Origin of the sequence: uncultured Bradyrhizobium sp. (genome assembly GCF_936943645.1) — a bacterium.
GTDB lineage: Bacteria > Pseudomonadota > Alphaproteobacteria > Rhizobiales > Xanthobacteraceae > Bradyrhizobium.
In genome coordinates this window covers 1-52,773 of sequence record NZ_CAKZJO010000106.1, presented here as the reverse complement: position 1 = coordinate 52,773, position 52,773 = coordinate 1, and the positions used below count along the sequence as shown (strand labels likewise).

General features: G+C 65.4%; 63 protein-coding genes and 1 riboswitch (1 of these 64 only partly in view). Of the genes, 22 read left to right on the top strand and 41 right to left on the bottom strand.

What is annotated here, in order from left to right:
• A protein-coding gene (locus tag Q0743_RS31605; RefSeq protein WP_298245336.1) for a hypothetical protein crosses the window boundary here: on the bottom strand, positions 1-652 show its 5' portion. The gene continues 113 nt to the left of window position 1, outside the view; 652 of the gene's 765 nt are visible here — the first part of the coding sequence; its start codon is at positions 650-652; the stop codon falls past the left edge of the window.
• 369 nt (positions 653-1,021) lie between these two features.
• Between Q0743_RS31605 and Q0743_RS31600 the strand changes: the two genes are divergently transcribed.
• Positions 1,022-2,233 carry a L,D-transpeptidase gene (locus Q0743_RS31600; RefSeq protein ID WP_298245335.1) on the top strand — a complete coding sequence of 404 codons (1,212 nt, stop codon included), beginning with the start codon at positions 1,022-1,024 and terminating at the stop codon, positions 2,231-2,233.
• 57 nt (positions 2,234-2,290) lie between these two features.
• Here Q0743_RS31600 and Q0743_RS31595 read toward each other — a convergent pair whose 3' ends face one another.
• Complete coding sequence (locus Q0743_RS31595; protein WP_298245334.1) at positions 2,291-3,253, bottom strand: D-2-hydroxyacid dehydrogenase family protein; 963 nt, start codon at positions 3,251-3,253, stop codon at positions 2,291-2,293.
• 131 nt (positions 3,254-3,384) lie between these two features.
• Positions 3,385-3,600 (bottom strand): hypothetical protein, encoded by a 216-nt coding sequence (locus tag Q0743_RS31590; protein ID WP_097660395.1) that lies wholly within the window; start codon positions 3,598-3,600, stop codon positions 3,385-3,387.
• 234 nt (positions 3,601-3,834) lie between these two features.
• Here Q0743_RS31590 and ettA point away from each other — a divergent pair, with 234 nt between their 5' ends.
• Both ettA and Q0743_RS31580 read left to right on the top strand, forming a co-directional pair.
• Positions 3,835-5,484, top strand: coding sequence for an energy-dependent translational throttle protein EttA (ettA, locus tag Q0743_RS31585; protein ID WP_298245333.1), 1,650 nt, complete (start codon positions 3,835-3,837; stop codon positions 5,482-5,484).
• Between the two features lie 4 nt (positions 5,485-5,488).
• Positions 5,489-6,715 carry a lytic murein transglycosylase gene (locus Q0743_RS31580; RefSeq protein WP_298245332.1) on the top strand — a complete coding sequence of 409 codons (1,227 nt, stop codon included), beginning with the start codon at positions 5,489-5,491 and terminating at the stop codon, positions 6,713-6,715.
• An 81-nt stretch (positions 6,716-6,796) separates the two neighbouring features.
• On the opposite strand, the gene Q0743_RS31575 is transcribed toward Q0743_RS31580, so the two are convergent.
• Both Q0743_RS31575 and Q0743_RS31570 read right to left on the bottom strand, forming a co-directional pair.
• Positions 6,797-7,078, bottom strand: a complete 282-nt coding sequence (locus Q0743_RS31575) for a hypothetical protein (protein ID WP_298245331.1) — start codon at positions 7,076-7,078, stop codon at positions 6,797-6,799.
• A gap of 239 nt (positions 7,079-7,317) precedes the next feature.
• On the bottom strand, positions 7,318-7,641 hold the full coding sequence (locus Q0743_RS31570; protein WP_298245330.1) for a hypothetical protein: 324 nt from the start codon (positions 7,639-7,641) through the stop codon (positions 7,318-7,320).
• A gap of 129 nt (positions 7,642-7,770) precedes the next feature.
• Between Q0743_RS31570 and Q0743_RS31565 the strand changes: the two genes are divergently transcribed.
• The 3 genes from Q0743_RS31565 (at position 7,771) to bfr (ending at position 9,126) form a co-directional block, all read left to right on the top strand.
• Positions 7,771-8,070, top strand: coding sequence for a hypothetical protein (locus Q0743_RS31565; RefSeq protein WP_298245329.1), 300 nt, complete (start codon positions 7,771-7,773; stop codon positions 8,068-8,070).
• Positions 8,071-8,231: 161 nt separating this feature from the next.
• Entirely contained in the window at positions 8,232-8,504 is a 273-nt protein-coding gene (locus Q0743_RS31560; protein WP_298245328.1) for a (2Fe-2S)-binding protein, read from the top strand.
• Positions 8,505-8,637: 133 nt separating this feature from the next.
• A complete protein-coding gene (gene bfr, locus Q0743_RS31555) occupies positions 8,638-9,126 on the top strand; it encodes a bacterioferritin (protein ID WP_024339472.1) in 489 nt (162 codons plus the stop codon).
• 162 nt (positions 9,127-9,288) lie between these two features.
• Here the strand turns inward: bfr and Q0743_RS31550 are convergent, their stop codons facing one another.
• The 5 genes from Q0743_RS31550 to Q0743_RS31530 form a co-directional block, all read right to left on the bottom strand.
• Complete coding sequence (locus Q0743_RS31550; protein WP_298245327.1) at positions 9,289-9,891, bottom strand: MSMEG_1061 family FMN-dependent PPOX-type flavoprotein; 603 nt, start codon at positions 9,889-9,891, stop codon at positions 9,289-9,291.
• Between the two features lie 32 nt (positions 9,892-9,923).
• Complete coding sequence (locus Q0743_RS31545) at positions 9,924-10,355, bottom strand: DoxX family protein (protein ID WP_298245326.1); 432 nt, start codon at positions 10,353-10,355, stop codon at positions 9,924-9,926.
• Positions 10,356-10,397: 42 nt separating this feature from the next.
• Positions 10,398-10,751, bottom strand: a complete 354-nt coding sequence (locus Q0743_RS31540; RefSeq protein ID WP_298245325.1) for a hypothetical protein — start codon at positions 10,749-10,751, stop codon at positions 10,398-10,400.
• Between the two features lie 117 nt (positions 10,752-10,868).
• Complete coding sequence (locus tag Q0743_RS31535; RefSeq protein ID WP_298245324.1) at positions 10,869-11,219, bottom strand: MmcQ/YjbR family DNA-binding protein; 351 nt, start codon at positions 11,217-11,219, stop codon at positions 10,869-10,871.
• Between the two features lie 18 nt (positions 11,220-11,237).
• On the bottom strand, positions 11,238-12,314 hold the full coding sequence (locus Q0743_RS31530; protein ID WP_298245323.1) for an alpha/beta fold hydrolase: 1,077 nt from the start codon (positions 12,312-12,314) through the stop codon (positions 11,238-11,240).
• 128 nt (positions 12,315-12,442) lie between these two features.
• Here Q0743_RS31530 and Q0743_RS31525 point away from each other — a divergent pair, with 128 nt between their 5' ends.
• Positions 12,443-12,709, top strand: a complete 267-nt coding sequence (locus tag Q0743_RS31525) for a DUF2277 domain-containing protein (protein ID WP_298245322.1) — start codon at positions 12,443-12,445, stop codon at positions 12,707-12,709.
• Between the two features lie 97 nt (positions 12,710-12,806).
• Positions 12,807-13,028, top strand: a complete 222-nt coding sequence (locus tag Q0743_RS31520) for a hypothetical protein (RefSeq protein ID WP_298245321.1) — start codon at positions 12,807-12,809, stop codon at positions 13,026-13,028.
• A 174-nt stretch (positions 13,029-13,202) separates the two neighbouring features.
• Here the strand turns inward: Q0743_RS31520 and Q0743_RS31515 are convergent, their stop codons facing one another.
• The 3 genes from Q0743_RS31515 to Q0743_RS31505 all read right to left on the bottom strand — a co-directional run bounded on the left by Q0743_RS31515 (position 13,203) and on the right by Q0743_RS31505 (position 15,156).
• Positions 13,203-13,748 carry a collagen-like protein gene (locus tag Q0743_RS31515; protein ID WP_298245320.1) on the bottom strand — a complete coding sequence of 182 codons (546 nt, stop codon included), beginning with the start codon at positions 13,746-13,748 and terminating at the stop codon, positions 13,203-13,205.
• Between the two features lie 72 nt (positions 13,749-13,820).
• A complete protein-coding gene (locus tag Q0743_RS31510; protein ID WP_298245319.1) occupies positions 13,821-14,069 on the bottom strand; it encodes a helix-turn-helix domain-containing protein in 249 nt (82 codons plus the stop codon).
• 319 nt (positions 14,070-14,388) lie between these two features.
• Positions 14,389-15,156, bottom strand: coding sequence for an SDR family NAD(P)-dependent oxidoreductase (locus Q0743_RS31505; protein WP_298245318.1), 768 nt, complete (start codon positions 15,154-15,156; stop codon positions 14,389-14,391).
• Positions 15,157-15,267: 111 nt separating this feature from the next.
• On the opposite strand from Q0743_RS31505, the gene Q0743_RS31500 reads away from it, so the two are divergent.
• The gene (locus Q0743_RS31500) at positions 15,268-15,765 is read left to right on the top strand and encodes a J domain-containing protein (RefSeq protein ID WP_298245317.1); all 498 of its coding nucleotides are present in this window, start codon (positions 15,268-15,270) and stop codon (positions 15,763-15,765) included.
• A gap of 77 nt (positions 15,766-15,842) precedes the next feature.
• Here Q0743_RS31500 and Q0743_RS31495 read toward each other — a convergent pair whose 3' ends face one another.
• From Q0743_RS31495 to Q0743_RS31485, 3 genes are all read right to left on the bottom strand, one after another.
• A complete protein-coding gene (locus Q0743_RS31495; RefSeq protein ID WP_298245316.1) occupies positions 15,843-16,094 on the bottom strand; it encodes a hypothetical protein in 252 nt (83 codons plus the stop codon).
• Between the two features lie 210 nt (positions 16,095-16,304).
• Positions 16,305-16,565, bottom strand: a complete 261-nt coding sequence (locus Q0743_RS31490) for a hypothetical protein (RefSeq protein ID WP_298245315.1) — start codon at positions 16,563-16,565, stop codon at positions 16,305-16,307.
• Positions 16,566-16,715: 150 nt separating this feature from the next.
• Positions 16,716-17,099 (bottom strand): RidA family protein, encoded by a 384-nt coding sequence (locus Q0743_RS31485; RefSeq protein WP_298245314.1) that lies wholly within the window; start codon positions 17,097-17,099, stop codon positions 16,716-16,718.
• Between the two features lie 500 nt (positions 17,100-17,599).
• Between Q0743_RS31485 and Q0743_RS31480 the strand changes: the two genes are divergently transcribed.
• Positions 17,600-18,034: a hypothetical protein gene (locus tag Q0743_RS31480; protein ID WP_298245313.1), complete on the top strand. Its 435-nt coding sequence runs from the start codon at positions 17,600-17,602 to the stop codon at positions 18,032-18,034.
• 96 nt (positions 18,035-18,130) lie between these two features.
• Here Q0743_RS31480 and Q0743_RS31475 read toward each other — a convergent pair whose 3' ends face one another.
• Positions 18,131-18,778 carry a glutathione S-transferase family protein gene (locus Q0743_RS31475; protein ID WP_298245312.1) on the bottom strand — a complete coding sequence of 216 codons (648 nt, stop codon included), beginning with the start codon at positions 18,776-18,778 and terminating at the stop codon, positions 18,131-18,133.
• Positions 18,779-19,073: 295 nt separating this feature from the next.
• Between Q0743_RS31475 and Q0743_RS31470 the strand changes: the two genes are divergently transcribed.
• Positions 19,074-19,298: a DUF6429 family protein gene (locus tag Q0743_RS31470; protein ID WP_298245311.1), complete on the top strand. Its 225-nt coding sequence runs from the start codon at positions 19,074-19,076 to the stop codon at positions 19,296-19,298.
• A gap of 199 nt (positions 19,299-19,497) precedes the next feature.
• On the opposite strand, the gene Q0743_RS31465 is transcribed toward Q0743_RS31470, so the two are convergent.
• The 8 genes from Q0743_RS31465 to Q0743_RS31430 form a co-directional block, all read right to left on the bottom strand.
• Positions 19,498-20,004 carry a mismatch-specific DNA-glycosylase gene (locus Q0743_RS31465; RefSeq protein ID WP_298245310.1) on the bottom strand — a complete coding sequence of 169 codons (507 nt, stop codon included), beginning with the start codon at positions 20,002-20,004 and terminating at the stop codon, positions 19,498-19,500.
• A 100-nt stretch (positions 20,005-20,104) separates the two neighbouring features.
• The gene (locus tag Q0743_RS31460) at positions 20,105-21,157 is read right to left on the bottom strand and encodes a DUF4062 domain-containing protein (RefSeq protein WP_298245309.1); all 1,053 of its coding nucleotides are present in this window, start codon (positions 21,155-21,157) and stop codon (positions 20,105-20,107) included.
• A 149-nt stretch (positions 21,158-21,306) separates the two neighbouring features.
• Positions 21,307-23,205 carry a phosphomethylpyrimidine synthase ThiC gene (gene thiC / locus Q0743_RS31455; protein ID WP_298245308.1) on the bottom strand — a complete coding sequence of 633 codons (1,899 nt, stop codon included), beginning with the start codon at positions 23,203-23,205 and terminating at the stop codon, positions 21,307-21,309.
• Between the two features lie 166 nt (positions 23,206-23,371).
• Positions 23,372-23,977, bottom strand: coding sequence for a thiamine phosphate synthase (locus Q0743_RS31450; protein ID WP_298245307.1), 606 nt, complete (start codon positions 23,975-23,977; stop codon positions 23,372-23,374).
• Positions 23,964-24,746: a thiazole synthase gene (locus Q0743_RS31445; RefSeq protein WP_298245306.1), complete on the bottom strand. Its 783-nt coding sequence runs from the start codon at positions 24,744-24,746 to the stop codon at positions 23,964-23,966. The genes Q0743_RS31450 and Q0743_RS31445 overlap by 14 nt, the downstream gene beginning before the upstream one ends.
• 207 nt (positions 24,747-24,953) lie before the next feature.
• The gene (thiS, locus tag Q0743_RS31440; protein WP_298245305.1) at positions 24,954-25,151 is read right to left on the bottom strand and encodes a sulfur carrier protein ThiS; all 198 of its coding nucleotides are present in this window, start codon (positions 25,149-25,151) and stop codon (positions 24,954-24,956) included.
• On the bottom strand, positions 25,142-26,164 hold the full coding sequence (locus Q0743_RS31435; protein ID WP_298245304.1) for an FAD-dependent oxidoreductase: 1,023 nt from the start codon (positions 26,162-26,164) through the stop codon (positions 25,142-25,144). Before Q0743_RS31435 ends, thiS begins: the two co-directional genes overlap by 10 nt.
• Positions 26,152-26,292: riboswitch (TPP riboswitch) on the bottom strand. Its footprint overlaps the gene before it by 13 nt.
• Before the next feature lie 182 nt (positions 26,293-26,474).
• Positions 26,475-27,035, bottom strand: coding sequence for a lytic transglycosylase domain-containing protein (locus Q0743_RS31430; protein WP_298245303.1), 561 nt, complete (start codon positions 27,033-27,035; stop codon positions 26,475-26,477).
• 260 nt (positions 27,036-27,295) lie between these two features.
• On the opposite strand from Q0743_RS31430, the gene Q0743_RS31425 reads away from it, so the two are divergent.
• On the top strand, positions 27,296-27,496 hold the full coding sequence (locus tag Q0743_RS31425) for a hypothetical protein (protein ID WP_298245302.1): 201 nt from the start codon (positions 27,296-27,298) through the stop codon (positions 27,494-27,496).
• Positions 27,497-27,519: 23 nt separating this feature from the next.
• Here the strand turns inward: Q0743_RS31425 and Q0743_RS31420 are convergent, their stop codons facing one another.
• Positions 27,520-28,842 carry an ATP-binding protein gene (locus tag Q0743_RS31420; protein ID WP_298245301.1) on the bottom strand — a complete coding sequence of 441 codons (1,323 nt, stop codon included), beginning with the start codon at positions 28,840-28,842 and terminating at the stop codon, positions 27,520-27,522.
• A gap of 14 nt (positions 28,843-28,856) precedes the next feature.
• Entirely contained in the window at positions 28,857-29,642 is a 786-nt protein-coding gene (locus Q0743_RS31415) for a response regulator (RefSeq protein WP_298245300.1), read from the bottom strand.
• A gap of 180 nt (positions 29,643-29,822) precedes the next feature.
• On the opposite strand from Q0743_RS31415, the gene Q0743_RS31410 reads away from it, so the two are divergent.
• Both Q0743_RS31410 and Q0743_RS31405 read left to right on the top strand, forming a co-directional pair.
• Positions 29,823-30,395, top strand: coding sequence for a hypothetical protein (locus Q0743_RS31410; protein ID WP_298245299.1), 573 nt, complete (start codon positions 29,823-29,825; stop codon positions 30,393-30,395).
• A gap of 224 nt (positions 30,396-30,619) precedes the next feature.
• Complete coding sequence (locus Q0743_RS31405; protein WP_298245298.1) at positions 30,620-31,144, top strand: PRC-barrel domain-containing protein; 525 nt, start codon at positions 30,620-30,622, stop codon at positions 31,142-31,144.
• Between the two features lie 108 nt (positions 31,145-31,252).
• Here Q0743_RS31405 and Q0743_RS31400 read toward each other — a convergent pair whose 3' ends face one another.
• From Q0743_RS31400 to Q0743_RS31365, 8 genes are all read right to left on the bottom strand, one after another.
• Positions 31,253-32,464 (bottom strand): ABC transporter substrate-binding protein, encoded by a 1,212-nt coding sequence (locus Q0743_RS31400; RefSeq protein ID WP_298245297.1) that lies wholly within the window; start codon positions 32,462-32,464, stop codon positions 31,253-31,255.
• A 171-nt stretch (positions 32,465-32,635) separates the two neighbouring features.
• Positions 32,636-33,463 (bottom strand): ABC transporter permease, encoded by an 828-nt coding sequence (locus Q0743_RS31395; protein WP_298245296.1) that lies wholly within the window; start codon positions 33,461-33,463, stop codon positions 32,636-32,638.
• Positions 33,460-34,710: an ABC transporter permease gene (locus tag Q0743_RS31390; protein ID WP_298245295.1), complete on the bottom strand. Its 1,251-nt coding sequence runs from the start codon at positions 34,708-34,710 to the stop codon at positions 33,460-33,462. Before Q0743_RS31390 ends, Q0743_RS31395 begins: the two co-directional genes overlap by 4 nt.
• A 25-nt stretch (positions 34,711-34,735) precedes the next feature.
• On the bottom strand, positions 34,736-35,785 hold the full coding sequence (locus Q0743_RS31385) for an ABC transporter substrate-binding protein (RefSeq protein ID WP_298245294.1): 1,050 nt from the start codon (positions 35,783-35,785) through the stop codon (positions 34,736-34,738).
• A gap of 66 nt (positions 35,786-35,851) precedes the next feature.
• Positions 35,852-36,961, bottom strand: a complete 1,110-nt coding sequence (locus tag Q0743_RS31380; RefSeq protein WP_298245293.1) for an ABC transporter ATP-binding protein — start codon at positions 36,959-36,961, stop codon at positions 35,852-35,854.
• 121 nt (positions 36,962-37,082) lie between these two features.
• Positions 37,083-38,651, bottom strand: a complete 1,569-nt coding sequence (locus tag Q0743_RS31375; RefSeq protein ID WP_298245292.1) for a DUF4403 family protein — start codon at positions 38,649-38,651, stop codon at positions 37,083-37,085.
• A 143-nt stretch (positions 38,652-38,794) separates the two neighbouring features.
• Complete coding sequence (locus Q0743_RS31370; protein WP_298245291.1) at positions 38,795-39,433, bottom strand: PQQ-binding-like beta-propeller repeat protein; 639 nt, start codon at positions 39,431-39,433, stop codon at positions 38,795-38,797.
• Between the two features lie 28 nt (positions 39,434-39,461).
• Positions 39,462-40,682, bottom strand: a complete 1,221-nt coding sequence (locus Q0743_RS31365; RefSeq protein ID WP_298245290.1) for a helix-turn-helix domain-containing protein — start codon at positions 40,680-40,682, stop codon at positions 39,462-39,464.
• Between the two features lie 138 nt (positions 40,683-40,820).
• Here Q0743_RS31365 and Q0743_RS31360 point away from each other — a divergent pair, with 138 nt between their 5' ends.
• Positions 40,821-41,615, top strand: coding sequence for a thioredoxin family protein (locus Q0743_RS31360; protein WP_298245289.1), 795 nt, complete (start codon positions 40,821-40,823; stop codon positions 41,613-41,615).
• The gene (locus Q0743_RS31355) at positions 41,608-41,934 is read left to right on the top strand and encodes a hypothetical protein (protein ID WP_298245288.1); all 327 of its coding nucleotides are present in this window, start codon (positions 41,608-41,610) and stop codon (positions 41,932-41,934) included. Before Q0743_RS31360 ends, Q0743_RS31355 begins: the two co-directional genes overlap by 8 nt.
• Here Q0743_RS31355 and Q0743_RS31350 read toward each other — a convergent pair.
• Together Q0743_RS31350 and Q0743_RS31345 are read right to left on the bottom strand one after the other, a co-directional pair.
• Entirely contained in the window at positions 41,888-42,394 is a 507-nt protein-coding gene (locus Q0743_RS31350; RefSeq protein ID WP_298245287.1) for a GNAT family N-acetyltransferase, read from the bottom strand. The genes Q0743_RS31355 and Q0743_RS31350 overlap by 47 nt on opposite strands.
• Positions 42,391-42,876, bottom strand: coding sequence for an Lrp/AsnC family transcriptional regulator (locus Q0743_RS31345; RefSeq protein WP_298245286.1), 486 nt, complete (start codon positions 42,874-42,876; stop codon positions 42,391-42,393). The genes Q0743_RS31350 and Q0743_RS31345 overlap by 4 nt, the downstream gene beginning before the upstream one ends.
• Positions 42,877-43,008: 132 nt before the next feature.
• Here Q0743_RS31345 and Q0743_RS31340 point away from each other — a divergent pair, with 132 nt between their 5' ends.
• Positions 43,009-43,404, top strand: coding sequence for a nuclear transport factor 2 family protein (locus Q0743_RS31340; protein ID WP_298245285.1), 396 nt, complete (start codon positions 43,009-43,011; stop codon positions 43,402-43,404).
• Between the two features lie 14 nt (positions 43,405-43,418).
• Here the strand turns inward: Q0743_RS31340 and Q0743_RS31335 are convergent, their stop codons facing one another.
• Both Q0743_RS31335 and Q0743_RS31330 read right to left on the bottom strand, forming a co-directional pair.
• Positions 43,419-43,838 (bottom strand): c-type cytochrome, encoded by a 420-nt coding sequence (locus tag Q0743_RS31335; protein ID WP_298245284.1) that lies wholly within the window; start codon positions 43,836-43,838, stop codon positions 43,419-43,421.
• 114 nt (positions 43,839-43,952) lie between these two features.
• Positions 43,953-44,669: a L,D-transpeptidase gene (locus tag Q0743_RS31330; protein ID WP_298245283.1), complete on the bottom strand. Its 717-nt coding sequence runs from the start codon at positions 44,667-44,669 to the stop codon at positions 43,953-43,955.
• Positions 44,670-44,943: 274 nt separating this feature from the next.
• Here Q0743_RS31330 and Q0743_RS31325 point away from each other — a divergent pair, with 274 nt between their 5' ends.
• From Q0743_RS31325 to Q0743_RS31315, 3 genes are all read left to right on the top strand, one after another.
• On the top strand, positions 44,944-45,996 hold the full coding sequence (locus tag Q0743_RS31325; RefSeq protein WP_298245282.1) for a glycosyltransferase family 1 protein: 1,053 nt from the start codon (positions 44,944-44,946) through the stop codon (positions 45,994-45,996).
• Between the two features lie 33 nt (positions 45,997-46,029).
• Positions 46,030-46,719 (top strand): methyltransferase domain-containing protein, encoded by a 690-nt coding sequence (locus Q0743_RS31320; RefSeq protein WP_298245281.1) that lies wholly within the window; start codon positions 46,030-46,032, stop codon positions 46,717-46,719.
• 123 nt (positions 46,720-46,842) lie between these two features.
• Positions 46,843-47,502, top strand: coding sequence for a hypothetical protein (locus tag Q0743_RS31315; protein WP_298245280.1), 660 nt, complete (start codon positions 46,843-46,845; stop codon positions 47,500-47,502).
• 293 nt (positions 47,503-47,795) lie between these two features.
• Here the strand turns inward: Q0743_RS31315 and Q0743_RS31310 are convergent, their stop codons facing one another.
• Positions 47,796-49,460 (bottom strand): aminotransferase class III-fold pyridoxal phosphate-dependent enzyme, encoded by a 1,665-nt coding sequence (locus Q0743_RS31310; RefSeq protein WP_298245279.1) that lies wholly within the window; start codon positions 49,458-49,460, stop codon positions 47,796-47,798.
• Between the two features lie 35 nt (positions 49,461-49,495).
• Between Q0743_RS31310 and asd the strand changes: the two genes are divergently transcribed.
• Together asd and Q0743_RS31300 are read left to right on the top strand one after the other, a co-directional pair.
• Positions 49,496-50,359 carry an archaetidylserine decarboxylase gene (gene asd / locus Q0743_RS31305; protein WP_298245278.1) on the top strand — a complete coding sequence of 288 codons (864 nt, stop codon included), beginning with the start codon at positions 49,496-49,498 and terminating at the stop codon, positions 50,357-50,359.
• Positions 50,360-50,425: 66 nt separating this feature from the next.
• Positions 50,426-50,989 (top strand): NUDIX hydrolase, encoded by a 564-nt coding sequence (locus Q0743_RS31300; RefSeq protein ID WP_298245277.1) that lies wholly within the window; start codon positions 50,426-50,428, stop codon positions 50,987-50,989.
• 72 nt (positions 50,990-51,061) lie between these two features.
• Here the strand turns inward: Q0743_RS31300 and Q0743_RS31295 are convergent, their stop codons facing one another.
• Positions 51,062-52,561, bottom strand: a complete 1,500-nt coding sequence (locus tag Q0743_RS31295; protein ID WP_298245390.1) for a FecR domain-containing protein — start codon at positions 52,559-52,561, stop codon at positions 51,062-51,064.
• Positions 52,562-52,773 lie beyond the last annotated feature (212 nt).

The window sequence follows — 52,773 nt, the reverse complement described above, 5'->3', positions numbered from 1 at the left end:
TCTTCGCCTTGGCCCTGCGCTTGGTCGCCTTATCGTCTGCCTTGATCTCCGGCTTGGCCTTCGCCGGCGGGTCCTTCACGGCCGTCGTCGCCGGCGCGTTCAAGGCGGCCAGCTTGGCGGAGGCGATTTCGAGCGCCGAGGCGGCCAGGGCCGGATCAGCCGGTGCCGGCTCTGCGGTGGCGACAACGGCAGGCGTCAGATCGGGCTTGGCTTCGGGGATCGACGCCGTCGTATCGGCGGGAGTGAGCGTGTCAGCGGGCGTTGGAGCAGCGGCCTCCGTCGCGGTCGCGTCCTTGGCCGGTTCGGCGGCCGCGGCGTCCGTCGCGGGCGCCGTGGGTTGCGGCTGAACCTCGGTCTCGGTCGTCAGCGCGGCCACCTGCTCGGGCAATCCGATGGTCGGCACCTGGTCGCGCAGCGACGGCTCGGGCTCGGCCGTGACCTCCGGCTCGGCGCGAAGGACCGCGAGCACCGGCGGGGCAGGCTCGGGCGCCTGCGCGAACATCTGCTCCTGCGGGCCGTTCCGCCAGGAGGGAGGATTGCTGGCATACTGCTCATGGCTCGCGCGCAGGAGCGCGGCGGCGCCCAGGCCGAACACCAGGATGGAGGTTGACAGCAGGATCGCGGCAAACAGGAAGCGAAAGCCGGGAAGCATCGAGGGATTACGAATTTCCGCCCCGGCAGAGTGGGGTGCCAGAGCCCATGAGCCATCTGAACGCGGTGACGGTACTGTTTGCCGCGTTCGCCACGCGGGGATCGAAGCTCAAAGCTGTGGCGAATCAGGCTGATTCGAACATACCGCAACGATTCCGACCCGTTCCCTTAAATTCGGGGCGGATGTGCCGGGCAATTCACGGTGCCATGCGATTTCCGCCCCGTGATGCAACGGGGCAACGGTAGTCTTGCGGATCACAAATCGGCAAATCCGGCGCAAATAAGCCTGATATGTCTTGAATGTGCCGCTATCTTCGGCCATCTGGCCGTTAACGGTCCTGACGGGCCCGGGGACTATACAAGAGCGATGATGATCAAACATTTTCTGACGATATGCGCTGCCGCAACAGTCGCTGCGGCGGGAACCTCGCTCGCGCAGGCTCAGAGCTATCCGGTCCAGCAGGCACCGAGCTACGGTGCCCCGGCCGAATACCGGCCCGGCGACCGCGCGCCGAATTTCGACGCGCTGGATGACGAGGACGACGCGATGCCGCAGGCCTCGCTGCCGCCGCCCGGTCCGGCCGATGATCCGCGCTATGGCCGCCCCGCGGGCGCGCCGCCGGTCTACTCGGCGGCCCCGCCGCAGGGGCCGGTGATGTCGCCGGACGATCCGCGTTATGGCCGCCCCGCGGGCGCGCCGCCGGTCTATTCGGCCGCGCCGCCGCAGGGTCCGGTGATGTCGCCGGACGATCCCCGCTACGGCCGTCCCGCCGGTCCGCCGCCGGTGATCTATGCCAATCGCCCGGGCCAGCAGGGCCAGGCCCCCGCCGGTGACGGCATGCGTCCGCCGGAAGCCGTCGGTGGTCCCGCCGCGACCGGAACGGTCCAGGCCGGGCAGCCGCCGGTCGGCGCCGATGGCCGGCCGATGACGGTCGCCTCGCTGCCGCCCGAGGAGCAGCCCGATGCTGCCCCGGCGCAGCTCGCACCCAACCTGCGCCGTCAGGAGGTCTCGTTCCAGACCAAGGAGCCCGCCGGCACCCTCGTGGTCGATACGCCCAACACCTACCTCTATTACGTGCTCGGCGGCGGCCGTGCGATCCGCTACGGCGTCCGCGTCGGCCGCGACGGCTTCACCTGGACCGGCGTGCAGAAGATCACCCGCAAGGCCGAGTGGCCGGATTGGCATCCGCCGACCGAGATGATTGAGCGCCAGCCCTATCTGCCGCGCTTCATGGCCGGCGGTCCCGGCAATCCGCTCGGCGCCCGCGCGATGTATCTCGGCTCGACCGTGTACCGCATCCACGGCACCAACCAGCCCTCGACGATCGGCAAGTTCGTCTCGTCCGGCTGTATCGGCATGCTGAACGAGGACGTCTCGGACCTGTTCGATCGCGTCAAGGTCGGCACCCGCGTGGTCGTGCTGCCGGGTGGCCCACCGCCGGGAACGGCGACCGCCTCCGCTGCGCCGACGCCTGGTGCTGCTGCCCCTGGTCCGGCTCCGATGGCCGCGCAGGCTGGCCCTGTTCCGGGCACGCAGCCGACCGTGGTGCCGCCGCTGCCCGCACCGGTCACCGTGCGCTAAGCGCTTCGAACCAGATCAAATTGCGAAGGGCGTGCCGTCGGCGCGCCCTTCGTCGTTTCAGGCCAGCTTGCGCGGCAGCTCGCCGCCCCGGGTGAAGGCATCGATTGCCTCGACCATCTGGCCGTAATGGATGCCAAGGCCATCCCGAGTGGCGTAGCCGAGATGCGGCGTCAGCACGAGATTGTCGAGCTTGCGGAAGGGATGGTCGACCGGCAGCGGCTCGACCGCGAACACGTCGATGCCGGCGCCCGCGATTCTGCGCTGTTGCAAGGCCTCCAGCAGCGCCGCCTCGTCGACAATTGGTCCGCGCGCGGTGTTGACGAGGAACGCCGTCGGCTTCATCCGCGCCAGATCATCGCGGCCAACCAGCCCGCGCGAGCGCTCGCTCAGCACCACATGGATGGTGATGATGTCGGCCTTGGCGAACAGCTCTTCCTTGGTGGCGTAGCCGACGCCGGCCGCCGCGCACTTCTCCGGCGTCAGGTTCGGGCTCCAGGCGATCACGTTCATGCCGAACGCCTTCGCGATCCCGGCCATCTTGCTGCCGAGCTTGCCGAGCCCGAGGACGCCGAGCGTGAGCCCTTCGATCTCGACGCCGGCAAAGGTCTGCCAGGGCTCGCCGGCATGCATGCGCGCGTTCTCGCGGCCGATGCCGCGGGTCAGCTCCAGGATCAGGCCCATGGTCAGGGGCGCGGTGGGATCGCGGGAATATTGCGTGCCGCCGACGACGATGCTGCGTCCCTTGGCGGCGTCCATGTCGATGGCGGCGTTGCGCATGCCGGAGGTCAAGAGCAGCTTCAGCTTGGGAAGCTTGTCGAACAGGCTCTTCGGGAATGCGGTGCGCTCGCGCATCGCACAGATGATCTCGAAGTCGGCCAGCGCGCTGGCGGCGGCCTGCTCGGAGGCGAAGGGATGGCTGAACACGGTGACGTCGGCGCGGTCGGACAGTTTCTGCCAGTCGGCGACGTCGAGGGCGAGGTTGAAATAGTCGTCGAGAATTGCGCAGCGCAGCCGGCTCATCAGCGTTCATCCATGGCGAGAGGTGAGGGCGCCAGGCGAGCGCCATCGTCGGAACCTAGGCCATGGTTGCGCGCAATCGCGCCAGCGCGCAAGCAGCTCGCGTCTTCAAAAATCCGATAGCGGGGAGGGGATCAGAGATCGCGGGGCTTCAGCCGGATCGGCGCATCCATGCCGTGCTTGGCGCGCCAGGCGGGGCCGGGGCCGCGCATGTAGTGCAGCTCGGGCCGGTAGGGGTTGAAGGCGGTGGCGAAGAAGCCCCTCCAGAAGCCCTTGATCTCCGAGAGGAGCGCGGAGGTGCCGCCGGCTTCTGCCGGAACAGGAAGGGAATGGGTCTCGATCAGAGCCATGACGCTGTCTCGCTGTGCTCCCGTTCCTTCTGAGCGGGTGGCGCTGTTGCCGCGCGAGACCGAGCATTCGGCCTGATTGATTAAAAGATGGTTTCAATTGTCCGGATCGGTGGCCGGATGGTGTCCGTCCCGTATTCATCCGTGGTGAACGGAGGGAAAACGTTGCCCTTTGGGGGCGGGATCGCTACATCGGCGGCGAAGCAAATTTCCTCAAATCGAAGGTTTTCGGGACCGATGGCGCGCCAGTTCATCTATTTCATGCAGGGCCTGACCAAGAGCTACCCGACCCGCAAGGTGCTCGATAACATCCACCTGTCTTTCTATCCGGACGCCAAGATCGGCGTGCTCGGCGTCAACGGCTCGGGTAAGTCGACCCTGCTCAAGATCATGGCCGGCCTCGACAAGGAATACACCGGCGAGGCCTGGGTCGCCGAAGGTGCCCGCGTCGGCTATCTCGAGCAGGAGCCGCAGCTCGACCCCAAGCTCTCCGTGCGCGACAACGTCATGCAGGGCGTCGCCAAGCAGAAAGCGATCCTCGACCGCTACAACGAGCTCGCGGTCAACTATTCGGAAGAGACCGCCGACGAGATGACCAAGCTGCAGGACGAGATCGAGGCCCAGGGCCTCTGGGATCTCGACAGCAAGGTCGACCAGGCCATGGACGCGCTGCGCTGCCCGCCCGACGATGCCGACGTCAGCAAGCTCTCGGGCGGTGAGCGCCGCCGTGTCGCGCTGTGCCGGCTGCTGCTGGACCAGCCCGAACTGCTACTGCTGGACGAGCCGACCAACCATCTCGACGCCGAATCCGTGTCCTGGCTCGAAGGCCATTTGCGCAACTATCCCGGCGCGATCCTGATCGTGACCCACGACCGCTACTTCCTCGACAACGTCACGGGCTGGATCCTCGAGCTCGATCGCGGCCGCGGCATCCCCTACGAGGGCAATTACTCGTCCTGGCTGGTGCAGAAGCAGAAGCGGCTGGAGCAGGAGGGGCGCGAGGACGCCGCGCACCAGAAGACGTTGGCTCGCGAGCAGGAGTGGGTCGCCTCGTCGCCGAAGGCGCGTCAGGCCAAGTCGAAGGCGCGCTACCAGCGCTACGAGGAGCTGCTCAAGCAGGCGAGCGAGAAGCAGACCCAGACTGCGCAGATCATCATTCCGGTCGCCGAGCGGCTCGGCGCCAACGTGGTCGATTTCGAGGGGCTCAGCAAAGGCTTCGGCGATCGCCTCCTGATCGACAATCTCACCTTCAAGCTGCCGCCCGGCGGCATCGTCGGCGTGATCGGTCCCAACGGCGCCGGCAAGACCACGTTGTTCAGGATGATCACGGGCCAGGAGAAGCCGGATTCAGGCACCATCACGGTCGGTGAGACCGTGCATCTCGGCTATGTCGACCAGTCGCGCGACGCGCTCGACGGCAAGAAGACCGTGTGGGAGGAAATCTCCGGCGGCAACGAGCTGATCCTGCTCGGCAAGAAGGAAGTGAACTCGCGCGGCTATTGCTCGTCGTTCAACTTCAAGGGCGCGGACCAGCAGAAGAAGGTCGGCGCGCTCTCGGGCGGTGAACGCAACCGCGTGCATCTCGCCAAGATGCTGAAGTCGGGTTCGAACGTCCTGCTGCTCGACGAACCGACCAACGACCTCGACGTCGACACGCTGCGCGCGCTCGAAGAGGCGCTGGAGGATTTTGCCGGCTGCGCCGTCATCATCAGCCATGATCGCTGGTTCCTCGATCGCATCGCGACCCACATCCTGGCCTTCGAAGGCGACAGCCACGTCGAATGGTTCGAAGGCAACTTCCAGGACTACGAGAAGGACAAGATGCGCCGGCTCGGCCAGGACAGCATCATCCCGCACCGCGTGAAGTACAAGAAGCTGACGCGGTGACGGCATGATGCGGCGGGCGCTCATCGCTGCGGTGATCGTGGTCACCTGTGGCTGTTCGTGCGCCCGCGCCGCAGACGCCGCCTTCACGCAATTCATCGGCTCGCTCTGGCCGGAGGCGCAGGCCGAAGGCGTCTCGCGGGCGACGTTCGAGCAACAGACGCGCGGGCTCGAGCCGGATTACAAGCTGCCCGATCTGATCCTGCCCGGACGGCCGGCGACCGGTGCGCCGTCGCAGGCCGAGTTCGTGCAGGTGCCGGCCGACTACGTCAGGGAAAGCTCGATCGCGCGGCTTGCGGGCGAGGGGCAGCGTCTGCTGCAGAAATATCGTGGCCCGCTCGGCGAGATCGAAAGGAAGTCCGGCGTGCCGGCGACCGTGATGCTCGCGATCTGGGGCCGCGAGACCGATTACGGCCGCTACACGCTGCCTTACGATCTCGTCCGCGTGCTGGCGACGCAGGCCTATGTCGGGCGGCGCAAGGATCAATACCGCACCGAGTTCATCCTCGCGCTGAAAATCCTCGGCGAGGGCGTGGTGACGCGCAAGGACATGCGCTCGTCCTGGGCGGGCGCGACGGGGCTCACGCAGTTCCTGCCGTCCGAATATTACAAGCACGGCGTCGATTTCGACGGCGACGGCCGCATCGACATCTGGCACTCGGTGCCGGATGCGCTGGCCTCCGCCGCGCAGCAGCTCGTCAACAAAGGCTGGCAGAGCGGCGTGCGCTGGGCCTACGAGGTGCAGGCGCCGGCGAAGGTCGATTGCACCAATGGCGTGCCCGAGGTGACGAAGCCGATCGGCCAGTGGTTGCGCGAAGGTTTTGTCCCCGTGCGCGGCGCGAGGCTGAGTGCCACTGAACAGGCGCAGCCGGCCTCGCTGCTGCAGCCGGAGGGCATCTACGGCCCGTCATTCCTGACCACGAAGAACTACTTCGTTATCAAGGAATACAATTTCTCCGACCTCTACGTGCTGTTCGTCGGCCACCTCGCCGATCGCATGACGAGCCCGTTGCCGTTCGCAACGCCCTGGGCGACCTCGAAGCAGCTGCGTACCAAGGATGTCGAGACCATGCAGCGCGGGCTGACGCGCGCCGGGCTCTACAAGGACAAGATCGACGGCAAGGCCGGCATGCAGACGCGCGCTGCGCTCGGCGCTTACCAGAAGTCGGCTGGCCTCAAGGTCGATTGCTGGCCGAGCGAAGAGGTGCTGCGCTCGATCCAGGCGGCGCGATAGCGCAAGTCGCAAAAGAAAAAGCCCGGCCGAGGGTCTCGGCCGGGCTTCGATCGCGGCGCTTGCGAGCGCCATGCGATCAGATCAGTAGCAGACGCGAACCGGGCGAACGACCCAGCCATAACCGTCCCAGTAGCGCTGGCGCTGCCAGTAGCAGGGCGCGGGCGGCGGGGGCTCGGCAACGTAAACCGGGCCGCCATAGGCCGGACGGCTCGACGCGATCGCGCCGCCGACGATGGCGCCGCCGATCAGGCCGGCCGCGATGCCGGCGCCGATCCCGTCATGGGCCTTCGCGGACGGAGTGGCGGTCACCAGCGAACCGGCGACCGTCGCAACCGTGAGGGCGGCAACTAGAGTCTTCTTCATGCTCAGGGCTCTCCTGGGAGATGGGTTCCTCTTGTTAGAGGCGCCCGGGTTTCAAAGGTTCACGCACACGCTGATGGAATTGGCCGTGCAGCTAGGAAGCGCGCAATTGGTCAACCCACGGTAAACGCACACGGAGCTGTGACGAGAAAAAGCGGTCTTTTTCGGGCCCTGCGATGAACGGCGCATCCGTAGTGAACCGGTCCAACTGAAGCGGTCGCGTTGAACCTGTTCGAGGCGCCTCAGCCACAGACTCTGACGCGGCGGACGCGCCAGCCATAGCCGTCCCAGAAGCGCTGCTTCTGCCAGACGCAGCCGCCGCCGTAGTAGCCGTCCGCGACATAGCCCGGAGCCGGCGCGTAGTAGCGCGGCGGGTAATAGCCGGGTTCGTAATAGCCTGGGCCGGGTCCGTAATAATACGGAGAGGCCAGCGCGCCACCGACGATGGCGCCGCCGATGATTCCGGCCGCCACGCCAGCCGCGACGCCGCGCTGCGCATGAGCCGGCGTTCCGGCCGCAACGGCCAGGGCGGCGACGGCGGTGATCGTCAGGAGCAACTTCTTCATGGGCTGACCTTTCGCAAAAGCACGCGGGAACCTTTGGGAACAGAGTTCCATACTTCGCTTGAATGATCAATGAACGGCCCCTTGGCCCGGCACGACCAATTAATAGGATTGTGACCTCCAGGGGAGACGATGATGGGCAACGCGATGATCAATGCATTGATTGCTGCCGGGATCGTCTCTGCGATCGGCTATGGCTGGTTCACCCACCTCCAGAACCGCAGCCGTCGCTCGCGCGCCGGAGCGGGCGGGGACGGCGGAAGCAGCAGCAGCAGCGACACCGGGACGAGTGACGGCTTCTCGCTGGGGAGCTGGTTTTCCAGCGACAGTTCCGGAAGCTCGGACGACGGCGGCAGTTGCTCCAGCAGCGATAGCGCCAGCAGCGGCGGCGATTGTGGAGGCGGCGGCGACGGTGGGGGCGGTGGCGATTAGATCCCCTCAAATCTTGATCCAGCGCAACGCTGAAATTTAGGGCCGTTCTAGGCTGCTTTTGGGCCAGTTTGGAATAGCTTCAAATACCGCTTTTTCCTTTTGCATCCGGCCGGCCCGTTGAATATCGCTGATGGCGCATCACCGAAGGGCCTGCCGCTTCCATGATCGTTTGTTCCTGTAACGTGCTGAGCGACAATGACATCCGCACCGCCGTCGCCGAGTCCGACGACGCCGTGCGCCATGCCAAGCAGGTCTATGGATGCCTCGGCTGCAGCGCCGAATGCGGTCGCTGCGCGCGGACGATCAAGACCATCATCGACGAAGCCCTTGGCCCCTGCGCCCAGTCCTGCTGCGCAGGCTGCCCGCACAACCACACCGTAGCCGCCAATGACGAGGCGGCCGAGCCCGCGCAGTTCGCCCTCGCGGCGTGCTGACATCTTCCGCCTGCCTGGCTGAGCTTTTCCCCCGGCTGCGTCCGTGTAGCCAGTTGCCCTCATTCGTAAACTGACTTAGAAGCGTTCTAAATTCGGTTAGGACCGATTTGGACTGCAAGAGCTGGAGTGAATCATGCAGGGCGACGCAAAAGTTATCGACTATCTCAACAAGGCGCTGCGTCACGAACTGACTGCGATCAACCAGTACTGGCTGCACTACCGCTTCCTCGACAATTGGGGTCTCCTCGACATGGCCAAGGTCTGGCGCAAGGAGTCCATCGAGGAGATGGAGCACGCCGACAAGCTCACCGCGCGCATCCTGTTCCTCGACGGCTTCCCGAACATGCAGGTGCTCGATCCCCTGCGCATCGGCCAGAACGTCAAGGAGATCATCGAGTGCGACCTCGCGGCCGAGATGAGCGCGCGGGCGCTCTACCAGGAAGCGGCGACCTACTGCCACGGCGCCAAGGACTACGTCACGCGTGACCTCTTCGAGAAGCTGATGAGCGACGAGGAGCATCACATCGACTTCCTCGAAACCCAGCTCGATTTGATCGGCCGCATCGGCCTCGAGCTCTACACCCAGAAGCACGTCGGCGGGCTCGAGGGCGAGGGGCACTAAGCTCCGGCGTCAGCCACACATCCGGTGTCGTCCCCGCGAAAGCGGGGACCCATAACCACAGCGGGAAGTGTGGTGCGAGGCTGGCAGCCTGTGGCTATGGGTCCCGGGCTCGCTTCGCGCGCCGGGACGACAGCGTGCTTGCCGCGCTGGCTGCAACTCCACTTACAACTGCGTCTTGTACAACTCTTCCACGGTCTCCTGGCTTGCCGGTTCGCCGAGGCCGGTCTGGTCGTGAATGACCGTGACGATGCTCGGCATCACCGAGCGCTGCACCTTCTCCGACGACCATAGTTTCGAGCGCATCAGCGCCTTGCCGCAGTGGAAGTAGACCTCGCTGACGGCGAGGTTCAGCACCGCGCGCGGCGGCTTGCCGAACTCGACCATGGACGCCAGCAGATCCGGATCCGCGGAAAGCGTGCCGCGCCCGCCGACGCGCAGCGTCTCGTCGATGCCGGGGACGAAGAACAGCATCTGCACGAAGCCCGAGCCTTCGACGACGTTGCGAAAACTGTCGATCCGGTTGTTGCCGGAGCGGTCGGGCATCAAGAGCTGGTTGGGACCAGCGACGTGGACGAAGCCGATGCCGCCGCCGCGCGGCGAGGCATCGACGCTGCCGTCCGCGCCTGACGTCGCGAGCACGCAGAACGGCGACATCTCGATGAATTTCTTCGCATGCGCGTCGATCGCGGGACGCGCTTTCGCGATCACGCGCGGGCTCGGCTTGGCATAGATCGAGGCGAGGTCTTCGGCGCAAAGATCGGTCACGAGAGGCTCCTTGATTGCACGTGTCGAGACTATCACCCTTTTCGGCCCCTATCCCCCTTATCGCGCCGCACCGGCCAGTCGATGACGCATGCGCAGTACAGCGCCCACCAGATCAGCACCGGCTGAAACATCAGGCGCGGCCCATGATAAAGCCAGCTGTTGGGGATCGGCGGAAGGTCGATGCCTTCCAGGGCGTGCTTGATATTCGCCGGCCAGACGCAAAGGGCATAGAGCGCGAGCGCCACCCCCGACCACCAGCGCAGTGGCTTCGTCACCAGCGCGATGGCGCCGGCGATTTCGCAGATGCCGGTGACGAGGACGATTTGCGCCGCGAACGGAACCCAGGATGGCGTGATCGCAAGCAGCTTCTCAGGGACCATCAGATGTGCGACGCCGGCTGCGATGTAGAACGCCGCCAATACGAAGCGCATCACCGCGCGTGTTCGGTCGCTTGCGGAAGCCATCGCTCGAACTACCACGCGCAGCACTGACGCGCCATCGCGCGGCTAGACGGCATCCGCCGGCACGAAGCAACTGATGATGATGGCGCCGCGGTGGTGGACGTACCACACCACGGCCTGGCCGACGGGATTGCCGCGATCGCGGATGATGGCGCGTTCGGGCACCTCCATCCATTGCCCTTCGATCGGCACCCAGTAGCTGCCCGCGCGCACGTCGTAATCGGTGCGGTGGCCGTCGGAGATGTCGCAGCAGGGCACGCCGTTCGGCGCGATCACGCTCTTGAACCAGGCGCGGATGTCGGGCGGGACGTGGTCGTATTGCCCGTTGTCGAACGCGAACGCGGCACTCGTCAGCGCCGTCATCGCGGCCAGCCAAACGCAGAATGCGAGCCTGCGCATGCGATCCTCCGTCGCGTTCCGATTCGTATCGTTGATGCGATTAAGCCTGAGCTGTCAGCGCATTGCATGCTCAAATAATATGCGGCTCGCAAGCTCGGCATATGATGCGATGCGGTATCAGCTTCGCGATCGTGTCTCGATCGCAGCGAGCAGCGATTTCGGTGCAACATTGCGCCAGGCCATATCGAGAGCGCTGCGCAACGTCACCGGATCGACCTTTCCAAGTTTCACATTCGTGCTGCCGTTCTTGCCCCAGGCGCCGGGGACCGGGCGAAACTGCTCCGGCTCGGCGTCGACGAGCATGGTCTGCTGGTCCGGCGTCAGCTTCACCATGCCCCATGCGTCATCGGGATAACCCAGCGTCGCGAACACGCGCTTGCCGACACGGAAGTCGGCGTGGCCGTGATGCGCGCCCTCGATAACGCCGGGAAGCGCGAGTGCAGCCTTGCGAAAGCGGGCTTTCGACATACCGTCTTGCTGCTGGTGTCACATTGTCCGCTGCGGCGCGGTCTGCAGCAATTGTCTGATTTGCTCGCTGTAGAATTTGGCATTGCCCGTGGTGCCGTGGCCGCGCGTCTCGGTGCTGGCAGGGATCAGATACAGCTTGCCGTTCTTGACCCGCTTCATCGCAGCATCAGTGATGCCGGTCTCGGGTGGATTGCGTTCGTCGTCGGCGGAGTTGATGAGGAGGAGGGATGCGTCGATCGCCTCCAGCTTCTCGCCTGCATTGTAGTCGTGCGAGGACTCCCACTGGTAGACGAAATCGTTGGCATCGGCGGTGATCGGCGTCGCCAGCCGGTCGTCGACCATCTTGTCGGCCTTGGCCGCGGTCGGCGCCTGCGCTTGATAGGCCAGCGTGCCGCCGATGCTGGCAATGCCGTAGGCCGTGGCAGCGTATTTCATCATGCGCGGCTGGCTGGTGTAGTTGCCGCCATTGTAGTCGGGATCGTTGCGGATGGTGTCGAGCATGATCCGCCGCATCATCCAGTTGCGCGAGGCCATCTCGGTCGGCTGCGAGGCCATCGGGATCAGCGCGTCCATCGCCTTCGGATATTTCTCGCCCCACAGCCAGGTGTGCATGCCGCCCATCGAATTGCCGATGACGAGCCGCAGATGCTTGACGCCGAGGCCTTCGGTCACCAGGCGATACTGCGCCTCGACCATGTCGTCGTAATTGTACTTCGGAAAGCGCGTCTTCATGCCGTCGGACGGTTTCGACGATTTGCCGTGGCCGATGCCATCAGGGAGGATGATGTAATATTTGGACGCGTCGAGCGGCTGGCCCGGACCGAACAGTTCACCACCGAAGGAAGGTCCCAGCATGCCCGTGCCCGAGCCGCCCGTGCCGTGCAGCACCAGCACCGGCTGGCCCGAGGGCTCCCCGACGGTGGTGTAGTGCAGCTTCAGCTCCGGCATGGTCTCGCCGGTGTGGAACTTGAAGTCCCTGGCGATCCAGTCGCCCTGCTTGGGAGCGGGATAGTCGGCGGCTGATACGAGTGTGGAGACGGCCGGCATTGCGATGGACAGCAGGACGGCTGCCAGTGCTGCGCAACAAGCTTTCATGTTCGTTCCCCCGTGCGGCTCATGGTCGGCGGCCGCGTTGGGAGGGAACTTAGCAGAAGCGCGAAGAAGGATGTAGGATTTTGGCTTCGCCGATCGTCCTTGAGGAAACCGCCGGAGAGAGACCCAGCATGTGCCGCAACATCAAGACGCTGTTCAACTTCGAGCCGCCGGCGACGGAGGATGAGATCCACGCCAGCGCGCTGCAGTTCGTGCGAAAATTGTCCGGCTTCAACAAGCCCTCGCAGGCCAATGAAGCAGCCTTCGATCGTGCGGTCGCGGAAGTGTCGGAGGCCGCGCGAAAACTCCTGACCTCGCTGCACACCCATGCGCCCGCGCGCGACCGCGAGATCGAGGCGGAAAGGGCGAAGGAGCGCTCGCGGCTCCGCTTCGGTTAGTGGGCTCCGGCAACTCGTTCCGTGATCTGGCTCACGGTATGGGGCGCCTCATTTTGCAATGATGTCCGCCGGGGTTTTGACAACCCGGAGCAGGATCATGAGCCGCCCCCTTCTTCCTCTGAAAGCAGGTGCCATCGTCTTCACGCTGCTATGGACCGCGTGGATGATGTGGTGGAGCGGCTCGTTCTCGAGCGCGAACGTGATCATCCTTGCCGTGTGCGGCGCCGCGGTCGGCTATCTCTGGTATCGCGCCATGCGCTGGCAGTTCGAGCGCATGGGCATGCTGCCGGGCAAGGATGATGCTTCCGGCGCGTCTTGATCCTCCAGCGTGTCCCGGACGCGGTTCAGCGCGCCGGCGCCGCGACGCCGAGCGGGATCCAGGAGCCAGGCGCGCGTCTCGGGACATGGGCCCGGCTTAGCAGCGCTCCGCTGAACTTGACGATGCTTCGCATCGCCAGGGAAGCGCTGCGCTGCGTCCGAGGCGCGGGGGCCACTAATCCCTGTGGCCGTGCTTCTTCTTTTTCTTCTTTTTCTTGTGCTCGTCGTCCTCGCCGGCGTCGCTCTCGTCATCGAGCATGCCCTCGTCGGTCTCCCGCACGGCGGCTTCCAGCATCGCGCGCTCGGCGGCCTCCAGCGCGTCGCGCTCGGCGGCTTCACGCTCGCGTTGGCGGCGGCGCTCGTCCCAGGCGTCGAACAGCTGATCGAGCCACGGCAGCACCTGTTCGATCGAGGGCAATTGACCTGAAGGTCCCGGCTCGCCGCGCGGGCCTTGCGGCCCCGCCGGCCCCTGCGGTCCGGCAGGTCCCTGCGCGCCGATCGCTCCGCGTGGGCCGGCTTCGCCTTGCTTGCCCTGGAGACCGGATTTGCCCTGAGGTCCGGCTTTTCCGATCGGTCCCGGCTTGCCCTGCGGACCAGGCTTGCCGCGCGCGCCGTCGGGGCCGCGCCGGCCCGGATGACCCTGCGGTCCCGGCCGTCCCGGCTCGCCCTGTCGTCCGCGCGGTCCTTGAGCTCCCTGCCGTCGTCCCTGATCGTCTGCCACGCCGCTGCTCCCCTTTCACGAAAGCAAGTTACTTAACGGCGTTTGACGACAGCAGCAATTCTGGTGCGCGCACTAATCCTGATAGGCGGGCACCTCGATGCCCGAGGCGGCATAGAGCTTGATCTTGTTGCGCAGCGTGCGCACGGACAGGCCGAGCACGCGCGAGGCGCGCGTGCGATTGCCGTCGCAGCGCGCGAGAGTCTGCAGCACGAGCTCACGCTCGACCTCGTCGACGGTGGCGCCGATCAGAAGCGGAACGATCTCGTTGGGGGCAAGAAACTGTGCGCCCGGTTCGGACGCGGCGACATGAACAGTGGTCATCAACTCAACTCCCCGATCAACGCCCGCTTCCATCGTTGGAAGCGGATCGAGAACAAACGACCCCCAAGCCGTAGATCTACGGTGGGCGGGTTTGGTTAACGAAAGGTTAATTCCGTGCGGCCGCACCAGATGACCTCGGGAAAGCCGCGAAGCCGCCGCGATTGGAAGGAGATGCACGATGATGCGGACCTATCTCGCGCGCCGAAGAAGGTGTCATTGCCCCCGCGAAGGCGGGGCATCCAGTACGCCGCGGCCTTGCGATTCAATCGCCGCCGCCGCCGGAATACTGGATCGCCCGCCTTCGCGGGCGAATGCGTGCTCACACCGTCCGGTAGCCGCCGTCCACCATCACGATCGTTCCGGTGACGTAGGCCGACAGATCCGAGGCCAGGAAGATCGCGGGACCGACGATGTCCTCGGGCTTGCCGGTGCGCGCCAGCGGGGTGTGGTCGACGAAAGCCTGCACCAGCGCCGGATTGGTCGCGCGCACATTGGCGTTGATGTTGGTCTCGATGAAGCCGGGGCCGATCGCGTTGACGCGCACGCCTTCCTTGCCGAGCTCGACCGCGAGCGCCTTGGTGAAGCCGAGCACGCCGTGCTTCGAGGTCGTGTAGGCCGCAGAGCTCGGTGTGCGCAGATGCACGAAGGACTGGATCGAGCCGATATTGACGATGCGGCCCTTGCTGGCGCGCAAGGGTGCGAGGAAGGCCTGCGTCACGTTGAAGACGCCGTTGAGGTTGAGCGAGATGATGTCGTTCCAGTCCTTCGCCACCGTCTCGGTGTCCGCGGTGAAGGCGTTGCGGCGGGTGATGCCGGCATTGTTGACGAGGATCGAGACCTGCCCGACCTTGCTTTCGACCTGCTTCGCCAGTGCAAAGCAATCCTCGCGCCTGGTGACGTCGAGCGCAAAGCTCTCGGCCTTGCCGCCCGATTTTCGGATCTCCCCGGCGGCCTCCGCGACGGTGTCGGCGTTGACGTCGAGCAGCACCACTTGCGCGCCCTCGCGGGCATAGCCGGCGGCGATCGCACGGCCGATGCCGGAACCCGCCCCGGTGACGACGGCGATGTGGTTTGCAAGTAATGCCATGACATTTTCCTCCCGATTTCGTTTTTAAGTTTCACCAAACGCTAACTCGAAATTAAGGGGTCGGAAACGGCAGCCTTGGCATACTGTTCTCGGTTGCTAAACGTTGCGCGCATGATGGAACGGCTCGATCCCCGGCTCGACTCCTGGAAACTCGCCCTCGAGCGCCTGCGCTCGCCGCAGTCGGCCGACTTCGCCGAGGCGGGCCGGCTCGTGGCCGAGATCGCGCGGATGAGCACGGATACGATGCTGCGCCAGGCCGCCGAGCAGGCGCTGCCGGTGCTGCGCCAGGCAGTCGACAATCATGATCACGGCGTCACGCTGGCAGCCCAGCGTCGTCTCGCCGTGGTGCTCGAGGTCGTCCACGACCTGACCGCGCCGCGCTTCGGCCGCCGCAACGCCACGCCGAAAAAGCTGTCCACCGAGGATCGCGCCCGCCGGCTGCTCGGCCTGCCGCTTTCGGTGCAGCTCACGTGCGAGGACATCAACCAGGCCTATCGCCGCGCGGCCAAGGGCATGCATCCCGACCACGGCGGCAGCGCGGAGGCCTTCATCGACCTCGCCGCCGCGCGCGACGTCCTGATCCATCCCGGCGCGCACAAGGACGCGTGAGGATTCCAGTTATCGAAAAACAAGCGGGCAAGGACGAGACCATCGTCCTTGCCCGCTTTTCGTCCGCCGATCGAATTTTACCAGGTGCAGTGACCGTTCTTGAGCGCGGCATCCTTCGCCGCGAGGGCGTCGAGGAAGGTCGGCATGCTGGCGCTGGCGCGATGATAGCCGGCCGGCCACGGTGTGGTCGGGATGCTCTCGTCCCAGATCTGGCAGAAGCCGGTGTCCTGCCAGCGGATCAGGTGATAGCTGGCGTTCGCGGGGCTCGCAGCCACGAACGCAGTGACGGCAAGACCGGCGGCAGCGCACAGCAGGGAAATACGACGCATGATCGGCTCCTCGAAATGAATGATGTGATGCGCCTCCCGGCAATGACGGGGAGGGCTGGTGCCGGACGCTTCAGGGGATGCGCGCCGGACAAGAGGTGAGTAGTTCCGCGTGCGGATCAGGTTCAAAGGATGGGCGCGGGCGCTGCGCAAAAGAATAGGGCGGACCGCTCGCGCGATCCGCCCTCGAAATCCGATGTTGTCGTCTCAAGCCTAGAGCGTGCAGCGGCGCTCGGCGCGCATCTTGATCTGCAGGTCGGAGGCGGCCTGGAAGGTCGGGAGCGGCTTGCTGACGACCTTGTAGGTCGACACGCCAATCTGGAACGGCTTGTACTTGAGGTCCTCGTTCCAGACCTGGCAGATGCCGGTGTTGTCCCAGCGGATCACGTAATAGCCGACCTTGGCCGAGGCCGGCACGGCAAAGACGGAAGAGGCGATGCCGGCAACGGCACAGAGCGCGAGAACGCGACGCATGACATATCTCCTGATGGGAAATGGGACCTGAAAATTCGTGCGGTAAAAGCAGGCCCTTTGCAAGCCGTGGAGCTGCCGTTCACGGACATGTCAGCTGTTCCCTGCGCATTTGGTTGGGCCGCGTGCCCGACAAGCCACACGCGAAAGCGCTCACCTCGCCAGCGAGGCCACCGCCTCGATCTCGATCAGCATCTTCGGATCGGGCAGGGCCTGCACCACGCAGGTGGTGCGCGCCGGGTAGGGCGGCGGGCCGAAGGCGCCGGCATAGAGCGCATTCATGGCGGCGACGTCGGAGGCGCGGGTCAGGAGCACGTTGACCTTGGCGAGGTCGCGGACGGTGGCGCCGGCCTCGTCCAGCACGCGCTTGATGTTGACGACGACATTGGCGAACTGCGCCTCGAAACCGTCGGGCAGCGCGCCTTTGGCATCGAAGCCGGGAATGCCCGACACGAACAGGAGATCGCCGACACGGGTGGCAAAGGACAGCGGCGGCGCCTTGACGTTGGGCGGGGGCGCGAAATGCTGGATCGGCATGGGATCACCTCGAAGACGGACGCTGACGAGGGAAGCGTAACGGCAGGCGAGGCGAGCGCCAACCAAAAAACGCGAAAACAACCCCATGCACAGTAGCCATGAGACTGGAATCGTTCGCGTTTTCAAATTCGAAATTGGCGAATTCGCGCGGTTGCTCCGTCGGGCAAATCAGGGGCAGAATGGCATGATGCCGATGGTCGCGCAGTCACGCGGCGCTTTGCCTCCTGGCCTGCATCGGCGAAAGGACCGCTCTGCCTCATCCGTCATTGCGAGCGCAGCGAAGCAATCCAGACCCTCTCCGCCGAGGCAGTCTGGATTGCTTCGTCGCATCTGCACAAAATTGCTACGCAATTTTGTCGCTGAGCTCCTCGCAATGACGGAGAACGAGGGCCGAGCGCGTCTCACGCCTCACCCCATCATGTTGCCGCCCCGATCCATCCTGTACATTCGCAGCCTCTGATTCGTTTCTCCCCCACAAAAATCATCCCCCGGAGACCCCCATGAAGCTCGCTTCCACCTTTCGCGCCGCGCTGATCGCCATCGCCGCGCTGGCCGGACTCTCGACCGCGGCGCAGGCCGACAGTGGCTTCGTGACGCTGACGATCTACAAGGCGGGCTGGATCATCGGCGGCTCGGGCGGGAGCGGCGTGCTGAACTTCCGCGGCCGCTCCTATGCGCTCTCGACCGGCGGGCTCGACTACGGCCTCGTCTTCGGGGGATCCAAGACCGTGCTGCGCGGTCGCGTCTCCAACATCAACCGTCCCTCCGACGTTGCCGGGGTCTACGGCGCCGCCGGCGCCGGCCTTGCCGTGGGCGCCGGCGCCCGCGCCATCGTGCTGACCAACCAGAAGGGCGCGGTGCTGGAACTGTCGGGCACGCAGGTCGGGTTGATGGCCAACGCGGATCTCTCGGGTCTTGCGATCACGATGCGGTAGGGAACGGTGCCGTAGGGTGGGCAAAGGCGCAAAGCGCCGTGCCCACCCTTCGTCAGCGATAGATACAGATCGTGGGCACGCTTTCGCTTTGCGTACCTACGATCGCGACGCCGCGGTGAACACCGCAAGCTGCGCGTCGAACGCGCGCCGGAACGCCGACCGCGCTTCGCCGCGGGCGACATAGGCGGCGATCTCGGGATACTCGTCGAGCAGCCCGGATGTGTGCAGCCGCCGCAGCACTGTCACCATCATGAGGTCACCGGCGCTGAACGCGCCGTCGAGCCAGTCGGCATCACCGATGTGGTGGGACAATTCGCCGAGCCTGACACGGACGCGATCCTGCAAGCCCGGCAGGCGCTCGGCGTACCAGCTCTTGTCGCGCTCGAATATCATGGCCATGGTGAGCTCGACGATCGGCGGCTCCATTGTGCTCAGCGCGGCGAACATCCACGCGATCGCGCGGGCGCGCGCATCGGCATCCCGAGGCAGCAAGCCGTCATGGCGCTCCGCGATATGCAGCACGATCGCGCCGGACTCGAACAGCGCCAGATCGCCGTCCTCGTAAGTCGGAATCTGCCCGAACGGATGCAGCGCGCGATGCGCCGGTTGCTTCATCGCGGCGAACGAGACGAGGCGGACGTCGTAAGCCAGCCCGACCTCCTCGAAGGCCCAGCGCACCCGCATGTCTCGCGCGTGGCCCTTGCCGCGGTCGGGCGAGGATTCGAAGGCGGTGATGGTGGGCATCGGGGGCTCCGGGGTGGTTGGCCTACAGAGGACGAACGAGGCCGGCGGTTTCCGACACCCTCTCCGATCTTTGTAGGGTGGGTCAGCCGTTCACATGCGCGGTTCATCAACACGGGACGGAGCAAGGCGTAACCCCACCTCTTATGCCTCGGCGGCGGCAGACGCGGTGGGTTGCGCCGCGCGACTGCGCTTCGCGCACCCGCGCCGCTACCCCACCCTACGGACCTCCCAGCGCCGTTGCAGGCCGTCGATTGTCGAATAGGATGGCCTCAACATCGTTTGTGAGGAGATCGATATGACCATCAACACAGACAAGATCGACGATGCCGCGCTGGCCTTGCTTTATCTCACCCTCCACGACGGCTGCCGGGCATGGAAGGGTTTTGATTGGGGAGTGCTCGGGCGCCTGCATGACAAGGGCATGATTGACGATCCCGTCGGCAAGGTGAAGTCCGTGGTGTTCACGCAAGAGGGGCTCGAACGCGCGAAGACGCTGTTCGAAAAATTGTTCGAGGAGTGAGGTCTGCGAACGCGATGACGGTGTGCCGCCAAACCCACGGTGTCGTCCCGGCGAACGCCGGGACCCATACCGCGTGATCTATCTGTGCGGTTGGTCTCAGTACCGAAACGCCGAGTCTCCGCCAAACTACTCCCTGGGGGTATGGGTCCCCGCGTTCGCGGGGACGACGGGGAATGTGACGCGCAATTGTTCGCTGAACCTACGCAGCGATCCACGCCGCCAGCTCCCGCCACGGCTCCAGCCTCCAACTCCCCGACGCCGCGCCCGACGGCGACGGCAGCACAAAAATCTCCGGCAGGCTCGCATCGCGCTTCTGCCGCCCCAGCGCGATTGCAACTGACGGCCGGCCGTAGAACAAGCTCGCCGCCTTCTTGCTCGTGAACGCAATCGTCCGCGGCCGGTACGTCTCCATCTTCGCCCTGAAGCCCGCCACGTCGATCGTCTCCGCCGCGATCTGGTGATCCATCCCGGCGCCCGTCTTGGAGAGATCGGTGAAGCCGATCCCGAGATCGATCAGCTTCGCGAACTCGCTCGGCTGATAGCGCCGCGGCGTGATCCCGGCCTCATGCAGCGCGCGCCAGAAGCGGTTGCCGGGATGGGCGTAGTAGTGCCCAAGCTGCGCCGAGCGCGTCGAGGCGGCGGTGCCGACGAAGACGAGGCGGAGGTTGGGGCGGAGCTGGTCGGGGAGGCGGTGGGCGATGGTCACGGGGAGATCAAGTATCTGTAGCGTTGTAGCGCGCGAGCATTAGCGACATGCAGGACGGCAAAGATCCACGATGCCGCGCCGGTTAGCCCAGCTATCCTTGCTATAGAGATTTGAGGCTAGGCTCTGACGGCTTCGCTTGCAGAATACCGCCGTCGGATTTCGGAATGCCGCGGAGCTTCATAAGCGTCGTCTCTCCATAGGGAGTCAATGCCCAGTATCGATTCGTATCCGACGGAACGTGCTTCTTTGAACTCTTCTGGATTAGACCCAGTGCAAATAGCTGTACCTTTATGGTGTCAAAGGTGTCGTCACTAATCGAAACCTCGACCCCTTTTGGGAATTTGTCGAGATCGTATCGCCATATTTCGTTCGATAGCCGACGCTTCATCTGCTGCTCGGTCGCTTCTTCCATTAGGATAGGGCCAACCTCAAAGAAGATTGTGTTCCAGCTTACGCCTACGTTGCGCGATCCCCTCAGCCACTCGCGCTCTTCTCGCTGATATACTTGGTAGTGACAGTCGATCAGAAAGGGATCCGTTCCTCCAGCGTAATTCTCAGATCCAGTTGGAGCCTCCGATCGAGCGTTAGCGAGTTCATTACGAAGACTGTCAATTTCGCTACGCAAGGACTCTAGCAGTGCTGGGTCGGCCGTGCGGCTTGCTCGGACCCAGCCTTCTTGCGGGTTGCGCTTGGTTTCTGCAGAGATCGACTGAATCACTTTCGCACGTAAGTCGTCCGCATTCGTCCAGAACTTAATATGTCTGCCTGTTCCGACTTTTGAGCGGAATGCCTCTAGTCTCGCTCGCGCCGCATCGCTTAGATCCGTCTTGCCGGCTGGTATGAGTTCAGGATTTTGGTGGACGAATGCCAGGATCGGCTTCCTGGTGGCCTTCGCGTATTCAAATTCCATCTCGGTGTAGCTGATACCGTCTTCGGTTGTAGACCCGTACCGTCCACCAATTACCAGGACATAATAGTCGCTGTCGTCGATCACGCCTTTGATGAGAGCCCACTGGTCTTCGTCAGAGGCTGGAAATAATTCCATTCCCGCAGGAAAGTGGTCGAGACTTAGCAGTGCCTGCATGACAGCTTGGCGCTCGTGCTGCAGATCAGCGAACGTGGAGCTAACAAAGATCTGGTACCGCTTATCCATAGCAACGGCCAATTATTGGATGCGATCTGGAAACGCTGCGCAAGGTAGTAGCCCCATTCAATGCGGGCAACGAAAAAGGCCGGTTCTTCCCCGGCCCTTTAAGTGTGAGGTAGACCCTGAGCAACTCCGGGCCTTTTAACCGACGTCCCTCACAATACCCGATTGCTCTCCTTCACCTTCTCGGCGTCCAGATAAACGCTGCTCCCCATCTCCTTGAACTTCGCGCTCATCTTGGCCATGCCGTCCTCGGCGGTGCCCTGCATCGACATGCCGACGCTGTTCGGATCATTCAGCGTCGCCGCGTAGTCCCGCACGTCCTGCGTGATCTTCATCGAGCAGAACTTCGGGCCGCACATCGAGCAGAAATGGGCGACCTTGTGGGCTTCCTTCGGCAGGGTCTCGTCGTGGAAGCTTTTTGCGGTATCGGGGTCGAGGCCGAGGTTGAACTGGTCGGTCCAGCGGAATTCGAACCGCGCGCGGGAGAGGGCGTCGTCGCGCAGTTGCGCGGCGGGGTGGCCCTTGGCGAGGTCGGAGGCGTGGGCGGCGATCTTGTAGGTGATGACGCCGGTCTTGACGTCGTTACGATCGGGGAGGCCGAGATGCTCCTTCGGCGTGACGTAGCAGAGCATGGCGCAGCCGAACCAGCCGATCATGGCCGCGCCAATCCCTGAGGTGATGTGGTCATAGCCCGGCGCGATGTCGGTGGTCAGGGGCCCGAGCGTGTAGAACGGGGCTTCGCCGCATTCCTTGAGCTGCTTGTCCATGTTGATCTTGATCTTGTGCATCGGCACGTGGCCGGGGCCTTCGATCATGACCTGGCAGCCCTTGTCCCACGCGATCTTCGTGAGCTCGCCGAGCGTCTCCAGCTCCGCGAACTGCGCGCGGTCGTTGGCGTCCGCGATCGAACCAGGACGCAGGCCGTCGCCGAGCGAGAACGAGACGTCATATTTGCGCATGAGGTCGCAGATCTCGTCGAAATGCGTGTAGAGGAAGCTTTCCTTGTGATGCGCCAGGCACCACTTCGCCATGATCGAGCCGCCGCGGCTGACGATGCCGGTGACGCGGCTGGCTGTGAGGTGGATGTATTGCAGGCGCACGCCGGCGTGGATGGTGAAATAGTCGACACCCTGCTCGCACTGCTCGATCAGCGTGTCCTTGTAGAGCTCCCAGGTCAGCTTCACGGGATCGCCGTTGCACTTCTCCAGCGCCTGGTAGATCGGCACCGTGCCGATCGGCACCGGCGAGTTGCGCAGGATCCATTCGCGCGTGGTGTGGATGTTGCGGCCGGTCGAGAGGTCCATCACGGTGTCGGCGCCCCAGCGGATCGCCCACACCATCTTCTCGACCTCCTCCTCGACCGACGAGGTCACGGCGGAGTTGCCGATATTGGCGTTGATCTTGGTCAGGAAGTTGCGGCCGATGATCATCGGCTCGAGTTCTGCGTGGTTGATGTTGGAGGGGATGATGGCGCGGCCGCGCGCGATCTCGTCGCGCACGAACTCCGGGGTGATGAAGGCGGGCACCGATGCGCCGAAACTCTCGCCGTCGGCGAGGGCGGCTTCCGCGCGCTCGAGCTGCTGCTTGCGGCCGAGGTTCTCGCGCGCGGCGACGTAGATCATCTCCTTGGTGACGATGCCGGCGCGGGCGAATTCGAGCTGGGTGATCTTGTGGCCGTCGAGGCCGCGAAGCGGCTTGTGATAGGCCGAGAAGGCGCGCGCGGCCTTGTCGGTGGAGACGCTGCCGTTGTCCTCCGGCTTGACCTGGCGTCCCTCATATTCCTCGACGCCGCCACGCTCCAGCACCCATTGCTTGCGGTTGCGCGCAAGGCCTGCGTTGACGTCGATGGTGACGGAGGGATCGGTGTAGGGGCCCGAAGTGTCGTAGACCGGCAGGTTCGGCTCGCCGGCGCCTTCGGACAGGATGATCTCGCGCAGCGGCACGCGCAGATCGGGCGCGGCGTCGGGCGTCGCGAAGATCTTTCGCGAGGAGGGAAGGGGGCCGGTGGTGACGGCGGGGACCGTTTTTTCGGGGTTGGAGCGGATGTTCATGGGGATCCTCCGGATTAATTCGTATGCTTTGGCGCCGAGACGACGCTGGTGAGTTCTTGCTCCGTCATTGCGAGGAGCTCTTGCGACGAAGCAATCCAGACTGCCTCCACGGAAAGATCCTGGATTGCTTCGCTGCGCTCGCAATGACGTGGAGACAGTTGGGGCATCACGCCGCCTCCTTCAGGCCGAGCCATTGCCGCACCCTCGCATCGGGGTCGGCGTTCTGGGTGACGTCGCTGACCACCGCGATCGAATCCGCGCCCGCCGCAAAGATCTCCGCGGCGTGCTCGAACTTGATGCCGCCGATCGCGACCAGCGGGATGGTGCCGATGCGCTTCTTCCACTCGGTGATCTTCGGAATGCCCTGCGGCTCGAAGCGCATCGACTTGAGCGTGGTGAAGAAGATCGGGCCGAGCGCGACGTAATCGGGCTTTGCGGCGAGCGCAGTCTCGAGCTCGGCGTCGTCATGGGTGGAGATGCCGAGCGAGAGGCCGGCTTCGCGGATAGCGCCGAGGTCGGCCTCGGCGAGATCCTCCTGGCCGAGATGCAGATATTTTGCGCCGGCGACGATCGCCGCGCGCCAATAGTCGTTCACGACCAGCTTCGTTTCGGTGTCCTTGGTGATGGCCAGCGCGTCGCTGACGATCTGCAGTGCGTCGGCGTCGTTCAGCTCTTTCGCGCGCAGCTGGATGGTGCCGACGCCGAGCTTGGTGAGCCGCTCGACCCATTTGAGGCTGTCGACGACGGGATAAAAGCGATCAGGATACGGCATGCCAGAACGGGGTCCCAACGACAGGAGTGGAGGGGGAGGCGAAGTCGCGGGCGTTCATCAGCCCGGCTTCGAATGCGGTGCGGCCGGCCTCGATCCCGAGGCGGAAGGCCTTGGCCATCGCGACGGGATCGGCGGCCTTGGCGATCGCGGTGTTGAGCAGCACGGCGTCATAGCCGAGCTCCAGCGCCTGCGCGGCGTGACTGGGCGCGCCCAAGCCGGCGTCAACCACCAAGGTGATATCGGGCAGGCGGTCGCGCAGCAGGCTCAAGGCATCGCGGTTGGTGATGCCACGGGCCGAGCCGATGGGAGCGGCCCACGGCATCACCACCTTGCAGCCGGCATCGACCAGGCGGTTGGCGACCGAGAGATCCTCGGTGCAATAGGGGAACACTTCAAAACCGTCCTTGATCAGGATGGTGGCGGCTTCGACGAGGCCGACGACGTCGGGCTGCAGCGTGTCGTTGTCGGCGATGACCTCGAGCTTGATCCAGGACGTGCCGAACAATTCGCGGGCGAGTTTTGCGGTGGTCACGGCCTCGCGCACGGTGCGGCAGCCGGCGGTGTTCGGCAGCACTGACACGTCGAGCTCGCGGATCAGATTCCAGAACGCATCGCCCGTCTTGCCGCCGGCGGATTCGCGGCGCAGCGACACCGTGACGATGTTCGAGCCGGAGGCGCGGATGGCGGACTGCATGATCGCAGGCGAAGGATAGAGCGCGCTGCCGATGAGGAGGCGCGAGGCGAAGGATTTGCCGTAGAAGGTCACCATTGGGAAGGCGTCTCCTTGAATGCAGCTGTCAGCCCAGAAGTAGCTGTCATCCCCGCGAAGGCGGGGATCCATACCGCGTGATTTCTCTTGGGGCACGCGGGGAGAGACCGAGCGCCATAACCGCTCCCTGGGGTTATGGGTCCCCGCCCCCGTGCGCATCGCGCACTAGGCGGGGACGACGAGTGGAGAGAGCGTGGCAGCATCACCTCACCCTCCCTGCCGCGGCGTGATGATCTCGATCTCGTCGCCGGCTTTCAGGCTGGTCTCGGCCCAGCGGCTCTTCGGCACGACGTCGTAGTTCAGCGCGATGGCGAAATGGGTGCCCTCGTAGTCGAGCTCGGACAGCAGCGCATCGACGCTGGCCGCGGCCACCTCGCGCTGCTCGCCGTTCACGGTCACACGCATTGCATCACCTCGTTGTCGATCTGGCCGCGCTCGACATAGTTGAGCGTCAGCTCGGCGAGCGCGGGGGCGATCAGGAAGCCGTGGCGGTAGAGGCCGTTGACGGTGATCCTGCGGCCGCGAATGCCGATGCGCGGCAGATTGTCGGGAAAAGCGGGGCGAAGGCCGGAGCCGAATTCGACGATGCGGGCTTCGCCAAAGGCGGGGTGCACGGTATAGGCCGCGCCGAGAAGCTCCAGCGCGGAGCGGACGGTGACGCCGGTGTCCTCGGTCTCGATCGAGGTCGCGCCCAGCATGAACAAATTGTTCTCGCGCGGGATCACGTAGAGCGGCCAGCGCGGATGCATCAGCCGCACCGGACGTGCCAGCTGCACCTCGGCCGTCTCGATCAGGATCATCTCGCCCTTGACGCCGCGCAGCTCCGGCTGCTCGTCGCGGGCGCCAAGGCCGCGGCAGTCGATCACGATGGCATCAGGGTCCTTTGCGAGATCCCCCGCCGAAACGTCGCTGGAAAACTTGATGGTGCCGCCGGCGGCGCGGATGCGCTCGTGCAGCTGCGGCAGCACGCGGCGCGGCTCGACATGGCCCTCGGCCGGAAAGAACAGCGCATCGCGGAAGCGGCCTTCCAGCGACGGCTCGAGCTCGGCAAGGCCGGCAGCGTCGAGCCGGCGGTGGTCCTCGGTCATGCGCGCAAAGCGCTCGAAATCGTTGCGCTCGCGCGGATGGGCGACGACGAGCGAGCCGTTGAACGGCGTGTCGGGCAGCTCGCGCCGCCAGACCTCGAGCGAGCGCAAGCCGAGGCGGCTGATGATGGGTTCGGCGACCTCGGCCTCGCAATAGGGCGCGAGCATGCCGCCGGCCCAATGGCTGGTGGCGTCCGTCATCGCCTCGTCACCGCGCTCGTGCAAGGTCACGGCATGGCCGGCCTGCGCGAACAGCAAAGCCTGCCAGGCGCCCGCAATGCCTGCGCCGATGATGGATACCGGTGAATCCGGTCGCTTGGTCGTTTGCAACATCCCTGTCCCTTCGCCGGCATGACCCGGATCAGGTTCAAAGGGTCACCGCGGTCTTGGCAAGCCGGTCAATCGGCATTGCCCGTTTAGCGGTATCTCAGCTCCTCCTCGGAGCACCCCTCGGAACGGGTCTAATGTAGGACAGCGGGGCGGGGTGGTCAACGCGTGTTGTGGGAACCCTGTGCCCCGGACGCAGCGCATCACGTAGTGGTGCGCTGCTGAGCCGGGGCCCATGTGGCCCAGTGCTCGTAGCTTCTGGGTCCCGGCTCTGCGCAGCAGCGCTTTGCGCTGCTGCTTGTCCGGGACACGAGAATTACTGAGCGGCCTGCGCCCGCGCATTGCGGACGCGCTGGGCCAGCTTCTTATGCGGCGCATTGCCGAACATCGGCTGCGGATTGCCGTTCGGCTCGAGCCAGGGTTGACCCATAGCCCCTTGGCCCATGGTCTCGCTCATCGTGGCGACCTGCACGGCCTCCTGCCGCTGGCGCTTGGCGGCGTAGTAATAGCCTCCGGCGAAATAGCGCACGGCGCGGGCGTGATCGCCATTGGCGGCGCGATAGGCGCCGGCGAGGTATTTCACGGCATAGGTGAGGTTGGTGTTGGGATCGCGTAAGCCCGCGGCATCGCCGGTGTAGCCGACCCCGCGCGCGGTCGCGAGCTTGATCTGCATCAGGCCGATGGTGCCGCCGCGGCCGACGAGATGCGGCTGATAACGGCTCTCGCGCATGATCACGCGGTGCACCAGCGCCTCCGGCACGCCGTTGGCGCGGGCATGCATCGCGACCATCTCCGCATACTCGGCCTCGCCCGCGAACGCGGCCTGCGGCAATGTCAGTCCGGCCGCGAGCAGCGCGGCAACGCGTAAAATTTTCATGAGATATCCAGACGTCCCTGAATGGCTGCTTGAACCGCCTGCGCCCGGCTGCCGATAGGCCTGCCGAACGCGGCGATGATGTGACCAAACGCCGCCGTTAACGATTTTGCGGCGCCGAGCCGCTGTTACGACTCAATGCTGGCGTACAGGTTCCCTCAGGGCGGACCACTCGCGGCAGCATGACTGTCTATTCGCGCAGCTGCGCAAAAGCGAGTAGGAAGACGCGGCAAATCGGGAGAGGTGCCATGACAAAAGGTGCCATGACAAAAGCAGTCCTCAGCGAGATCCCCAGGCAGAACCCCTGTGCCCAATGCGGCACGCCGATCCCGCAACCCGACTGGATCGAGCCGGGCGAGGGACGCGTCAGCTATCTCTGGACCTGCCACGCCTGCAACTACCGCTTCGAGGCGGTCGCCATCTTCGACGAGGTCGCCGTCGAGCATCCGCCGCTCGCGGCGTAAGCGACGGTTCTTGGGTCAGGAGTTCAGGCCGCCAGTCGCGGCTGCTGCCACAGCGGCAATTGCATCCGCACGATGAGGCCATGCGGCTCGCGGTCGTGCAGCGACAGCTCGCCGCCATGGGCGAGCGCGATCGCGCGCGCGATCGACAGGCCGAGCCCGAAGCCGGTGGACTCGTCCATGGTCCGCGCGTCGTCGCCGCGCACGAATGGCTCCAGCATCTCCTGCTTGCGCGCGTCCGAAATGCCGGGGCCGTCGTCCTCGACGTCGATGACCAGCGTGGTGCCGGAGATGTCGAGGCGGATCGTCACCTCGGCGCCGAAGCGCACCGCGTTCTCGACGAGGTTGGTGACGCCGCGGTGCAGATCGTCGGGCCGCGCGGCGGCGGTGGCGGAGGCCGGCCCGTCATAATGCACGACATGGCCCATGTCGCCGAACTGGTCGGCGACGAGCTGCAGCGTGCTGGCGATGTCGACCAGCGTCACCGCCTCGATCTTGCGGTCGTTGCGCAGCAGCGACAGCACGCTTTCCAGCATCGCGCGCATCTGGTCGAGATCCATCAGCATGCGCTTGCGGTTGCCCTCGTCCTCGATGAACTCGGCACGCAGGCGCAGCCGCGTGATCGGCGTGCGCAGATCGTGGCTGATCGCGGCCAGCATCCGCGTGCGGTCCGACATCAGCCGCGCGATCCGCTCATGCATGCGGTTGAGCGCGCGCGCCACCGAGCGGATCTCTTCCGGGCCGCGCTCGGGCAGCGGCTCGGCGCCGCCGTCCAGGCTGAAATTCTCGGCGGCCTTGGCGAAGGACGACAGCGGAGCCGCCAGCGCCCGCGCCGCCCACAGGCCGAGCACGGTGACGCAGATGAAGGCGGTCATCAGCGCCATCAGCCAGGGCGCACCCCAGAGCCATGGCCGTGGCCCGCCATCGACATGTCCAGCGATCATGGTGCCGTCGGGCAATTCGACGCCGACGCGGGATTCGCTGCCGGCCGGGGCGAGCTGGACCGCCTTGTAGCCGCGCCCGAGATGGCGGCGCATCGCGCGCAGGTGCTGATTGTCGCTCTCAGCGACGCTCGCGGTGCCGGGCGCGAGCATTTCGATGCCGAGCTTGGGGAAGGCGCGGGCGAGGTCGGCAACGAGGCGCGGACGCTCGCTCGCCTCGGCCGAGCCGAGCAGCAGCGCGGCATCGGTCAATTGATGCGCGCCGTCCGGCGGCGCGTCGGGGCGGTCCGGCCTGCTGATCAGGAAGGCGGTGGTGACGACGAGATGGAGCGCGACGGTCGAAGCCAGCACCAGCGCGGCAATCTGCCCGCCGATCCCCTTGAGGTGAAAGAACGCGAACGGCTTCATCGTCGGCGTCCCCTTCAATTGCTCAGGGGCGCCGCAATCGCTTCAGTGCCTGCTGCCTGGGTGCCTGCCGCTTGAAGGCCCGCGACCTGCGTCCGCGGCGTGAACAGATAGCCGCCCGAGCGCACCGTCTTGATGAGGGTGGGATCGGCCGGATTGGGCTCGATCTTGCGGCGGATGCGGCTGACCAGCACGTCGATGGAGCGCTCGAACGATCCGGTGTTGCGCCCCTGCGTGAGGTCGAGCAGGCTGTCGCGCGACAGCACCCGGCCGGGCCGTTCGCAGAACGTGCGGAGCAGATCGAACTCGGCGCTGGTCACCGCGACGCGCGCGCCTTCGGGATTGCGCAGCTCGCGCAGCCGCAGGTCGATGTGCCAGCCCTCGAAGGTGAGCGCCGAGGCGCCTTCGATCGAGCTCGCCGCCTGAGCCGCGGCCTGGCGGCGCAGCACCGCGTTGATGCGGGCGAGCAGCTCGCGCGGGTTGAAGGGCTTTGACAGATAGTCGTCCGCGCCCATCTCGAGGCCAACGATGCGGTCGACGTCCTCGCCGCGCGCGGTCAGCATGATGATCGGCGTCTGCGCCTCGGCACGCACCTTGCGGCACAGGCTGAGGCCGTCCTCGCCTGGCAGCATGACGTCGAGGATGATGAGGTCGACGCGGTGATCGGCCATGGCGCGCGACATCTCGCGCCCGTCGCTCACGGCGGTGACGTTGCAGGCGTTGTTGCGCAGGTACTTCGCAATTAACGTCCGGGTTTCGCGGTCGTCCTCGACGACCAGGATGTTGGGATTGGGAATGGCCATGCGCTTTGTTTGTCCAAGATTCGGGCCAAATGGCGAAGATTTTTGTTTCGGATTGTTTCTGTCCGGCTTCCCGCAACAGGCGGCAATCGCGCCGTCGCGGAGCGGCAAGATCTCGTTAAGCCCGTTAACCATACCGTGGCAGCCGCGCACAAGAAACCCCGCAAAACCCACGGAGCCATCATGACCTCGATTTCGGCGGCCTCCGCCGGTAATTACCAGTCGCCGCTGCAGCGGTTGCAGCAGGAATTGCAGTCGGAAGTGTCCGCCGGCACGATCTCGTCCTCGGACCAGTCCGCGCTCTCGACCGCGCTGACCGACATCGACACGGCGCTCCAGCAGAGCCGGTCGAGCGACCAGTCGAGCGGCACGCGTCCCTCCAAGGATGATCTGCAGTCGAAGATCGACGACCTGATCTCGAACGAGGTGTCGAACGGGACGCTGACCTCGGACCAGGCCGAAGCGCTCAAGGGCGTGTTTCAGTCCGCCTTCGCAAGCGGTCCGGGCGGGGCGGGTGGCCCCGGTGGCGCAGGCGGACCGCCGCCCGGCCCGCCACCGGATGAGAGCTCTTCGGATTCGGCGTCTTCCACGGATACGACCAGCAGCAGCTCCAGCGACCAGACCACCGCCGAGATCCTGCAGCAGTTCCTGCAGGCGCTCCAGCAGTCGCAATCCTCGAGCGCGTCCTACGGCGCCAACGGCAGCTCGTCCGGCAACTCCGATTTCTCCGCGCTGCTGATCGACTACAAGAGCTGACCCCGAGCGACGCGGGTCGGCGCGGGTCCTCGCCGCGATCATGCTTCACCCAGGGCGCATGATCGTCGGCGGGGAACCGTGCGTCGCGAATGTTACTGGGTGACGCAGGAACATGCGCGACGTTTTGCGCTCGCGGATTGCGCGACGAAATTGCGGCGCGCGAGGAACTGCGAGTGATCAGCGCTGTTTTCTCCACACGAGTTTTTCGTGAAGGAGAGGACAACATGTTGATGAAATCGATCGCCGCCGGCCTCGCCGGCACCGCTCTGTTTGCCACCGTTGCGTTCGCACAATCGCCGACCGCCACCATGGACAAGGCGGCGCCAGCGGCAACGACCGCCACGACGACCACCACGACAGCGTCCGGTCAGTGGCGTACCTCGAAGATGGACGGCCTGAAGGTCTACAACGAAGCCAATGAGAACATCGGCACGATCAGCGATCTCTTGATGGACAAGAGCGGTGACATCAAGATCGCCGTGATCGGCGTCGGCGGCTTCCTCGGCATGGGCGAGCATCTGGTTGCCGTGCCCTATGAGAAGCTGAAGTTCGTCAACGAGGCGGTTGCCTCGACCACCACCACCAAGCCCGCGACGACGACCACGACCGGCGCCGCGACCGGCACCGCCGACACCAAGCCGGCCGCGACCACGACGTCGTCCACCTCGAAGTGGTACCCCGACCACGCCGTGTTCAATGCCAGCAAGGACGAGCTGAAGAACATGCCCGAGTTCAAATACTCGGAGTAATCAGGCTCGACTGACGGCCCAGACGACGTGCGCCCGGTTTTCACCGGGCGCATTGTCGTGTCTGTTGTGTCTTCACCTCGCCCCGCAAGCGGGGAGAGGGGAAGGCGCTCAATGCGTCACCAGCGGGCAGCCGCCCTTGTCGAGCGGACGGAACGCCTCGTCGCCCGGCACGGTGGCGATCAGCTTGTAGAGGTCCCACTCGCCCTTGGATTCTTCGGGCTTCTTGACCTCGAACAGATACATGTCGTGGACCATGCGGCCGTCGATGCGGATCTTGCCACCCTTGGCGAAGAAGTCGTTGACCGGCGTCTTGCGCATCTGCTCCATCACTTTCGGGGCCTCGTCGGACTTGATGGCGTCGATCGCCTTCAGATAGTGCATGGTCGCGGAATAGAGGCCGGCCTGGATCATGGTCGGCATGTGACCGACCTTCTCGTTGAAGCGCTTGGAGAAGGCGCGCGTCTCGTCGTTCATGTCCCAATAGAAGGCGTCGGTGACGATCAGGCCCTGTGTCGCCTTGATGCCGAGCGAATGCGTGTCGGTGATCTCCTGGAGCAGCGCGATCATCTTCTGGCCGCCCTGGGTCAGGCCGAACTCGGCCGCCTGCTTCAGTGCATTGGTGGTGTCGCCGCCGGCATTCGCCAGCGCGACCACCTTGGCCTTGGAGGCCTGGGCCTGCAGCAGGAAGGAGGAGAAGTCCGACGAGTTGAGGGGATGTCGGACCTCGCCGAGCACCTTGCCGCCGCTCTCCTTGACGACGTTGGCGGCGTCGCGCTGCAGTGCCATGCCGAAGGCGTAGTCGGCGGTGACGAAGAACCAGCTGTCCTCGCCGCGCTTGACCATCGCCTTGCCGGCGACGTTCGACAGCGCGTAGGTGTCGTAGGTCCAGTGCACGGTATTGGGCGAGCAGGCAACGCCGGTGATGTCGGATGAGCCGCCGCCCGAATTGATGTTGATCTTGTTCTTCTCGCGCGTCAGCGCCGAGATCGGCAGTGCCACCGACGACGTCGGCACGTCCAGGATCGCGTCGACCTTGTCGTTGTCGTACCAGTTGCGGGCGATGTTGACGCCGACGTCGGGCTTGTTCTGGTGGTCGGCGGCGACCACGGCGACCGGCTTGCCGGCGACCTTGGCGCCGTAATCGGCGACCGCCATCTCGACCGCGGCGAGCGAGCCCTTGCCGGTCGCGTCCGCATAGAGGCTCGACATGTCCGTGAGCACGCCGATCTTGACGATCTCGTCTGAAATCTGCGCCTGCGCGGCGCCGGAGGTGGCGGCAAGCGCAAGGCCGGCCGCAACCGCGGCGATGAGTTTTTGCATGTGTTTCTCCCTGTGTGTTGTTGTTTGGGCGTTGTTGCGAGAGGAGTTGTAGCGGCAATCGGTCGCGGCAGCTAAGCGGTGCGCGCCATAGCCGAATGCAAAATCAGACGGGGCGAGCGGTGTTCCTTGTCCCTTTTCCCACAAGGGGGGAAGGAATAAGGGTGCAGCCTCTCAGCCGCCGGCCTTCAGCCGCTCGTTGCGCCGGCGCAGGGCTTCCAGGGTGGCGAGGAGGATGACCGAGATCGTCGTCAGGATCACGGCTGCTGCGGTGATGGTCGGGCTGATGTTCTCGCGGATGCCGCTGAACATTTCGCGCGGCAGGGTGCGTTGCTCGGGGCCTGCCATGAACAGCACGATCACCACCTCGTCGAAGCTGGTCGCGAAGGCGAACAGCGCGCCCGATGCGAGGCCGGGCAGGATCAGCGGCAGGATCACGCGGCGGAACGCTTGCAGCGGTGAGGCGCCGAGCGAGGCGGCAGCGCGCGCCAGATTGGTGTCGAAGCTCTGCAGCGTCGCGCCGACCGTGATCACCACGAAGGGCGTCGCCAGCGCGGTGTGCGCCAGGATCAGGCCGATATAACTTCCGGTGAGGCCGATCGGCGCGAAGAAGAAATAGAGGCCGACTGCGGTGATGACGCCGGGCACGACGACCGGCGACAGCACGAAGGCGAGCACCAGCGGCTTGAAGCGGCTCTTCCATTGCGCCAGCCCGAGTGCGGCCAGCGTGCCCAGCACCATGGACAGCGCCGTCGAGGCGACGCCGATGATCACGCTGTTCTTCAGCGCATTCATCCAGCGTGGCGAGGTGATGAAGTCGTCGTACCAGCGCAAGGAGACGCCGGGCAGCGGATAGGTGAGATACGAGCTGGAACTGAAGGACAGCGGCATGATCGCCAGGATCGGCGCGATCAGGAACACGAACACCAGCGCGGAGACCGCTATGGTCGCGGTCCACGCGATGCGCTGGCTGGGCGTGCGCAGGGTGGAATTGTCGCTCAATTCTTCATGCCTCCCGTCACCTGCTGGCCTTGCACCAGCTTGCCGTAGACGAGAGCCAGCAAGATCGTGGCCAGCAGCAGCACGGCGCCGAGCGCGGAGGCGAGACCCCAATTGGCGGTTTCGGTGGTGTAGAGCGCGATGAAATAACTGATCATCTGGTCGGCAGCGCCGCCGACGAGCGCCGGTGTGATGTAGTAGCCGAGCGCCAGGATGAAGACGAGCAGGCTTCCCGCGCCGATGCCGGGCAGGGTCTGGGGCAGGTAGATCCTCAGGAAAGCGGTGACCGGCGGCGCGCCGAGTGAAGCGGCAGCACGCATGTAAGCGGGCGAGATCGCCTTCATGCTGCTGTACAACGGCAGGATCATGAATGGCAGCAGCACATGGGTCATCGCCACGCAGACGCCGAAGCGGTTGTAGATCAGGCGCAATGGCTCGTCGATGATGCCGAGCCAGTGCAGGCTGTCGTTCACGACGCCCTTGCTCTGCAGCAGCACGATCCACGCGCAAGTGCGGACCAGAAGCGAGGTCCAGAACGGCAGCAGGACGAAGATCATCAGCAGGTTCGATCTGGCAGGCGGCAGCGTCGCCAGCAGGTAGGCGACCGGGAAGCCGAGGATCAGGCAGAGTGCAGTGACGCTGAGGCTGATGAGGAAGGTGCGGGCGAAAACCTCGCGGTAGATCGCCTGGTCCGGCGGCGCCGCGACGATCGCCCCGTCCGCGTTCCGCGTCAGGTCGAGCGCCGCCAGCAAATAGAAGCCGGTCACCGGGCCGCCGGCATCCTTGATCGTCGTCCAGGTGCCGCGCTCGCGCCAGGCCGGGTTGATCTTGACCAATGTCTCCCTGGCCGCGCCCGGTTCCGGCATCGCCTTCAGATTGCGCGACGTGCCGGTGAGGATGGTGCGAAAACCATTCAGTGCGTAGTTGAGCCGCTTGGCCGCGATCGCGATCGTGCCGGCGGCGCGGGCGGCCTGAATGTCGCTCGCCAGCGCCGCGTAGGCCTTCTCGTCCGGCAGGTCCTTGCCGTCCCAATTGGCGAGAGCGGCAATGGTGTGAGGCAGAACCTGACGCACCTCGCGATCTTCGATCGCGCGCCAAAGCATGCCGGCGATCGGTCCGGCGAAAGTGAAGAGCAGGAAGACGAGAAGCGGCAGGACCAGCGCCAGGGCCTTGACCTGCCGTGCCCGCTCGGCGCGCTTCAGCTGGCGCTTGAGCGGCACTTCGGTCCGGGTCAGGGACGCATCCGTCATGCTTCGAGCCTTGCGGGGCCGCGCGCTACTTCGCGGCCCATTTGTTGAAGCGCTCGGTCAGGCGGTCGATGTTCTCGAGCCAGAACGCAACGTTGATCTCGACGGCATTCTTGATGTTGTCAGGCGCGGTCGGCAGGTCCTTCAGGACGGCGGGCGCGAGCTTGCCGGCTGCGTCCTTGTTCGAGGTGCCATAGGAAATGTTTTCCGACAGCTTTGCCTGGTTCTCCGCCTTGCCGGCGAAGTCCAGGAACTTGTAGGCCGCGTCCTTGTTCGGGCTGCCCTTCAGGATGACCCAGCTGTCGAGCGTGAACAGCGCGCCGTCCCACACCATGCCGAAATTCTTCTTCTCGTTCTTGTTGGCGGTGTCGATGCGGCCATTATAGACCGAGGTCATCACGACTTCGCCGGAGGCGAGCAGTTGCGGCGGCTGGGCACCGGCCTTCCACCAAACGATGTCGCCCTTGATGGTGTCGAGCTTCTGGAACGCGCGATCGACGCCGTCGTCCGTCGCCAGCACATGGTAGACGTCCTTCGGCGGGACGCCATCAGCCATGAGTGCGATCTCCAGCGTGGTCTTCGGGCCCTGGCGCAAGGCACGCTTGCCCGGGAACTTCTTGGTGTCGAAGAAGTCGGCCCAGCCCTTCGGGGCCTCTTTCAGCTTGTCCTTGTCGTAGCCGAGCACGAAATCGTAGAGGATGGCGCCGACGCCGCACGGATTGACTGAAGGCGGGATATAGGCCGCCTCGCCGCCGATCTTGGTATAATCCATCTTCTCGAACAGGCCTTCCTCGCAGCCGACCGCGAGCTCGTCGCTCTCGACCTGGACGACGTCCCAGGTGGCGGCGCCGCCCTGCACCTTGGCGCGCAACACGCCGACGCCGCCATCCCAGGACTCGTCGTTCATCGCAACGCCCGCCGCCTTCTTGAACGGCTCGAAATAGACCTTCTTCTGGGCATCCTGATAGGCGCCGCCCCACGACACGACGGTGAGGTCGCGCGCTTGGGCAACCGTCACCAGCGCCGCACTGGCGCTGAACGCCGCGGCGAAACCCAGAGCGATCTTGCGGTTCAGCATGGTCTTCGTTCCTTCTTCGTGTGAGTTGCGTTGAGGTTGATTGTCCGAGGGCCGCCTTGCGTTGCATCAGACCGGATCGAGGGCGAGGCAATCCTCCGGACGGAACGTGATGAAGACGCTTTCGCCGTGTGTGAGGTCATGATGCGCTCCCGGCTGAAGCTTGACCATGAACTCGCCGTTCCCTGCGACCTCGAGCACGGCCAGCGCGTGGTCGCCGAGATAGATGGTGTTCTGCACTCTTGCCGGCAGCCGGTTCGGTCCGTCGCCGGAGCTGCCATCCGGGACAATGGCGATCCGCTCCGGCCGCACCGACAGCGAGGTGGACGCGCCCGCGCCCGAGATGTTGACCGCCCGCGCGGTGACAGTGCCACCGCCCGCCAGCGCGACGCGGCAATAATCCTTGTCGACCGCCTCGACGGTGCCTGAAAGCACGTTGTTCTCGCCGATGAAATGGGCGACGAAGCTGTTCACCGGATGCTCGTACAGCGCGTCGGGTCTGTCGATCTGCTGCACGATGCCGTCGTTGAACACGGCGATGCGGTCCGACATGGTGAGCGCTTCGCTCTGATCGTGGGTGACGTACACGATCGTGATGCCCATCCGCTCGTGCAACTGCTTGATCTCCAGCTGCATCTGCTCCCGCAGGCGCTTGTCGAGGGCGCCGAGCGGCTCGTCCATCAGCACGAGCTGCGGATTGAAGACCAGCGCGCGGGCCAGCGCCACGCGCTGCTGCTGGCCGCCGGACAATTGCCCGGGCCGCCGGTGCGCCATCGCTTCCATCTTGATCATGCGTAACGCGGCGGTGACGCGCTCCTGTGCTTCCGCCTTGCTCGTGTTGCGAACGGACAGCGGGAAGGCGATATTCTCGGCGATCGTCAGGTGCGGAAACAAGGCATAGTTCTGGAACACCATGCCGATGTCGCGCTTGTGCGGCGGCATGTTCTTGATCGGCCGCTCGCTGAGATAGATTTCGCCATGGGTCGGAACCTCGAAGCCGGCCAGCATCATCAGCGTGGTCGTCTTGCCCGAGCCCGACGGGCCGAGCAGGGTGATGAACTCGCCCTTCCTGATGTCGAGATCGAGGTTCTTCACCACGAGATGCTCGCCATCATAGGTCTTCTGAATGCCGGAAAAGCGCACCAATGCCGGCGCGGGCGTCACCATGCCGGCTTCCATGTTGTCCTCGGCTTGCCGCTACAATGCTGTCAGCACCTCGTTCGAGGTTGCCGAGCGGCAGCTTAGCATCCTCGGATGAGAATGCCAGCGGCGCGCGCTGGGGCTGGTGCGTGAAGGTACGCTACATTCCCGACAACTTCGTCACGGACACATTCAGCGTTCCGCCGGCTTCCGCGACCACGCGCAGCGTCTTGGAATCGAAGGCGATGTCGGCGAGCGTCAGGCTCTCGATCCTGGCGTCGACCTTGACGCCGTCCTCGCTTTTCTGGAAGTCGGCGATCACGCCCGCGATCTTCTCGCGCGCATTGGCGGCGATCGGCTTCAGGTCGAGCGTCGCTTTCTGCAGCAGCGCCTGCTGCATCTGCGGCACCACCGCGCGGGCTGCTGCGCCGAGCAGGCCGAATGCCGCCTCGGATTCCACCGCCAGCTGGATGTCGGTCAGCCGCAGCGTCTGCTGCGCCTGGTCGAGCACCGGCCGGCCCCAGATGTGCACGGTCGCTTCGGCGCCGAGGCCGAGCCAGCTCTTCTTCTCCTTGGCGCGCACCAGCAGCGAGATAAGCAGCCGCTCGCCCGAGGGGACCACGTTGACGCTCTTCACGGTGACGTCGACAGGCCCCGAGCCGTCCTCCGGATAGGTGTGGCCGACCATTTGCGCCGCGATCAGCTTGTTGATCTCGGTGAAGGGCACGTCGATGGGAACGCCGATGCTCACGCCGGTGCCGGTCGGCGGCACGATCGAGATCTTGTCGGGGAACGGACAGTCCGGCTTGGTCGGCGTCGAGGTGACGCGCGTTTCCGCTTCGAGGCCCATCAGCAGGGTCACGGCCTGGGCATCGACGCGCGGCTGCGCGGCGATGGCGCGGATCGGCTTCATCTCCAGCCAGAGCGGCGGCAGCGCGGCCGAGGCGCCCGAGCCCTGCAGCGGGATCGAGCGGCACGCCTTGGCCCATTGCAGCTTCGCATTCTCGCGCAGGGAAGGATCGTTGCGGATGCGCTCGGAGACGATGTTGATCTGCTCGGCGACATTCTTGTCGATCAGCGGCTTCACCTGCGCCGGCACGTTGACCTTGGCGCCGGCGACGTTGAGGTTGGTGTCGCCGAGATTGACCTGGGCGCCGAGATTGGGCTCGAGATGCCAGTTGGCCGCGAGCTTCGGGCGCGAGGTGACGACCACGTTGCCCTTGATCTCCGCGCTGGCGTTGAGATTCTTGATGTTGACGGCGCCGATCCGTTTTGCGGCGTCGCCGCCAAGCACGCTGCCGAGCGCGTCGCCGAGCGCGCCGGTGGCTTTCGCCGACAGCGAGCCCGTCACGTTCAGCTTGCCGGTCAGCGGCGTCGAGATCGTCAGCACGTCCTTGTCGCCGCTGGCGGCCATCGGCCCGCGCACGGCGGTCCAGCCGATGTCGGCGTTCTCCAGGATCTGCGAGATCGGGTTGTCGGCCTTCCCAGCGAAGTTGCGCGGCGCGGCCTTCTCGGCCTGGTCGCGGATCGCCGACAGCGCGATGGCGACCGGGGCGATCACGATCGAGCTCTTCGCGACCGGCGGCAATGGCGGCAATTGCGCGACCGGCGGTGCGGAATTCGTCGCGCGCGGCGACAGCAGATCCATCACCTTCAGGCTGATGAAGAACGACGCCGCGAGCACCGCGACGCCGATCAGGATCGTCTTCAGATTCAACGTTAGTCGCATCACTCCCCCAGGCCGCCCCGCCGGAGGATTTTACAGGGCGGGCGAGCGGGGCGCTAGAGCGCACCGGTGGGGTGGAATTGCGGCGAACGGGTTAACGGCCTCGAACGCAGCGTTGCCACGTGTTCGTACCGTTAATGGCGATGCTAGCCGCGCCGCGGACGACGGATCGCTCTCACATTGCCGTTAGCGCCGCCGCCGCAGAAGAAGCGGTCGCCGCCATCGGACTCCAGCCCGGACACGCCCGTTCCGGCGGGCAGGTCGAGCTGCTCGAGTACCTTGCCGGTCGCCGGGTCGATCCGCCTGACGTCGCTTTCCTCGTTCTCCCAGGTGCCGTGCCAGAGTTCGCCGTCGACCCAGGTCACCCCGGTCACGAAGCGCTTGCTCTCGATGGTGCGGAGGACCTTGCCGGTTTCGGGATCGACCTGATGGATCTTGCGCTCGCGATATTGCCCGACCCACAGCGAGCCCTCGGCCCAGGCGAGGCCCGAATCGCTGCCGCCGCCCGGCGCAGGAATGGTGGCGAGCACCTTGCCCGAAGCCGCATCGATCTTCTGGATGCGATCCTCGGCGATCTGGAACAGGTGCCGGCCGTCGAACGCCGTGCCCGCATGCGCGGCGACATCGATTGAGCGCGCGACCTTGCCGCTATCAGGATCGACCGCGTTCAACTTGTCGCCGGATGCGAACCAGATATGGCTGCCGTCATAGGTGACGCCATGCACGGCCTCCACGCCCGGATATGGACCATACTCCCTCACGATCTCGGCGGCTAAACGTTTCATGTGCTCGCTCCCTCTGATGTCACTCATCCTACGTCTTCAGCAGCGGGGTGGGGAGTAACAAGCCTGTCGGGAAACCCGGGACGGGCGGAGTCAGCCAGCGCCGCGCCCGTCCGTGTCCGAACGATTGCACCTTGTTCGACCGCGCAAGCTCGTCAAGGGCCCGCTGCACCGTGCGCGCACTCGTTGCCAGCGCCAGCGCGAGCGCCGAGCTCGACCAGGGCTCGCCGTCGGAGAGGAAGGCGAGAACAGCGGCGTGCTTTTCCTCGACGGGTCGCGCCAGCACGAAGACGTCGAGCGTCTTGTGTGGCGCCAGTGCAAAGCCGTCCTTGGTTGCGCTCACGTCGGCAAGCGGTTCGAGCTTGGTGCGGAGCCGTCCGATCTCGACCCGCAGCCGCGCGCGATGCGATTCATCGAAGTGCCGGGCGTGAAACGCGCCCGCGATCAGCGTCTGCCGCGAGACGTCCGCGGGCCACGCCTGCGCCAGGATGCGGACGAGCGCGAACAGCACCGGCCGGGTGCCGAGCGGCACCACGGTGCCGCGCCTGCGGACCGAATGATGGAAGGTGTCGATGACGAGCGCCTCGGATGTCGCGAGGTCCTCGATCCCCTCCAGCAGCAGGGGCCGCTCGTCGCCGCGCACGATCAGCCGTGCCGCTGGCACGTCCAGCACGCGGCTTGCGGCATCGACTTCGGCCGTGAGCGCGGGGATATCGGCCTGCTGCGCCGCGCGGGCCGCCTGCGCCAGCGCCGTGCGCGCGTCCTTGGTTCGGAGTCGCCGTATGGCGATGCCGGCCAGCACGAGGTCGCGGACGACTTGGGAGGCAGGCGGCAGCGGCACCTTTCCGGGATTGGCGAGCATGCGCTCGGCCTCGTCGATATGTCCGAGCAGGAGCAGACGCCGCGCCGCGATGTGGCTTGCATGAGCCGCGTTGGCGAGATCGCCGTGCTTTTCCAGGGTGGCGCGCGCCGCGGCGAGTGTCTTGTCCGGCCAGCCGAGATCGCGCGAGACCAGCGCGATCTCGGCTTCAGCGACCGCGCATCTGGCGCGCGCAACCGCTTCGCGCGGGCCGAACGCGCGCGCGGCGTTACGCAGCAGCGACTTGGCCTTGGCGAGATCGCCGAGCTGCGCCATCGCGATGCCGCGCAGGGCCAGCGACGGCGCATCGTTGCGCAGCGCAACGCGGTTCAGCGCGCCGAGCGGATCGCCCGCCTCTAACGCACGTGCGGCGGCCGTGATCAGCGACTCCATTCAAATCCCGCCACACTTGTTACTCCCACCGCGCAACCGCGCGGTGCCAGAAATCGTTGTCCGCCGACGATGTGCGGTGAAGGGATTCGGTTCCGCGAGACGCTGGGCCGATCTCCCAGGCAGAAGATTTGGAGAGTCATGATGACATTAGCCCAAAACGAACGGAATAACGGAGACGCTGTGATGCAGACACCGTCGGTGGTGTCGCCGCAGGACTGGGAGACGGCCCGTCAGCAGCTGCTGGTGAAGGAAAAGGCGCATACCCGTGCCCGCGACGCCTTGGCCGCTGAGCGCCGGCGCATGCCATGGATGGAAGTGACCAAAACCTATGCGTTCGAGGGGCCCGGGGGCAAGCTCAGTCTCGCCGACCTGTTCCAGGGGCGGCGGCAGTTGATCATCTATCGCGCCTTCTTCGAGCCCGGTGTGTTCGGCTGGCCCGATCATGCCTGCCGCGGTTGCTCCATGGTGGCCGACCAGGTCGCCCATGTCGCGCATCTGAATGCCCGCGACACCACGCTGGTGTTCGCCTCGCGCGCGCCGCAGGCCGACATCAGCAGGTTGAAGCAGCGGATGGGCTGGACCATGCCCTGGGTCACCGTTACCGACAGCTTCGATGCCGATTTTGGCGTCGACGAATGGCACGGCACCAACGTGTTCTACCGCGACGGGACCCGCATCTTCCGCACCTATTTCGTCAAGAGTCGGGGCGACGAGCAGATGGGCGGCACCTGGAACTATCTCGACATCACCCCGCTCGGCCGGCAGGAGGTCTGGGAGGATTCGCCGAAGGGCTATCCGCAGACGCCGACCTACAAATGGTGGAACTGGCACGACAGCTACGAAGATGGCGGCGCGCCCGACCAGAAATGGGTCGAGATCTCCGATGCCGGCGAGAAGGCGTTTCGCCGGGAGGCGGCGGAAGGTCGTGACTAGTCTTCCGAGCGCAACGGCTGGCGCCAGCCGCGATGGCGCGACGGTGGCGCGCCATGTCGCCCGATGGCTGGCGCTGGCGGCCACGCCGACCTTCGCGATCATGGCGCTATCGACCGCCATGCTCGGCAGCGGTCCGGCGGACATGCTGTGCGGCGCCGGGCAGGGGTCTCTGCTCGGCGGGATGGTGCCGATGTATCTGCTGATGAGCGCGTTTCATTCGGCCGCGTGGTTGAGGCTGATCGCGGAGCGGCGGCGCGAGAACGGCCCCGGAATCACCGAGACCGCCGCGCGTCGTCTTCGAAGAACAAGGCCATCATGACCTCATCATGGTATCGGCCGTGCTGCTTCAGCGCCTTCATACCGCGACCATATTCGACGAAGCCGGCCGCCGTGTAGAGCCGCAATGCGGGCCGGTTCTCGCTGACGACGACGAGATGAAGCTGCTCGACGCGGCTTGCCGCATGCGCTGCGACGGCGTCGACGAGCCGTCGCCCGATGCCGGATTTCCGCGCGTCGGGCCGCACATACATGCCCCAGAGCACCGCCCTGTGCGCGGTCTTCGCGCCGTCCTCCCGGCGGAAGCCGGCGGTCCCCACGAGCGCGTCCGCGCCGAACGCGCCGAACACGTCCGAGGTCGCGAGGCGCTCCTCGAACCAGGCGAGAGGCATCGCCTGCTCGCGTTCGAAGGTGCTGGTAAACGCCTCGGGATGGGTCGCGAGCGCTTCCAGCCGGATCGTGCGGTAGAGTGCGGCGTCCGCCGGCGTGAGCAGGCGGATCATGGCGATGAGAGGTGTGCCAGCGGCAGGGGCGCGCCCGCCTTCAGCGTCTGGATCGCGATGCTGCTGCGAACCTCCTGCACGATGGGCTGGTTGAGCAGCTTGTCGACGAGGAAACGCTGATAGTCCTCGAGCTCGGGCACCACGATTTCGAGGAGGTAGTCGGCCTCGCCGGCGACAAGGTGGCAGGCAACGACTTCCGGCATGGCGACGACGGTTCGTTCGAAGCTCAGCGCCTGGTCGTTGGCATGGCCCTTGATCTTGACGCCGAGGAAGGCCGAGAAGCCGAGCCCGAGACGGCCGCGCCGCAACGAGGCGCGGTAGCCGTCGATATAGCCGTCCTGCTCCAGTCGCCGCACGCGGCGCAGGCAGGGCGAGGGCGACAGGCCGACCCGGTCCGCCAGCTCGATGTTGCTCAATCGCGCATTGCCCTGGAGTTCGGTGACGATGCGCCGGTCGATCGCATCCAGCTCGCATTTTGGCATGAACCGCATCCCGTTGGGTCAAGAAGGGCGCGATGTTGCGCCGGAGCCATCGAGACTAGCCTAGTTCGCAAGGACATGCCTCGGCTTTCCATGGGATGGATTGCTCCGACCCCGCCGCTGATGGAGTGAGACATGACCGAAGGCCCGACCCTTGCGCCGCTGCTGGCGGCCGTCGAGCGTTACTTCACGCTGATGTACGACAATGACGTTTCGCAGTTCGACCGCGTCTTTGCGCCGACCGCGCAGCTCCACGGGTTTCGCGACGCTGAACTGCGGATATTGCCGGCCCGTGACTACAGAGCGCTGCTGGCGTCGACCCCGTCGCCCAAGTCCAAGGACGCTCCGCGACTTCGGGAGATATTGCTGATCGACATGGCCTCGCCGGCGCAGGCGCTGGTGAAGGTACGCGTGCGAATCGATCTGCTCCAATACGTCGACTACCTCGCCTATCACCGCGTCAACGATGCCTGGTTGATCACGGCGAAATCGTTCCAGGTCGAGCGGCGATACGAGCCCTCGCAGCCGTAGCGCTGCGGGGAATCCTATCGCCCGCCCGTCGATTGCAGATACGCGACCACCTTAGCGGCTTCCTCAGCCGAAATCCCGCCATAGGGCTGCATCTTGTTGCCGGACACCACCTCGTCCGGTTTGACCATGAAGCGCGTCAGCTTGTCCTGGTCCCAGACGAAGCCGGCTTCCTTCATCGACGAGGAGTAGTTGTAGTCCGGCAGCGAGCCGGCCTTGCGCCCGACGATCTTGTTGAGGTTGGGACCGAGACGGTTGTCGCCTTCTTTCGCGGAGTGACAGGTGCGGCAGGAATTGTTGAAGGCCTGTTGACCGCCCTCATCGCCCGCGGGCTGCTGCGCGAGCGAGGAGGACGCGCACAGGAGCAGCGTCAGCAGGGCTGCGCTGGCCAAGCCGTGCAGAGGCCGATATCGCGAGGATTGCAGGCGTGATTGCATGTGCGCCTCCGTCGGAGATCCGCGCCGCAGCAAGCGGGCGTCGACTTGTCGGGGGCAAACGAAAGCGGCCCCGGCGGGGTTCCGGGGCCGTTTGCGTCACAATGTCCTGTCGGTTCAGCGCGTCGTGGTTCTGAGCTCCGCGCGGCGCTCCGTCATCGGCAGCACCACGACCTTGGTGCCGACGTTGACGCGGGAATAGAGGTCGGTGACGTCGTCGTTCGTCATGCGGATGCATCCGGAGGAGACGCGCTTGCCGATGGTGTCGGGGGCGTTGGTGCCGTGGATGCGGTAGATGGTGCCGCCGAGATACATGGCGCGGGCGCCGAGCGGATTGCCGGGGCCGCCGGCCATGTGGCGCGGCAGATACGGCTGGCGGGCGATCATCTCCGGCGGCGGGGTCCAGGCCGGCCACTCGGCCTTGCGGGTCACCGACTGCACGCCGGACCAGGTGAAGCCGTCGCGGCCGACGCCGATGCCATAGCGGAGCGCCTGACCGTTGCCGAGCACGTAATAGAGGTAGGTGTTGGGCGTATCGATGATGATGGTGCCCGGCGCCTCACGCGTCGCATAGGAGACGGTCTGGCGGCGGAAACGGGCCGGCATCTCGACCGCGTCCTGATCCTCGGACGGCTCGGTCTGGTAGGTCGGCGCCTGATAGGGCTGGTAGGGCTGGAACGGCTGCGGCGCGGTGATCGGCGGCAGCGGCTGGAAGAACGGGAAGAGCTGCACGGGCGCGGCCTTGGCGCTACCCGCGAATGCGATTGCGGAGACCGCGACTGCGCCAAAAGCAACGGCGCCCGAAAACGTCTTGAACGTGTCCAGATTGAACATGTGATCGCCCCTGTTTGCTCGGTGGTCTCGGCCACCGCGGCACCGTTGCGGTGCTCTGTTGCCTGGATCACTAACGGAAAAACGTTTCGGGAGATTTGCGCGGAAAACCGAAAACGGCTTCACGGCGGCAAGAATTGTTTCATGACAGTTTCGTGGCCCGGTCCACCGGGCGCCGCACAAAACCGGTGGCCGACACTTCTGTGACGTCACACGCCTGAAATATCCATGGTTGATGGTCGAAAGCCGAGAATCATCAAACTCTCGGGATTTTCCCATGCGGGTATTAATCGCGACCGACGCCTGGCATCCACAGGTCAACGGCGTGGTCCGGACACTGACCTCGCTGGCGAACGCGGCCAGGGGTCTCGACGTCGAGATCGACTTCCTCACCCCCGACGGCTTTCCGTCCTGGCCGCTGCCGACCTATCCGGGCCTGCGCTTTGCGCTGCCTTCGGCGAAGGAGGTCGCGCGGCGGATCGAGAGGTGCGCGCCGGAAGCCCTGCACATCGCAACCGAAGGGCCGATCGGCTGGGCGGCGCGGGCCTATTGCCGTCGCAACCGGCTCGCCTTCACCACCTCCTACACCACGCGCTTTCCCGAATATGTCTCGGTGCGGACCGGCATCCCTGCGTCGGTCGGCTATGCCGTGCTGCGCCACTTCCACGATGCTGCCGCCATGACCATGGTGGCGACGCCCTCCCTGCGGCAGGAGCTGTCCGAGCGCGGCTTCAAGCGGCTCGGCTTCTGGACCCGCGGCGTCGACACCAAGCTGTTCCATCCGGATAGCCCCGCCAAGCTCGATCTGCCGCATCCGATCTTCATGACCATGGGCCGCGTCGCGGTGGAGAAAAATCTCGAAGCGTTCCTCTCGCTCGATCTGCCCGGCACCAAGGTCGTCGTCGGCGACGGTCCGCAGAAGGCCGCGCTCGAAAAGAAATATCCCGATGTGGTCTTCCTCGGCGAGAAGAAGGGTGCCGATCTCACCGCGCATCTCGCCGCCGCCGACGTGTTCGTGTTTCCGAGCCTGACCGATACGTTCGGCGTGGTGCAGCTCGAGGCGCTGGCCTGCGGCACGCCGGTTGCGGCGTTTCCGGTCACGGGTCCGAAGGACGTCATCGCCGATCATCCGATCGGCGCGATCGATCACGATTTGCGCACCGCGTGCCTGCGCGCGCTCACCATGTCGCGCGAGACCTGCCGCAACTTTGCGCTGGAGCGCTCCTGGGAGAACAGCGCGCGCCAGTTCGTCGGCAATCTCACCTCCCTTCAGCCCAGCCGCGTCCTGCGCGCCTCGCCTCGCATGGCGCGGCGGCCGGTGCGCGGCTGATCTTTCATTCGACCCACAGCGAGAACCTCACCGATGGCCAAGATCATGAACCTTGACGGCACCCAGCAGCTCGACCTCACCCGCGGCACGGTCGAGCAAGCCTACGATCGCTGGGCGCCGGTCTACGATCTCGTGTTCGGCGGCGTGTTCGCCAAGGGCCGGCAGGCCGCGATCGCCGCCACCAACAAGATCGGCGGCCGCGTGCTCGAGGTTGGCGTCGGCACCGGCATCTCGCTGCCGCTCTATGCGCCGAACCTGCGCATCTTCGGCACCGACATTTCGGAAGCGATGCTGGACAAGGCGCGCCAGCGCGTCGCCGAGGGCGGACTGAAGAACGTCGAGGGTCTCGCGGTGATGGACGCCGAGAAGCTCGAATTCCCCGACAATTCCTTCGACGTCGTGATGGCGCAATATGTCGTGACCGCGGTGCCGAACCCGGAGAAGGCGCTCGACGAATTCGCCCGCGTGCTGCGTCCCGGCGGCGAGCTGATCATCCTGACCCGCGTCAGCGCGGATGCCGGCATGCGCCGTTTCATCGAGCAGAAGCTGCAGCCGGTGGTGCGTCCGCTCGGCTTCCGCACCGCCGAGTTCGCCTGGTCGCGTTATGCGAAATGGCTGGCCGGTGCGCGCGGCATGGAGCTCGCCGAGCGCCGCCTGATTCCGCCGCTCGGCCATTTCTCCCTGGTGCGCTTCCGCAAGGTCGACGTCGCGAAAGCGGCGTGACCTGAAGCGCGGGCGTCGTGCGTCATCGCGCCGCTGCGTGTCGTCACATGACAAGATGATGTTGTCACACGGCGTACATCGAATCCCTTTAACCCCGTATCCGAAAGCATCTTGGGGAAGAGCATGATCAAGAATTATCTCGAGCAGCTGCGGATCCAGCGCTGGGACGACCATCGCTATTATCACCACAGCCGTATCAATCAGAGCCTGCACTTCATCAGCGCGCTGAGCTTCCTCTTCGCCTATGTCTGGCTGTTCATCGACCCCGTGGTCTCCGCGCTGGTCGGCTGGCTGGTCTCGATGACCTCTCGCCAGGCCGGTCACTTCTTCTTCGAGCCGCACGATTACGACCACATCAACCAGGCCACGCACGAGTACAAGGAAGAGATCAAGGTCGGTTACAATTTGCAGCGCAAGGTGGTGCTGATGGCGATCTGGGCGGCCTCGCCGCTGGTGCTGTTCGCCGATCCCACGCTGTTCGGCCTGTTCACGCCCTGGGCGAGCGCGACCGACTTCATGCGGCAGGTTGCCAAGATCTGGCTCGTGGTCGGCGGCGGCGGCCTTCTGTTCCGTACCGTGCACCTGTTCTTCATCCGCGACGTCGAGACCGGTCTGGTCTGGATGACCAAGATCCTGACCGACCCCTTCCACGATTTGATGCTCTATCGCGGTGCGCCGCTGGCGCTGATGCGCGGCGAGCTGATGGATCCCGGCCTGCACCTCAACCCCGAGCACACGCTGGGCCTCATCGGCGAGCCCACGCTCGAAGAGCAGCACGCCTGAGCGCGCTGGTCTCACAAGATACTCCGATGTCTGATGATTACGTCATGCCCGGGCTTGTCCCGGGCATCCACGTCTTGGGGGGTATTCCTTCGCCTCTCCCCGCGCGCGGGGAGAGGCCGACGCGCGCAGCGCGGCGGGTGAGGGGGGCTCTCCGCGGGGGTGCTGCTAGTGGGGTGTCCGCCAATTCTCAGCGCGCGCGCGGAGAGTCCCCCTCACCCCGACCCTCTCCCCGCAAGCGGGGCGAGGGGGAGTTGGCAGCGGTGTTCGGGGCGAGTGGCGAGCGGAGCGAGACCTCAGCGCCCAAAACGCTTGGCCAGCATCTCTTTCAGGATCTGCCGCTTGATCTGCTTGTTGGTGAGCGCGCCGTCATGCCACCAGAAGCCGTCGGCCTTCATCCTCTGCGCGGCGCGGACGAAACGCTCCGCAACCTCGGCGAAGTCGGCGTCGGTGTAGTTCAGGCTGAAGATCAGCCGGCCGGTGCCGACCCAGCTCAGGGCCAGGCCCTCGGCGCGCAGATAATATTGCAGCATCCAGTTGTAGCGGGACGGCGTGGTGTATTTCACCGTCCAGATCGACGAGAAGTTGGCGAACCGCACCGGCAGGTCGGCGCCCTCCATCATCTGGTTGAGCATCTGGACCCGGCCGTTCCAGGTTTCATCGAGGCCGTCATAGACCGCGCGAAAATTCGGGCTGGCGAGGCGGCTCAAGAACTCGTCCATCGCCGTCATGACGTAGGGGTGCGAGTTGAAGGTGCCGCGGGCGAAGCAGATGTCGGCGGGACGGTCGTCGCGGAAACGGCGCATCAGCTCGCTTTTGCCGCAGACCACGCCGACCGGCAGGCCGCCGGCGAGGCTCTTGCCGTAGGTCACCATGTCAGCCTTGACGCCGAAATATTCCTGCGCGCCACCTGCGGCGAGACGGAATCCGACGAAGACCTCGTCGAAGATCAGGACGATGCCGCGTTGGTCGCAGACCTCGCGCAGCTTCTTGAGCCATTCAGTGTAGGCCGCGCGATCGAAATTGCCGCCACGCGAGGAATCGACCAGCGAGGAATCGCCGGGAGCGTTCGCGTTCGGATGCAGGCCCTGCAGCGGATTGACGAGCACGCAGGCAATGTCCTTGCGCGTCTTCAGCACATGGAGCGTCTTCTCCGACATCTCGGCGATTGTGTAGGTCTCGTGCGCGGCAATGGGATTGCCGACGCCGGGCTGCACGTCGCCCCACCAGCCGTGATATGCGCCTGCGAAACGAACCAGATGGGTGCGCCGGGTGTGGTAGCGCGCGAGGCGCACGGCCTGCATCACGGCCTCGGTGCCGGACATGTGGAACGAGACCTCGTCGAGGCCGGAAATCTGGCGGAGCCGCTGCACGTTATCGAGGATGACGGGGTGGTAGGGACCGAGCACGGGCCCAAGCATATGCGCCCGCTTCTCGGCGCCCTCGATGCACTCCTTGTAGAAGTCGTTGCCGAAGATGTTGACGCCGTAGGACCCGGTGAGGTCGTACGAAGTGTTGCCGTCGACATCGGTGACGGTGACGCCGCTGGACGATTCCATGAAGGTCGAGGTGCCCAGATGCTCGCGGACGAGGCGCGAGAACTGGAACGGCACGCGGTAGCTCTCGGTGAAGTTCAGGTCGGAGATCGTCTCCGCCGCTTGCTTCGTCATCGCGCGGCCCTTCGGGTAGCGCTCGACGTAAAGCCTGGCGAGGCGGAAGAAGGCGTCCTTACGCTGCGCGGCGATATTCGCCGGCGCGCCGTCGCAGGAGAAATAATCGCTCTCTCCGAACTCGTAGAACGGGAGCAGCTTTGCCACCCGGCGCGACATCTTGGAGTGTCCGGCGAGCGAGCGGTGCTTGGCGCGGGACAGTTCGACCCGCGCCTTGATCTTCGGGAGGACGGCGGCAGCGGACGCTGCGGCGGCCACGGACATCGAGAGAATCGGGAGTGTCGTTTCCATGACAACAAGCGCTAATACTGCGAGCTGACAGATTCATGACAGTCAAAGCCCTCATCGCCTCTTTCACCCAGCAGGAAGACCTCAACTTCCTGTTGACCAACCGCATCCCCCGCGCCGCGCTGACCCGCTTCATGGGCTGGTTCTCCAAGATCGAGAATCCGTTTGTGCGGGACTTCTCGATCGCGCTGTGGAAGCTGTTCTCCGATCTCGATCTGTCGGAGGCGCGGAAGGATCATTTCACCAGCCTGCACGATTGTTTCACGCGGGAGCTGAAGCCGGGCCTGCGGCCGTTTGATCCGGATCCCTCCATTGTCGCCAGTCCGTCGGACGGCATCGTCGGCGCCCACGGGAAGATTGCCGACACCGAGCTGTTCCAGGTCAAGGGCGCGCCTTACTCGCTGCTCGATCTCGTCGGCGATTCCGCGCTGGTCGACCAGCACCGCAACGGCTCCTTCGTCACGCTGCGGTTGACTTCGAGCATGTATCACCGCTTCCATGCGCCCCATGACGCCCATATCGAACGCGTCACGCTGATCCATGGCGATGTCTGGAACGTCAATCCGATCGCGCTGAAGCGGGTCGAGCGCCTGTTCTGCAAGAACGAGCGCGCGGTCATCCGCACGCATTTGTCGACCGGCGAGGCCGTGACGCTGGTGCCGGTCGCGGCGATTCTGGTCGCGAGCATTCGCCTGCACTTTCTCGACATGGTGCTGAACGCGCAGACACGCGGGCCGGTCAACTTCCCTTGCGATGTCAAGGTGGGCAAGGGCGAGGAGCTCGGCTGGTTCGAGCACGGCTCGACCATCATCATCCTCGCGCCCGGCGATTTCATTTTCTGCGATGGCATCACCGAGGGCACGCGGATTCGCGCCGGCCAGGCGCTGCTGAGGAGAAAGTAGCCTTCAATCCGCCGTTCCCGCCGCCTATATATTCGGTGGGGACGAATTGACGACACGGATGTGGTGATGGCGCGGGCGCCGGTCATGGCGGCGGGTGGTATTGTGCTGCGGCGAGGTTCTGTCCCGCTGATCGCGGTCGTGCGCCAGCGCAAGCGCAATGAATGGGTCCTGCCCAAGGGCAAGCTCGACGACGGCGAAACGCCGAAGGAAGCCGCGCACCGCGAGGTGCTGGAGGAGACCGGCCACGACGTCGCCGTGCACGAATTCTTGGGCACGCTCGTCTACCAATCCGGCGGTCGCTCCAAGGTCGTGCATTTCTGGCGGATGGAGGCCGAAGGCGGGCCGGTCCGCAAGCTGATGAACGACATCAAGGCGGTTGACTGGCTCGCGCTGGACGATGCGATCGGGCGTCTCTCGCGTGAATATGAGCGCGCGTTCCTGACGCAGATCGGCCCGATCGCGCTTGCTGCAGCAGGATTGGTGCCATCGCCGGCACGCGAGCCGATACAGGCGACCGATGATATGGACGCAGCCTTGCAGACGCTGACTCCGGCCGAAGCTGCCTCCGTCGACGAGTTGCGGCACGGCCTGTTGCAGAAGGTGAAGGCCTGGCTGCGCGGCGAGGCGTGAGTTTCCGCGCAAGCTCTCCACGTCGTCATTGCTTCGTCGCAAGGGCTCCTCGCAATGACGGGGACAGAGGCGTCACCGCCGCTCCTTCTTCTCCTTTGGAGCAGACGCGGGTCTGCGCGGGGCTGCCGGGCGTTGCGGGGCGGGGAGGCGTTGCTGGAATCCGCCTTGGCGTTGGATGCTCGGCGGTTGAGCCGCGGGCGGCTGGCCGGGCTGCAGGCCGGTGCGCGGCTGTTGTGGCTGCGGGGCTGCTGGCTGCGTCCCGCCCGGTTGCGCCGGCACGATTCCTCCGGGGGGAATCTGTCCGCCACGCTGCGGCTGGGTTTGCTGCACGCCGTTTGGCCGTGTGCCTTGGCCGGCCCGCGGTGCGCCTGGACGTCCGGCGCCTTGCTGCTGCTGGCCGGGCTGCGGCTGGCCCTGTTGCTGGCCTCGCTGTTGCCCTTGCCGTGTTCCTTGTTGCACTCCCTGGCCCGCCCGCGGTGCGCCCGGCTGTACCGCGCCACCTTGTTGGCCCTGTCGCTGCGGCGGCTGCGCGCCTTGGCGGCCCGGCGTGCCCGGCTGCTGCTGGCCCGGACGGTTGTTTGGGCCGGGCTGGCCGTTCGGGCGCTGCGGCTGCTGCGCGGGCACGGTCGCCGGCCGCAATTGCTGTTGCTGCGGCGGCTGGCTGGGGCGCGGAATGCGGCTGAGCGCGGCCGGATTGGCGCGGCGGAAGTCGCGCTGCTCGGTGACGATCTGACGGCCGGTGGTCTGGGCCAGATGGACCTGGCTGACGAAGCCGCGGTCGCGCGCAATCTGCTGCGGGGCAATCGTGATCGGCACGGCGGCGAAGCGCATCGTGCCGGCAACGGCGGCGCCGGGGCGGATCGCAAAGCCGCTCGCGCCTTGCGTCAGTGCACCGAGCCGCGTGCCGCTGGTGCGGTCGTCGACGTCGATGTGACCGACGCGCCCGTCGGCATCGGGATAGAGCTTGATGTTGACGTTGTTGGCGCCGCCGGCGGTTGCGCCTTCGGGTACGTCGACGACACCGGTGGTGCCGCGGATGCCGAGCGTCGCCGTCGGCGTCGTGATCTTCATGTCGCCGGTCTTGGCCACCGCCGCCGCGACGAAAGCGACCGTGCCCTTGCCGATGTCGAAAATCCCGGAGTTCTGCTTGCCGCCGTCCTCATAGACGTAATTGTCGATGGTGATCTTCGAAGAGGCGGAGAGGTTGAACGTGGTGGCGTCGTTGAAGGTGATGCCGAGCGTCGAGTTCGACGAGGTCTGCACGACATCGTTGAGATAGATGTCGTCGCGCACGCGCAGCGGATAGGAGTTCTTGTCGCGGATCACGGTCGCGATCCCCGTCACGGTCGCGACGTTTCCGATCGGCTCGACGGCGGTGGATTGTGCATCGGCCGCGGATGCCGGCGAGGCGGCGGGCGTCGGGGAGGGCGCGGGTGTCGGCGAGGCCGCGGGTTCGGCTTGGGGCTGCGCCTGCGCGAGCTCGATTGTCTCCGATGCACAAGCCGCGCTGCTGCCTGCCAGCGGCAATGCCGGCAGCACGAGCGCGAACACGAAGCGGCGCCAAGCCAGCATTGATGTCACGAAGAGGTCCCGGTGAGAACGCGAGGCGAGATCGGTTGATATCAGCCGGGGGGACCTGAATGGTGGATGAACGTGCGTGGCATGGAGGAGGGCCCAAGATTCAACCGGCGCGCTGAATACAGACTTGAGGCGAGCTATCCCCACGGCGTCATGGCCGGGCTTGTCCCGGCCATCCACGCCTTAATTGCGGACGAAGAACGTGG

Bases quoted from the DNA above. Each gene is read 5' to 3' on its own strand.
- Q0743_RS31390 (WP_298245295.1), bottom strand. From the start codon at position 34,710: ATGACGGATGCGTCCCTGACCCGGACCGAAGTGCCGCTCAAGCGCCAG.
- Q0743_RS31430 (WP_298245303.1), bottom strand. From the start codon at position 27,035: ATGAAAATTTTACGCGTTGCCGCGCTGCTCGCGGCCGGACTGACATTG.
- Q0743_RS31580 (WP_298245332.1), top strand. From the start codon at position 5,489: ATGATGCGGCGGGCGCTCATCGCTGCGGTGATCGTGGTCACCTGTGGC.
- Q0743_RS31535 (WP_298245324.1), bottom strand. From the start codon at position 11,219: ATGTCGAAAGCCCGCTTTCGCAAGGCTGCACTCGCGCTTCCCGGCGTT.
- Q0743_RS31380 (WP_298245293.1), bottom strand. From the start codon at position 36,961: ATGGAAGCCGGCATGGTGACGCCCGCGCCGGCATTGGTGCGCTTTTCC.
- Q0743_RS31300 (WP_298245277.1), top strand. From the start codon at position 50,426: ATGGCGCGGGCGCCGGTCATGGCGGCGGGTGGTATTGTGCTGCGGCGA.
- Q0743_RS31500 (WP_298245317.1), top strand. From the start codon at position 15,268: ATGATGGAACGGCTCGATCCCCGGCTCGACTCCTGGAAACTCGCCCTC.
- Q0743_RS31530 (WP_298245323.1), bottom strand. From the start codon at position 12,314: ATGAAAGCTTGTTGCGCAGCACTGGCAGCCGTCCTGCTGTCCATCGCA.
- Q0743_RS31495 (WP_298245316.1), bottom strand. From the start codon at position 16,094: ATGCGTCGTATTTCCCTGCTGTGCGCTGCCGCCGGTCTTGCCGTCACT.
- thiS (WP_298245305.1), bottom strand. From the start codon at position 25,151: ATGCGTGTGACCGTGAACGGCGAGCAGCGCGAGGTGGCCGCGGCCAGC.
- asd (WP_298245278.1), top strand. From the start codon at position 49,496: ATGACAGTCAAAGCCCTCATCGCCTCTTTCACCCAGCAGGAAGACCTC.
- Q0743_RS31310 (WP_298245279.1), bottom strand. From the start codon at position 49,460: ATGGAAACGACACTCCCGATTCTCTCGATGTCCGTGGCCGCCGCAGCG.
- Q0743_RS31420 (WP_298245301.1), bottom strand. From the start codon at position 28,842: ATGAAGCCGTTCGCGTTCTTTCACCTCAAGGGGATCGGCGGGCAGATT.
- thiC (WP_298245308.1), bottom strand. From the start codon at position 23,205: ATGAACATCCGCTCCAACCCCGAAAAAACGGTCCCCGCCGTCACCACC.
- Q0743_RS31575 (WP_298245331.1), bottom strand. From the start codon at position 7,078: ATGAAGAAGACTCTAGTTGCCGCCCTCACGGTTGCGACGGTCGCCGGT.
- Q0743_RS31410 (WP_298245299.1), top strand. From the start codon at position 29,823: ATGACCTCGATTTCGGCGGCCTCCGCCGGTAATTACCAGTCGCCGCTG.
- Q0743_RS31415 (WP_298245300.1), bottom strand. From the start codon at position 29,642: ATGGCCATTCCCAATCCCAACATCCTGGTCGTCGAGGACGACCGCGAA.
- Q0743_RS31510 (WP_298245319.1), bottom strand. From the start codon at position 14,069: ATGACCACTGTTCATGTCGCCGCGTCCGAACCGGGCGCACAGTTTCTT.
- Q0743_RS31485 (WP_298245314.1), bottom strand. From the start codon at position 17,099: ATGCCGATCCAGCATTTCGCGCCCCCGCCCAACGTCAAGGCGCCGCCG.
- Q0743_RS31360 (WP_298245289.1), top strand. From the start codon at position 40,821: ATGATGACATTAGCCCAAAACGAACGGAATAACGGAGACGCTGTGATG.
- Q0743_RS31595 (WP_298245334.1), bottom strand. From the start codon at position 3,253: ATGAGCCGGCTGCGCTGCGCAATTCTCGACGACTATTTCAACCTCGCC.
- Q0743_RS31525 (WP_298245322.1), top strand. From the start codon at position 12,443: ATGTGCCGCAACATCAAGACGCTGTTCAACTTCGAGCCGCCGGCGACG.
- Q0743_RS31320 (WP_298245281.1), top strand. From the start codon at position 46,030: ATGGCCAAGATCATGAACCTTGACGGCACCCAGCAGCTCGACCTCACC.
- Q0743_RS31560 (WP_298245328.1), top strand. From the start codon at position 8,232: ATGATCGTTTGTTCCTGTAACGTGCTGAGCGACAATGACATCCGCACC.
- Q0743_RS31460 (WP_298245309.1), bottom strand. From the start codon at position 21,157: ATGGATAAGCGGTACCAGATCTTTGTTAGCTCCACGTTCGCTGATCTG.
- ettA (WP_298245333.1), top strand. From the start codon at position 3,835: ATGGCGCGCCAGTTCATCTATTTCATGCAGGGCCTGACCAAGAGCTAC.
- Q0743_RS31365 (WP_298245290.1), bottom strand. From the start codon at position 40,682: ATGGAGTCGCTGATCACGGCCGCCGCACGTGCGTTAGAGGCGGGCGAT.
- Q0743_RS31335 (WP_298245284.1), bottom strand. From the start codon at position 43,838: ATGCAATCACGCCTGCAATCCTCGCGATATCGGCCTCTGCACGGCTTG.
- Q0743_RS31425 (WP_298245302.1), top strand. From the start codon at position 27,296: ATGACAAAAGCAGTCCTCAGCGAGATCCCCAGGCAGAACCCCTGTGCC.
- Q0743_RS31490 (WP_298245315.1), bottom strand. From the start codon at position 16,565: ATGCGTCGCGTTCTCGCGCTCTGTGCCGTTGCCGGCATCGCCTCTTCC.
- Q0743_RS31400 (WP_298245297.1), bottom strand. From the start codon at position 32,464: ATGCAAAAACTCATCGCCGCGGTTGCGGCCGGCCTTGCGCTTGCCGCC.
- Q0743_RS31480 (WP_298245313.1), top strand. From the start codon at position 17,600: ATGAAGCTCGCTTCCACCTTTCGCGCCGCGCTGATCGCCATCGCCGCG.
- Q0743_RS31370 (WP_298245291.1), bottom strand. From the start codon at position 39,433: ATGAAACGTTTAGCCGCCGAGATCGTGAGGGAGTATGGTCCATATCCG.
- Q0743_RS31600 (WP_298245335.1), top strand. From the start codon at position 1,022: ATGATCAAACATTTTCTGACGATATGCGCTGCCGCAACAGTCGCTGCG.
- Q0743_RS31295 (WP_298245390.1), bottom strand. From the start codon at position 52,561: ATGCTGGCTTGGCGCCGCTTCGTGTTCGCGCTCGTGCTGCCGGCATTG.
- Q0743_RS31330 (WP_298245283.1), bottom strand. From the start codon at position 44,669: ATGTTCAATCTGGACACGTTCAAGACGTTTTCGGGCGCCGTTGCTTTT.
- Q0743_RS31385 (WP_298245294.1), bottom strand. From the start codon at position 35,785: ATGCTGAACCGCAAGATCGCTCTGGGTTTCGCCGCGGCGTTCAGCGCC.
- Q0743_RS31340 (WP_298245285.1), top strand. From the start codon at position 43,009: ATGACCGAAGGCCCGACCCTTGCGCCGCTGCTGGCGGCCGTCGAGCGT.
- Q0743_RS31345 (WP_298245286.1), bottom strand. From the start codon at position 42,876: ATGCCAAAATGCGAGCTGGATGCGATCGACCGGCGCATCGTCACCGAA.
- Q0743_RS31570 (WP_298245330.1), bottom strand. From the start codon at position 7,641: ATGAAGAAGTTGCTCCTGACGATCACCGCCGTCGCCGCCCTGGCCGTT.
- Q0743_RS31520 (WP_298245321.1), top strand. From the start codon at position 12,807: ATGAGCCGCCCCCTTCTTCCTCTGAAAGCAGGTGCCATCGTCTTCACG.
- Q0743_RS31405 (WP_298245298.1), top strand. From the start codon at position 30,620: ATGTTGATGAAATCGATCGCCGCCGGCCTCGCCGGCACCGCTCTGTTT.
- Q0743_RS31470 (WP_298245311.1), top strand. From the start codon at position 19,074: ATGACCATCAACACAGACAAGATCGACGATGCCGCGCTGGCCTTGCTT.
- Q0743_RS31475 (WP_298245312.1), bottom strand. From the start codon at position 18,778: ATGCCCACCATCACCGCCTTCGAATCCTCGCCCGACCGCGGCAAGGGC.
- Q0743_RS31445 (WP_298245306.1), bottom strand. From the start codon at position 24,746: ATGGTGACCTTCTACGGCAAATCCTTCGCCTCGCGCCTCCTCATCGGC.
- Q0743_RS31450 (WP_298245307.1), bottom strand. From the start codon at position 23,977: ATGCCGTATCCTGATCGCTTTTATCCCGTCGTCGACAGCCTCAAATGG.
- Q0743_RS31375 (WP_298245292.1), bottom strand. From the start codon at position 38,651: ATGCGACTAACGTTGAATCTGAAGACGATCCTGATCGGCGTCGCGGTG.
- Q0743_RS31545 (WP_298245326.1), bottom strand. From the start codon at position 10,355: ATGGCTTCCGCAAGCGACCGAACACGCGCGGTGATGCGCTTCGTATTG.
- Q0743_RS31325 (WP_298245282.1), top strand. From the start codon at position 44,944: ATGCGGGTATTAATCGCGACCGACGCCTGGCATCCACAGGTCAACGGC.
- Q0743_RS31505 (WP_298245318.1), bottom strand. From the start codon at position 15,156: ATGGCATTACTTGCAAACCACATCGCCGTCGTCACCGGGGCGGGTTCC.
- Q0743_RS31565 (WP_298245329.1), top strand. From the start codon at position 7,771: ATGATGGGCAACGCGATGATCAATGCATTGATTGCTGCCGGGATCGTC.
- Q0743_RS31435 (WP_298245304.1), bottom strand. From the start codon at position 26,164: ATGTTGCAAACGACCAAGCGACCGGATTCACCGGTATCCATCATCGGC.
- Q0743_RS31350 (WP_298245287.1), bottom strand. From the start codon at position 42,394: ATGATCCGCCTGCTCACGCCGGCGGACGCCGCACTCTACCGCACGATC.
- Q0743_RS31590 (WP_097660395.1), bottom strand. From the start codon at position 3,600: ATGGCTCTGATCGAGACCCATTCCCTTCCTGTTCCGGCAGAAGCCGGC.
- Q0743_RS31315 (WP_298245280.1), top strand. From the start codon at position 46,843: ATGATCAAGAATTATCTCGAGCAGCTGCGGATCCAGCGCTGGGACGAC.
- bfr (WP_024339472.1), top strand. From the start codon at position 8,638: ATGCAGGGCGACGCAAAAGTTATCGACTATCTCAACAAGGCGCTGCGT.
- Q0743_RS31540 (WP_298245325.1), bottom strand. From the start codon at position 10,751: ATGCGCAGGCTCGCATTCTGCGTTTGGCTGGCCGCGATGACGGCGCTG.